The 57,671-nt window shown below is 60.9% G+C and carries 46 protein-coding genes (2 of these 46 only partly in view); 35 read left to right on the forward strand and 11 right to left on the reverse strand.

The window, feature by feature from the left end:
* Positions 1–73 carry the 3' end of an ABC transporter substrate-binding protein gene (locus tag KUF59_RS09385; protein ID WP_212462385.1) on the forward strand. The gene continues 1,082 nt to the left of window position 1, outside the view, so only the last 73 of its 1,155 coding nucleotides appear in the window; the start codon falls outside the window, past its left edge; the stop codon is at positions 71–73.
* A gap of 71 nt (positions 74–144) precedes the next feature.
* On the opposite strand, the gene KUF59_RS09390 is transcribed toward KUF59_RS09385, so the two are convergent.
* The 5 genes from KUF59_RS09390 to KUF59_RS09410 all read right to left on the reverse strand — a co-directional run bounded on the left by KUF59_RS09390 (position 145) and on the right by KUF59_RS09410 (position 3,805).
* The gene (locus KUF59_RS09390) at positions 145–1,203 is read right to left on the reverse strand and encodes a class I SAM-dependent methyltransferase (RefSeq protein WP_212462384.1); all 1,059 of its coding nucleotides are present in this window, start codon (positions 1,201–1,203) and stop codon (positions 145–147) included.
* Positions 1,204–1,272: 69 nt separating this feature from the next.
* Positions 1,273–1,785 (reverse strand): DoxX family protein, encoded by a 513-nt coding sequence (locus KUF59_RS09395; protein ID WP_212462383.1) that lies wholly within the window; start codon positions 1,783–1,785, stop codon positions 1,273–1,275.
* Entirely contained in the window at positions 1,782–2,564 is a 783-nt protein-coding gene (locus KUF59_RS09400; protein ID WP_212462382.1) for an HvfC/BufC N-terminal domain-containing protein, read from the reverse strand. The genes KUF59_RS09395 and KUF59_RS09400 overlap by 4 nt, the downstream gene beginning before the upstream one ends.
* Positions 2,554–3,459, reverse strand: a complete 906-nt coding sequence (bufB, locus tag KUF59_RS09405; RefSeq protein WP_212462381.1) for an MNIO family bufferin maturase — start codon at positions 3,457–3,459, stop codon at positions 2,554–2,556. The genes KUF59_RS09400 and bufB overlap by 11 nt, the downstream gene beginning before the upstream one ends.
* A gap of 40 nt (positions 3,460–3,499) precedes the next feature.
* Complete coding sequence (locus KUF59_RS09410; RefSeq protein WP_212462380.1) at positions 3,500–3,805, reverse strand: BufA1 family periplasmic bufferin-type metallophore; 306 nt, start codon at positions 3,803–3,805, stop codon at positions 3,500–3,502.
* A gap of 297 nt (positions 3,806–4,102) precedes the next feature.
* Between KUF59_RS09410 and KUF59_RS09415 the strand changes: the two genes are divergently transcribed.
* From KUF59_RS09415 to KUF59_RS09490, 16 genes are all read left to right on the forward strand, one after another.
* Positions 4,103–6,199 (forward strand): adenylate/guanylate cyclase domain-containing protein, encoded by a 2,097-nt coding sequence (locus KUF59_RS09415; protein WP_212462379.1) that lies wholly within the window; start codon positions 4,103–4,105, stop codon positions 6,197–6,199.
* 174 nt (positions 6,200–6,373) lie between these two features.
* Positions 6,374–7,519: an SGNH/GDSL hydrolase family protein gene (locus KUF59_RS09420; protein WP_212462378.1), complete on the forward strand. Its 1,146-nt coding sequence runs from the start codon at positions 6,374–6,376 to the stop codon at positions 7,517–7,519.
* A gap of 112 nt (positions 7,520–7,631) precedes the next feature.
* Entirely contained in the window at positions 7,632–7,892 is a 261-nt protein-coding gene (locus KUF59_RS09425; RefSeq protein WP_212462377.1) for a DUF3551 domain-containing protein, read from the forward strand.
* Positions 7,893–8,563: 671 nt separating this feature from the next.
* Positions 8,564–9,922 (forward strand): ABC transporter substrate-binding protein, encoded by a 1,359-nt coding sequence (locus KUF59_RS09430; protein WP_212462376.1) that lies wholly within the window; start codon positions 8,564–8,566, stop codon positions 9,920–9,922.
* Between the two features lie 68 nt (positions 9,923–9,990).
* Entirely contained in the window at positions 9,991–10,965 is a 975-nt protein-coding gene (locus KUF59_RS09435) for a carbohydrate ABC transporter permease (RefSeq protein ID WP_212462375.1), read from the forward strand.
* Positions 10,962–11,924 (forward strand): carbohydrate ABC transporter permease, encoded by a 963-nt coding sequence (locus KUF59_RS09440; protein WP_212462374.1) that lies wholly within the window; start codon positions 10,962–10,964, stop codon positions 11,922–11,924. Before KUF59_RS09435 ends, KUF59_RS09440 begins: the two co-directional genes overlap by 4 nt.
* Entirely contained in the window at positions 11,921–12,121 is a 201-nt protein-coding gene (locus tag KUF59_RS09445) for a hypothetical protein (RefSeq protein ID WP_212462373.1), read from the forward strand. Before KUF59_RS09440 ends, KUF59_RS09445 begins: the two co-directional genes overlap by 4 nt.
* A 7-nt stretch (positions 12,122–12,128) precedes the next feature.
* Positions 12,129–13,226 carry an ABC transporter ATP-binding protein gene (locus tag KUF59_RS09450; RefSeq protein WP_212462372.1) on the forward strand — a complete coding sequence of 366 codons (1,098 nt, stop codon included), beginning with the start codon at positions 12,129–12,131 and terminating at the stop codon, positions 13,224–13,226.
* A complete protein-coding gene (locus KUF59_RS09455; RefSeq protein ID WP_212462371.1) occupies positions 13,219–14,244 on the forward strand; it encodes an ABC transporter ATP-binding protein in 1,026 nt (341 codons plus the stop codon). The genes KUF59_RS09450 and KUF59_RS09455 overlap by 8 nt, the downstream gene beginning before the upstream one ends.
* 14 nt (positions 14,245–14,258) lie before the next feature.
* Complete coding sequence (gene dhaL / locus KUF59_RS09460; RefSeq protein ID WP_212462370.1) at positions 14,259–14,882, forward strand: dihydroxyacetone kinase subunit DhaL; 624 nt, start codon at positions 14,259–14,261, stop codon at positions 14,880–14,882.
* On the forward strand, positions 14,879–15,271 hold the full coding sequence (gene dhaM / locus KUF59_RS09465; RefSeq protein ID WP_212462369.1) for a dihydroxyacetone kinase phosphoryl donor subunit DhaM: 393 nt from the start codon (positions 14,879–14,881) through the stop codon (positions 15,269–15,271). The genes dhaL and dhaM overlap by 4 nt, the downstream gene beginning before the upstream one ends.
* Before the next feature lie 31 nt (positions 15,272–15,302).
* A complete protein-coding gene (locus KUF59_RS09470) occupies positions 15,303–15,602 on the forward strand; it encodes an HPr family phosphocarrier protein (protein ID WP_249141001.1) in 300 nt (99 codons plus the stop codon).
* A gap of 1 nt (position 15,603) precedes the next feature.
* Positions 15,604–17,223 carry a phosphoenolpyruvate--protein phosphotransferase gene (gene ptsP, locus KUF59_RS09475; RefSeq protein ID WP_212462367.1) on the forward strand — a complete coding sequence of 540 codons (1,620 nt, stop codon included), beginning with the start codon at positions 15,604–15,606 and terminating at the stop codon, positions 17,221–17,223.
* Positions 17,216–17,638, forward strand: a complete 423-nt coding sequence (locus tag KUF59_RS09480; RefSeq protein WP_249140992.1) for a hypothetical protein — start codon at positions 17,216–17,218, stop codon at positions 17,636–17,638. Before ptsP ends, KUF59_RS09480 begins: the two co-directional genes overlap by 8 nt.
* Before the next feature lie 37 nt (positions 17,639–17,675).
* Positions 17,676–18,659 (forward strand): dihydroxyacetone kinase subunit DhaK, encoded by a 984-nt coding sequence (gene dhaK, locus KUF59_RS09485; protein WP_212462366.1) that lies wholly within the window; start codon positions 17,676–17,678, stop codon positions 18,657–18,659.
* A 393-nt stretch (positions 18,660–19,052) separates the two neighbouring features.
* Complete coding sequence (locus tag KUF59_RS09490; RefSeq protein WP_249140990.1) at positions 19,053–21,044, forward strand: methyl-accepting chemotaxis protein; 1,992 nt, start codon at positions 19,053–19,055, stop codon at positions 21,042–21,044.
* Between the two features lie 299 nt (positions 21,045–21,343).
* Here KUF59_RS09490 and KUF59_RS09495 read toward each other — a convergent pair whose 3' ends face one another.
* The gene (locus KUF59_RS09495; RefSeq protein WP_249140981.1) at positions 21,344–22,252 is read right to left on the reverse strand and encodes an AraC family transcriptional regulator; all 909 of its coding nucleotides are present in this window, start codon (positions 22,250–22,252) and stop codon (positions 21,344–21,346) included.
* Between the two features lie 216 nt (positions 22,253–22,468).
* Here KUF59_RS09495 and KUF59_RS09500 point away from each other — a divergent pair, with 216 nt between their 5' ends.
* From KUF59_RS09500 to KUF59_RS44040, 5 genes are all read left to right on the forward strand, one after another.
* Positions 22,469–24,595, forward strand: coding sequence for a molybdopterin-containing oxidoreductase family protein (locus KUF59_RS09500; RefSeq protein ID WP_212462365.1), 2,127 nt, complete (start codon positions 22,469–22,471; stop codon positions 24,593–24,595).
* 57 nt (positions 24,596–24,652) lie between these two features.
* Complete coding sequence (locus KUF59_RS09505; RefSeq protein ID WP_258769382.1) at positions 24,653–24,961, forward strand: ferredoxin family protein; 309 nt, start codon at positions 24,653–24,655, stop codon at positions 24,959–24,961.
* A gap of 8 nt (positions 24,962–24,969) precedes the next feature.
* Positions 24,970–26,319, forward strand: a complete 1,350-nt coding sequence (locus KUF59_RS09510; RefSeq protein ID WP_258769383.1) for an FAD-dependent oxidoreductase — start codon at positions 24,970–24,972, stop codon at positions 26,317–26,319.
* Positions 26,320–27,453: 1,134 nt separating this feature from the next.
* The gene (locus tag KUF59_RS09515; protein WP_309500958.1) at positions 27,454–28,071 is read left to right on the forward strand and encodes a Crp/Fnr family transcriptional regulator; all 618 of its coding nucleotides are present in this window, start codon (positions 27,454–27,456) and stop codon (positions 28,069–28,071) included.
* The gene (locus KUF59_RS44040) at positions 27,993–28,247 is read left to right on the forward strand and encodes a hypothetical protein (protein WP_309500959.1); all 255 of its coding nucleotides are present in this window, start codon (positions 27,993–27,995) and stop codon (positions 28,245–28,247) included. The genes KUF59_RS09515 and KUF59_RS44040 overlap by 79 nt, the downstream gene beginning before the upstream one ends.
* Before the next feature lie 27 nt (positions 28,248–28,274).
* Here the strand turns inward: KUF59_RS44040 and KUF59_RS09520 are convergent, their stop codons facing one another.
* Positions 28,275–28,526, reverse strand: a complete 252-nt coding sequence (locus KUF59_RS09520) for a hypothetical protein (RefSeq protein WP_212462448.1) — start codon at positions 28,524–28,526, stop codon at positions 28,275–28,277.
* A 1,382-nt stretch (positions 28,527–29,908) separates the two neighbouring features.
* Here KUF59_RS09520 and KUF59_RS09525 point away from each other — a divergent pair.
* Positions 29,909–30,862, forward strand: a complete 954-nt coding sequence (locus tag KUF59_RS09525) for a serine/threonine protein kinase (RefSeq protein ID WP_249140965.1) — start codon at positions 29,909–29,911, stop codon at positions 30,860–30,862.
* A gap of 61 nt (positions 30,863–30,923) precedes the next feature.
* Entirely contained in the window at positions 30,924–31,925 is a 1,002-nt protein-coding gene (locus tag KUF59_RS09530; RefSeq protein WP_249140963.1) for a nucleotidyltransferase family protein, read from the forward strand.
* Between the two features lie 128 nt (positions 31,926–32,053).
* On the opposite strand, the gene KUF59_RS09535 is transcribed toward KUF59_RS09530, so the two are convergent.
* The gene (locus tag KUF59_RS09535; protein ID WP_212462440.1) at positions 32,054–32,440 is read right to left on the reverse strand and encodes an H-NS histone family protein; all 387 of its coding nucleotides are present in this window, start codon (positions 32,438–32,440) and stop codon (positions 32,054–32,056) included.
* 689 nt (positions 32,441–33,129) lie between these two features.
* Here KUF59_RS09535 and KUF59_RS09540 point away from each other — a divergent pair.
* Positions 33,130–33,501: an H-NS histone family protein gene (locus KUF59_RS09540; RefSeq protein ID WP_212462360.1), complete on the forward strand. Its 372-nt coding sequence runs from the start codon at positions 33,130–33,132 to the stop codon at positions 33,499–33,501.
* Between the two features lie 77 nt (positions 33,502–33,578).
* Here KUF59_RS09540 and KUF59_RS09545 read toward each other — a convergent pair whose 3' ends face one another.
* From KUF59_RS09545 to KUF59_RS09555, 3 genes are all read right to left on the reverse strand, one after another.
* Complete coding sequence (locus tag KUF59_RS09545) at positions 33,579–35,048, reverse strand: exopolysaccharide biosynthesis polyprenyl glycosylphosphotransferase (RefSeq protein WP_212462359.1); 1,470 nt, start codon at positions 35,046–35,048, stop codon at positions 33,579–33,581.
* Positions 35,049–35,330: 282 nt separating this feature from the next.
* Positions 35,331–37,337 carry a hypothetical protein gene (locus KUF59_RS09550; RefSeq protein ID WP_212462358.1) on the reverse strand — a complete coding sequence of 669 codons (2,007 nt, stop codon included), beginning with the start codon at positions 37,335–37,337 and terminating at the stop codon, positions 35,331–35,333.
* Between the two features lie 75 nt (positions 37,338–37,412).
* Positions 37,413–39,749, reverse strand: a complete 2,337-nt coding sequence (locus KUF59_RS09555) for an AAA family ATPase (protein ID WP_212462439.1) — start codon at positions 39,747–39,749, stop codon at positions 37,413–37,415.
* A 354-nt stretch (positions 39,750–40,103) separates the two neighbouring features.
* Here KUF59_RS09555 and rfbC point away from each other — a divergent pair, with 354 nt between their 5' ends.
* The 10 genes from rfbC to KUF59_RS09605 form a co-directional block, all read left to right on the forward strand.
* On the forward strand, positions 40,104–40,661 hold the full coding sequence (gene rfbC, locus KUF59_RS09560; protein WP_212462357.1) for a dTDP-4-dehydrorhamnose 3,5-epimerase: 558 nt from the start codon (positions 40,104–40,106) through the stop codon (positions 40,659–40,661).
* Positions 40,662–40,675: 14 nt separating this feature from the next.
* The gene (rfbB, locus tag KUF59_RS09565) at positions 40,676–41,734 is read left to right on the forward strand and encodes a dTDP-glucose 4,6-dehydratase (RefSeq protein WP_212462356.1); all 1,059 of its coding nucleotides are present in this window, start codon (positions 40,676–40,678) and stop codon (positions 41,732–41,734) included.
* A 7-nt stretch (positions 41,735–41,741) separates the two neighbouring features.
* Positions 41,742–42,731, forward strand: coding sequence for a dTDP-4-dehydrorhamnose reductase (gene rfbD / locus KUF59_RS09570; protein WP_212462355.1), 990 nt, complete (start codon positions 41,742–41,744; stop codon positions 42,729–42,731).
* The gene (gene rfbA, locus KUF59_RS09575) at positions 42,640–43,527 is read left to right on the forward strand and encodes a glucose-1-phosphate thymidylyltransferase RfbA (RefSeq protein WP_212462354.1); all 888 of its coding nucleotides are present in this window, start codon (positions 42,640–42,642) and stop codon (positions 43,525–43,527) included. The genes rfbD and rfbA overlap by 92 nt, the downstream gene beginning before the upstream one ends.
* A gap of 403 nt (positions 43,528–43,930) precedes the next feature.
* Entirely contained in the window at positions 43,931–50,941 is a 7,011-nt protein-coding gene (locus tag KUF59_RS09580; protein ID WP_258769384.1) for a DUF4082 domain-containing protein, read from the forward strand.
* Positions 50,942–50,951: 10 nt separating this feature from the next.
* Positions 50,952–51,269, forward strand: coding sequence for a hypothetical protein (locus tag KUF59_RS09585; protein ID WP_212406088.1), 318 nt, complete (start codon positions 50,952–50,954; stop codon positions 51,267–51,269).
* Positions 51,247–53,460 carry a peptidase domain-containing ABC transporter gene (locus KUF59_RS09590; RefSeq protein WP_249140687.1) on the forward strand — a complete coding sequence of 738 codons (2,214 nt, stop codon included), beginning with the start codon at positions 51,247–51,249 and terminating at the stop codon, positions 53,458–53,460. The genes KUF59_RS09585 and KUF59_RS09590 overlap by 23 nt, the downstream gene beginning before the upstream one ends.
* The gene (locus tag KUF59_RS09595; protein WP_249140686.1) at positions 53,457–54,884 is read left to right on the forward strand and encodes an HlyD family type I secretion periplasmic adaptor subunit; all 1,428 of its coding nucleotides are present in this window, start codon (positions 53,457–53,459) and stop codon (positions 54,882–54,884) included. The genes KUF59_RS09590 and KUF59_RS09595 overlap by 4 nt, the downstream gene beginning before the upstream one ends.
* 447 nt (positions 54,885–55,331) lie before the next feature.
* The gene (locus KUF59_RS09600) at positions 55,332–56,396 is read left to right on the forward strand and encodes a Gfo/Idh/MocA family protein (protein WP_212461600.1); all 1,065 of its coding nucleotides are present in this window, start codon (positions 55,332–55,334) and stop codon (positions 56,394–56,396) included.
* 48 nt (positions 56,397–56,444) lie between these two features.
* Positions 56,445–57,671 carry the 5' portion of an oligosaccharide flippase family protein gene (locus KUF59_RS09605; protein WP_212461587.1) on the forward strand. 246 nt of this gene lie beyond the right edge of the window, so 1,227 of the gene's 1,473 nt are visible here — the first part of the coding sequence; the start codon lies at positions 56,445–56,447; its stop codon lies beyond the right edge, outside the window.

Below are 57,671 nucleotides of genomic sequence, written 5' to 3' on the forward strand. Positions count from 1 at the left end.
GGCCGAGATCGTCGACGGCAAGCAGAAGATCGTCGAGACACTGCCGAAGCTGAAGCCGGGGAAGCCGGAGTGAGCCGAAGCCTGCCCGGCAAGTGATGCGCCGGATGTCCGTAAGCTTAGTTGGCTGTGGACATCCGGCGTCGTTTACGGACGCGCCTCGAGGATGAGGTTGAACGGCGTCTCAGCGGCGCGGCGGAAGCGGGTGAAGCCGCCCTGGCGCGCCACCTCGCGCAGTCTTGCTTCGCCGGCCTGGGCGCCAAGCGCGAGCCCGACCTCCTGGTCCAGCGAGGCCGGCGTGCAGACCATGGTCGATGCGGCGTAGTAGACACGTCCGACCGGGTTCAAATTGTCCTCCAGACGGTCCTTGGCGAACGGCTCGATCAGAAGGCAGGTGCCGTCATCAGCCAGAGTTGAGCGGGTGTGACGGAGCGCGCCAACGGGATCGCCCATGTCATGCAGACAATCGAAGAAGCACACGAGGTCATATCCATGCGCCGGGAAGGTCTTGGCGGAGTGGACGTCGAAATGCACCCGGCCCGACAGTCCGGTGTCGCTTGCCGCCTTGCGGGCGGCCTCGATCGACCCGTCGTGGTAGTCGAACCCGTAGAACGTCGAGTTGGGGAACGCCTCGGCCATCAGCCGCGTCGAGACGCCGTGACCGCAGCCGACGTCGGCAACGTTTGCGCCGTGCTTGAGCTTGTCGACGACGCCGTCGAGCGCCGGCAGCCATTCCTGGACCAGATAGTGCTTGTAGCTAGTGCGGAAGAAGCGCGCCGTCCCGCAGAACAGGCATTCGCTGCGCTTGTTCCAGCCCACACCCTTGCCGGTCTTGAAGGCGTCCGCGATCTTGGGTTCGTCGAGGAACGTTGCCGAGACCAGGCTGCCGACGGCGCCAAGGAAAACCGGGCTGTCCTCGTCGGCCAGCGCCAGGATCTGCTCCGGCAGCATCGAGAATTTGCCGGATGCGCTGTCGTATTCGATATAGCCGGATGCCGCCTGTGCCGACAGCCATTCACGGATGTAGCGTTCGGCTGTGCCGGTCGCCCTGGCCAGGGCGGCGGAATCCATCGGGCCGCCTTGCGCAAGAGCCTTGTAGAGGCCGAGCTTGTCGCCGAGCAGCATCAGCGATGCGTTCATCGCTGCGCCCACATCGCCGATCATCTTTCCCATGAATGAATTGAGGCGGTCTTCGTTGACTTCCATGACGTACCTCCATTGTGTTCGGGTTGAACTTGAGGACTTCGCGCACGGACGGTCGCAGCTTACCACGCGCTATCTATCGGGATGCATCACAAACCTGCAAAGCAAGTGATCGAGCGAGATGCGGCCCGGTCCATAGGCCATGATGCCGAGCGCCATCGCGGCCCAGGTGATGTGAACCGGCCAGCCGTCCGGCACCGTGAGCTCGACGATCGCAGTCATGAACAGGAGGCCGAGCGCAGCGAAGCGTGTGCCGAGGCCGAGGATCAGCAGGATCGGGAACATGATCTCGCCGCATCCTGACAGGAAAGCCATCAACGTCGGCACCGGGTAGTGATAGGGGCCGCCAGGCAGATGCAGCATGAACTCGTCGGTGAACAGCGTCACCGCGGTGTCGCTCAGCTTGAAGACCCCGGTCCATTTGAGGATGCCGGAGCGCCAGAACGGCACGGCGAGTGCCAGGCGCAGCACAAGTTGCACCATCGACGGCGTCGCAATCGTCTGGACCAGATGATTGGCCTTGTCCACGAGAGCGCCGAACGAGGGTAGGGGGCCTGCGGTCGCAATGCGTTGTTCCGAGATCATCTTGCGTCTCCAGACGTCAGCGATGTGATGGCGCCCGCCTTGAACAGGCCGGCGATGTTGGTGGCGAGATCGAAACTGGGTGAGTCGTCCAGTGCCGCCGCGGCAGCTTCCGCCAGCATGCATCCCGAGATCAGGCAGGTCAGGAACATCGCCCCGCCCGGCGGCAACAGTTGCACCACGACATCGGCGTCCGGCCGCGTGATCAGCGCATCCTCCGGCACCGATGCGTCGATGGAGCCTGCGGTCTCTATGCCGCGGTTGGCTGCAAAGATCGTCACCGCTGCGAAGGACGACCGCACCACGCGCGTTGCCGGATGCACGGTGAAGACGAGACTGGTCAGGCGATCCGGCGCAACCGTAGCTAGCGCGGTCGGCGACAGCGGCATGCTGTCCGCGGCGTGATAGGCATCGAGCCAGGCTCGCTCGATCCGCGCAACGTCTGCGAGCCAGGGCAGCGATCGCGCATGTTCATAGCGGGCGATGAAGCCGGGAAAATCGCGGCCGTACTCGAACAGCAGCGGCGACGTTGGCGGCGCCTCGCGGATATGGAAGCGCGCCATGGCGCGGAAGAAATCCGCACCCGTCAGGCGCTGCACCGCCGGGTAGATCGCAGCGAGCGCGTCGATCAGGCTCACCGTGACGTTGTTGCGATAGACGTTGTAGCATTTTGCGGCCGACTTGCCGCGCGGCCCGGTCACGATGCCGGGAACCTGGCTGACGGGATCGAGCAAGGCCGGCGCGAAGGCCGCCGCGTAGGAGGCATGCGGTTCAGGCTGCATGACGCATCCTCCGGACGTGACGATCGAGGATCGCCTGTGCCGCCGCGGCCTCGGCCTTCAGCACCGGCCAATCTGGGATGTTGCTGTCCCATTCGATTAGCGTCGGAACGGGGCCGCGGCGCGCGATGACGATCTCGAACAGTTTCCAGACGGCATCCGCGACTGGGCCATCATGGCTGTCGATCAACAGCTTCTCGCCGTCGCCATCGCTCTGCTCGGTGTGGCCGGCGAGATGGATCTGGCCGACATCAGCCAGCGGGAAGTCGGCGAGGTATTGCAGCGCCGAGAACCCGTGATTGGCCGCGGAGACGAAGACGTTGTTGATGTCGAGCAACAGGCGGCAGCCGGTCCGCTCGGCGACAGTGCGGATGAAGTCGGTCTCGCACATCGTGGACTCGCGGAACGCTACATAGGTCGAGGGGTTTTCCAGCAGGATCGGCCGGCGGATCGCCTCCTGCACCTCGTCGATGTGATCGCAGACGCGCGCGAGCGTCACCTTGGTGTAGGGCAGCGGCAGAAGATCGTTGAAGAAGCTGGTCTCGTGCGTCGACCAGGCTAGGTGCTCGGACACCAGTGCCGGCTGATAGCGCGCGACGAGGCCGCGGAAGCGCGCCAGATGCGCGCGGTCGAGCGGGGCAGGTCCCCCGATCGACATGCAGACGCCGTGTAGCGAGAGCGGATGATCGCGGCGCAATCGTTCCAGCATCCGATGCGGCGGTCCGCCCGCGCCCATGTAGTTCTCGGCATGAACCTCGAAGAAGCCACGCTGCGGACCTTCTTCGAGAATTGCGGTGAGATGCTCGGGCTTGAAGCTCGTCCCGGCGACACCGCCGACAGGAAACGAAAAGCGGAGGGGAATGGCCGCAGACGTCCGGGGCCAGATCGCTGCGTCCATGTCGCTCCTCCGCGCTTGCTGTTGCGATGCGGCGTTCGCCTTAGACCGGCTTCAGCGAGCCCTTCTTGCCGCCGGGCAGCTCGATGTTGGTGCAGGTGCCGCCCTGGACGAACTTCCACGCGTTGCCCTGGAAATCGACGGTCGAGGTGCCCTGGCAGGTGGTGCCCGGTCCGGCCGCGCAATCGTTCTGGCCCTTCAGCGCGACGCCAAAGCATTTCTCCTTCTTGGCGGCGACGGCGGCTTCTGCCTCGGCCTTGGTCAGGGGGCCGGCGACGGCCAGGGTTGCGAGCGCGGTCGAGACGGCGCCGGCGAGGACGAGCGAGCTGATGGTGGTTTTGGCAGACATGAGATTTCTCCTCTTGGATGGGGCGATGGGCCCACTGTCTCGTTCGTCCCCGCCGCAGCCGCCGTTACCGGATAAACCGCTCACGAGTTGGTGAGACCGTTGGGTGACGCGCACGACGCCGTGCGCTTGGGGCCGGATTAGCTGATAGCCGGGGCGATAATTCCAATGCCTTGTCCCTATGGAGACGTTAGCCGGCGGGCATTGGCCTCAGGCTTGGGTCCTTGCGAGACGTAACGAACGGCTGCGAGCCTGCGTAAGGAGGTACCAGTCGGCCCCGCCAACCCGTCGGATCAAGCCATGAATGCCAACCCCGGACGCGCGACATCAGGCCCGGCCCTGCGGCGGTTGACGGTCAGCATCCGCCTTGCGGTCTCCGCGCTGGTCCTGATCGCGATCCTTTTGACCGCGGCACTGTCCAGCCTTCTGTGGTGGCGCACGGCGGAGGCGACAAGCCGGCAACTCGCCTCGACCATCAACGAGCAGATCGTTGCCGCCGTCCGCAAGGAGGTCGCCGCGATCGTCGACGAAGCGCGCGCGGCGCACACTGCCATCCGCACCCTGTTCCTGCAAAACGTGCTCGACACCCGCGAAGCCGACAAGCGCGAATTCGTGTTCCTGTCGCAACTGCAATCGCAGGCCACGATCTCCTGGGTCGCGTTCGGCTGGCCGGATGGTGCGTTCTTCGCGGCCCACAAGCTCGGCGACCGCCGCATGGAGATGATGGAGATCTCGCTCACCGATCATGCCGGCGAGCGTCGCGTCGACGAATATGACGTGCTGCCCGGCGACATCGAATTCGCCAACCGCCGCTTCGATCCGACCGATTTTCACGTTGCTGACCGCCTTTGGTTCAAGACCGGCATCAAGGCCGAGGAGCCCGAATGGTTCAAGGTGACGGACCATCCGATCGGGGAACGCCCGTCGATCGCCTTCGCTGGTCCCATCGACGTCTATCAGGAGCGGCAGGGCGTCCTCGCCATCATCATCGAATATACCCGCCTGGCGCGCTTCCTCGCCCAGCTCGAGGTCGGGCGCACCGGAACGGCCTTCATCTTCGACGGCAGCGGCGAGCTCGTCGCGGCGCCCGACAAGGAGGCCGACGAGCTGCACCCCGCGCGCGGCGATCAGACGCTGCTACCGCTGGCGAAAATGGCGCTGGCCAAGGCGGGGACCAATGGCGAGGCCTGGCGCAGCCGGCTCACCTCCGGCGGCGAGGCCTATGAAGTCGCGCTCACACCGCTGTCGTTTCCCGGCTGGCGGCTTGCGACGGTCATTCCCGAGGCCGAGTTTCTCGGCCCCGTCGAGACCACGCTGCGGCGCCTGATCATCGGCCTCGCCATCGGCGCAGTGCTTGCGGCGCTGGCGTCTGCGCTGCTCGCGCGCACGGTGATCGCCACACCGCTCTCTCGCGTCGTCGGCGAGATCCGCCATGTCGAGACCTTTGCGCTGGAGCAGGTGCGTCGTCATCCCTCGCGCCTGAAAGAGATCGCGAGCCTGTCGGGCGCCATCGCCGAGATGGCGGCGGGCCTCTCCGCGTTCCGGAAATTCATCCCGGCCGATCTCGTCCGCGCGCTGCTGCGCCAGGGCGTCGAGGCAAAGCCGGGCGGTGCGATCCAGGAATTGAGCGTGATGTTCGTCGACGTCGCCGGCTTCACCGGCCTCTCCGAGCGCATGGGCGACCGTGTCGTGCCGCTGCTGTCGCGCTATCTCGACCTCGCCTCGGAGGTCGTCGTCGCCAATGGCGGCACCATCGACAAGTTCATCGGCGACGCCGTGATGGCGTTTTGGGGCGCACCGCAGGCCCAAGCCGATCATGCCGCGCGCTGTTGCCGCGCCGCGCTCGGCATTGCGCGCGCCATCGCCGACTCCGGCCTCGTCGACGACCTCGGCCATCCCCTCAAGATTCGCATCGGCATCAATTCCGGCCGCATGCTGGTCGGCAATATCGGGTCCGAGCTGCGGCTCAACTACACCGTGATCGGCGACGCCGTGAACGTGGCGAGCCGCCTGGAGAGCGCCAACAAGAGCTATGGTACGCAAATCCTGATCGGCGAGGCCACCGAGCGCGCCGCGCGCGGCGCCATCGTCACGCGCGAAATCGACAGCATCGCGGTCTACGGCCGCGAGGAGGGCATCGCCGTCCATGAACTGATCGGCCTTGCCGGCGAAGCAGGCGCCGAGCGCGACGCAGCAAGCTGGATTGCGCGTTATGAGCAGGGCCTGGCGCGGTATCGCGCGCGCGATTTCGAAGCTGGGATCACCGACTTTGCTGCGGTGCTGGAGGCGCGCGCCGATGACCGCCCGGCCGCCCTCATGCGCGACCGTTGCAGTGACTTGTTGCAGCACGGCATCGACGCCACATGGCGGCCGGTTGCCGCACTCACCTCGAAATAGGCCGCGGGCATTGCGATCACGCCGGTGCTCGCGCATAGTTTATCGGATTTGACCGACGATGTCGTCGCAGTCGGCCTGCGCGGCGAGCAGGACGCGCCGAGCGATGGTATGATTCTCTTGTACGTTGCCCTTAAATTCCATTGAGCCGTTTGGAGTTCGTTTCGGAGATTTTTCATGAAGCGATGGGGTCGGCGTCTCGGACAGGGCGCGCTGCTGCTCGCGACCTGGGGCGTGATCTTCGAGGTCGGCCTGCGGCTCCAGCAATATTTCGGTCCGCTCGACGATCTCGAAATGGAGAGCGTGAGTCTCAATTGGGAATCCGACGTCCTCAATCACAAGCCGGCACCGGAAAAGCAGAACCTGTGCGTCTACGGCGATCTCACCGGCTTCAGCTATGACAGACAATTTGATGCGAATGGCATCAGGGTCATCGACGACAAGGCGTTGCTGGCCGGGTGCCGCAAACCTATGTCGGTCCTGTTCATGGGCGATTCCTTCATGGAGGGCTATGACGACGAGAACACGCTGCCCTACCAGGTCGCAAAATATTTCCGGAAGGAGCGCGACATCTGCCTGAAGACCCACAACGCCGGCTACACGTCCTATTCGCCGTCCATCTTCATCCCGCAGGCCAAGAAGCTGCTGCCGATCGTGCGCCCCGACTATATCGTGGTCGATGTCGACGAGACCGACCTCTATGACGACTTCGCGCGCTATCGCAAACTGATCGTCCGCAACGAGCGCGGCCAGAATGTCGGCGTCAAGGCCTCGCCGATCGGACACGCATGCAGTGTCGGCCTGATGGAGGCGCGTGCGCATCCGCTGTATCTCCAGCGGTTTGCGGCGAAGGCGTGGCTGTCGCTTGTCCACATGCCCGCGGTGACCAAAAAATACCGGTCGGACGACGATCTCGCCTTGTTCGGCTATTCGAGCGACCAAGGTACGAATCTCGAGCAGAAATACGCAGTGCCGCTTGCGACGTTCCGGCACAACCTTCAGGAACTGGCCGACATATTGAAGGGCTACACCGGCGACGGCAGCCGGGTGTTGTTCATCTTCCATCCGCATCTCGAGAATCTGCAACCGGATGCCGACGGCCGCGTCTGGAACGATCTCGTCTCCTCCACGGTGCGCGCGATGTGCGCCGACAACGGCTTTCTGTTCTTCAATGCGACTGCGACACTGAAGCAGCGGTTCGGCGGCAAGCCGGAGGAGTATTATTGGCCGGGTGACATGCACTTCAGCTTCGAGGGCCTGGAGGAATACTCGAGCGCGGTCGCCGCTTTCATGGCATCGGAGATGATCAAGCCGCACGATTGAACCGGCCGTCGCGTGCGACGGCCTGACAGGGAACCAAGAGCCTGACCGTCATTTATCCCGGCTTGATGTCGGGGTATTCACCTTCCGGGGTCGACATGAATGGAGCACGACAATGCGAACGACACTGCGAACGACACTGCTGGCGGTACTGATCCTTCTGGGAGCCGCGTCCGCTGCAAGGGCGGAGATTGATTACCCCTGGTGCGTCTATGGCGGACAGCTCGGCGCCGCCGGCGACTGCATGTACTCGACCAGGGAGCAATGCCTGGCATCGGCCTCCGGCCGATCGAATGTCTATTGCGATATCAACCGGCGCCTGAAGTTCCAGCAGCAGGCTGTGCCTCAGGGCAGGAGCAAGCAGCAGGTCCGCTGATTCGCGCGGGCGATTGTGTGCGATGTCGCGGGTTGAGCAGCAAAACTGCTCAGCCCGAAACCCTCGAGCGCTGCATGATCGCGTCGGTGCAGCCCGAGGCCTTGAACATCTCGTAACGGTGGCGACAGATCAGCTCGAGATCGGCCGCACATCCCCGTCGATGCGTCGCGATTCCACCTGCGGACGACGTCGCTTTCACAGGTCATCCGCCATCCTGTTGAATCCTGCGATGCTGCGACCCGGATGGCACCGGCCGCTGCCGATTGCTCAATTGGCCCCCCCCTAAACGTTCAGTAAATCGAATTAATAAACATACGGTTGGCGGTTGATGCCGCTGCTCGTGTACTGGCCGCCGCGCTCGCCAGATGTGCGATGCACAAGAATAGCAGCGCGTACGCAGCCTAAAGAATCTTTGCGCGGCCACCGAAAATCCCGCTTGACGATCCCCAAAATTCAGTAATACGTTTAGTACTACAAGAAAACTAAACATCACGCATCGAGCCGATGTGTGGGAGGAGCCCAAAACCCGTCCGGGGATCAGCTTTCCCGGCGCCGGTCTGTCTCGTTCTCCACCCATCGCTCCTCGAACTCGGTTTCAGGGTCTTGGCGTCGCTCCAAAAAAATGGGCGCGCGCCTGCGGGTCAGGTGTCTCAACGAGAGAGGAAACAGATATGCGAAGATTCAAATGGTTGAACGGCTCGGCGGCGTCGGCGGTCCTCGGGGCTGCGCTGCTGGGACTATTCGGTGGCGGACAGGCGGCAGCCCAGAGCAAGCAGCTCACGCTGTGCTGGGCGGCATGGGACCCGGCCAATGCCCTGGTCGAACTGGGCAAGGACTTCACCAAGCAATCCGGCATCGAGATGAAATACGAGTTCGTCCCCTGGACGAGCTATGCCGATCGCTTCCTCAACGAGCTCAACTCCCACGGCAAGCTCTGCGACCTCATCATCGGCGACAGCCAGTGGATCGGCGGCGCCGCCGAGAACAAATGGTACGTCAAGCTGAACGACTTCTTCGCCAAGGAGAAGATCTCGATGGACGATTTCGTCCCGGCGACGGTCGTCGGCTACTCGCAGTGGCCGAAGGGATCGCCGAACTACTGGGCGCTGCCGGCGATGGCCGATGCGGTGGGCTGGACCTATCGCAAGGACTGGTTCTCGCGGCCCGAAATCCAGTCGGCCTTCAAGGCCAAGTACGGCCGCGACCTGGCGCCGCCGAAAACCTATGACGAGCTGAAGCAGGTCGCGGAATTTTTCCAGGGCCGCGAAATCGATGGCAAGAAAGTCTACGGCGCCTACATCTTCACCGAGCGCGGCTCCGAAGGCATCACCATGGGCGTGACCAACGTGCTCTACAATTACGGCTTCAGCTACGACAATCCGAAGAAGCCGTACCAGATGCAGGGCGTCGTCAACTCGGCCGACGCAGCCAAGGGGCTCGAGTTCTACAAGGAGCTCTACAAGTGCTGCACGGCTCCGGGCATGACCAATGCCTACATGCAGGAAGGGCTCGACGCCTTCAAGTCCGGCCAGGTGGCGATGCAGATGAACTGGTTCGCCTTCTTCCCCGGCCTCTACAAGGACCCGAATGTCGGCGGCGACAAGATCGGCTTCTTCGTCAATCCGGCCGGCCCGAACGGACACTTCACCCAGCTCGGCGGGCAGGGCATCTCGGTCGTTGCGACCTCCGAGCGCAAGGACGACGCGCTCGCCTACATCAAATGGTTCGCGCAGCCCGCCGTGCAGCAGAAATGGTGGCAGCTCGGCGGCTACTCGGCGCTGAAGGCGGTGGTCGATGCGCCCGACTTCCCGAAGAGCGCGGCGTTTGCCCCGCAATTCCTGGAGTCGATGGGCATCGTCAAGGACTTCTGGGCCGAGCCGTCCTACGCGCAACTGCTGCTCGACATGCAGAAGCGTGTGCATGACTACGTCGTGGCCGACAAGGGCACGTCGCAGCAGGCGCTCGACCTCCTGGTCAAGGACTGGACCAAGGTCTTCAAGGAGCAGGGCAAGCAGGTCGCCTCGCAGTAAACACTCGAACTTCATCAACCGAACTGGTTTCCCCGGGCTCGCCTCGGGGAGACCGCCCCAGCAAGCCGATGGACAAGATGACCACCATCTCTCAACCCGATGATGCTACGATCGCCGGCATGAGCGAGCCCACGAGATCTCGCGCCACGCGCCGCGTCCGCGGCTTGTCGGACCGGACCATCGCATGGCTGTTCGTCGCGCCGACCATCGCGCTGCTGCTCGCCATTAACATCTTCCCGCTGATCTGGATGATCCGGCTGTCCTTCACCAGCCTCAACCTCAGCATGTCCTATCTGCCGCTGCGGTTCGTCGGGCTGGACAATTTCACCGACATCCTCAGCGACGAGGACGTCTGGTTCCGGCTGCAGACCACGGCGCAGTTCGTGATCTCGTCGGTGACGCTCCAGGTCATCATCGGCTTTGGCCTCGCGCTCCTGATCAACCGCCAGTTCCGCGGTCACAGCTTCTGGACTACGATCATCCTGCTGCCGATGATGCTGTCGCCGGCGGTGGTCGGCAACTTCTGGACGCTGCTGCTCCAGCCGCAGATCGGCCCGTTCAACTATCTGATCAGCCTGTTCACCGGCGTGCCGCCGAGCTCGTTCAGCATGACCGGGCAGGTCGCGCTCGCGCCCTGGACCATCGTGCTGGTCGATACCTGGATGTGGGCGCCCTACGTCATGCTGATCTGCCTCGCCGGGCTGCGCTCCATTCCCGACTACATCTACGAGGCCGCTGAAGTCGATCGCGCCTCGGCTTGGCGGCAATTCTGGTCGATCACGCTGCCGATGGCGGTGCCCTTCCTGATGCTTGCGGTGCTGTTCCGCGCCATCGAGAATTTCAAGATGTTCGACATGGTCAATCTGCTGACGTCAGGTGGGCCGGGGTCGACCACCGAGCTGGTGTCGATCACGCTCAAGCGCGCCGCGTTCGAGAAATGGCGCACCGGCTATTCCAGCGCGCTCGCCATCATTTTGTTCGTGACCGTGTTCGGGGCGGCCAACATCTACGTCAAAGCGCTCAACAAGGTGAAGCAACGATGACATCAGCCGTCGCCAAATCCACCGCGCACTCCATCGTCGAAGCCTCGCCGCGTTCGAAGGCGGTCGCCAGCGCTCTCGTCATCCTCTACGCCGTGATCACGATCCTGCCGCTGCTCTGGATTGTCGCCACCGCCTTCAAGTCGCAGAGTGACGCCATTGCCTATCCGCCAAAGGTGATCTTTGAGCCGACGCTCGAAGGGTATGTGAACCTGTTCACGGTGCGTACCCGCCAGACACCGGACTTCATCGCAAAGCTGCCGCCGCCGGAGACCTGGTACGACAAGCTGGTGCGCGAGCGCGACATGGTCATCGCCGGTCCGTCGAAGGTGGTGCCGCGCTTCGTCAACTCGCTGATCATCGGTTTCGGCTCGACGTTCCTCGCCGTCTTCCTCGGCACGCTGGCTGCCTACGCCTTCTCGCGCTTCCGCATTCCCTTGGCCGACGATCTCCTTTTCTTCATCCTCTCGACGCGCATGATGCCGCCGGTCGCGGTCGCGATCCCGATCTATCTGATGTACCGGCAGCTCAACCTGACCGACACCAGGCTCGGCATGATCCTGCTCTACACCGCCGTCAACGTCTCGCTCGCGGTCTGGCTGCTCAAGGGCTTTATCGACGAGATCCCGCGCGAGTATGAGGAGGCGGCGCTGGTCGACGGCTATACGCGGCTCCAGGCCCTGCGCAAGGTGGTATTGCCGCAGGCCGTCACGGGGATCGCTGCGACCGCGATCTTCTGCCTGATCTTCTCGTGGAACGAATATGCGTTCGCGGTCCTGCTGACTAGCGGTGAAGCGCAGACCATGCCGCCCTTCATCCCCTTCATCATCGGCGAAGGCGGGCAGGATTGGCCGGCCGTTGCAGCTGCGACCACGCTGTTCGTCGTCCCGATCGTCCTGTTCACCGTGCTGTTGCGCAAGCATCTGTTGCGCGGCATCACCTTCGGAGCGGTGCGCAAATGAGCACGTCAGCAATTGCAAAGCATGGCATCTCCCGCTGGTTCCGTCGCGGACCCTGGGAGGCCGGTGCGATGACCCTGATCGGCGGCGGCATCATCATGCTGGTGCAGCCCGTCTCGATCGATCTCTACAGTTATTCCTTCGTGACGATCCTCGCCGGCACGGTCGGCTACGTCATCGTCAGCCATTTTCCGGAGTAGGGCGGTCATGGCACAGATCCGCGTCGAGAACCTGCAAAAGTCGTTCGATCAGTTCACGGCCGTGCACGGCTCGAACTTCACCATCGACGACGGCACCTTCTTTGCGATGCTCGGGCCATCCGGCTGCGGCAAGACCACCACCTTGCGCATGATCGCCGGCCTCGAGCTGCCGACCGAAGGAAAAATCCTGCTCGACGGCGAGGACGTCACTTTCCGCCGCGCTGCCGCCCGCGACATCGCCTTCGTGTTTCAGCTCTTTGCTCTCTATCCGCACATGAACGTCGCCGAAAACATCGGCTTTCCCCTGAAGTGCCAGGGCATGGGCCGCTCCGAAATCCGCCAGCTCGTACAGGAGACCGCAAAGCTCCTGCGGATCGAGCATCTCTTGTCGAGCAAGACATCAAAGCTTTCGGGCGGCGACCGCCAGCGCGTCGCGCTCGGCCGTGCCATGGTGCGGCGGCCAAAAGCGTTTCTGATGGATGAGCCCTTGGGCGCGCTCGATGCCGAGTTTCGCCATCTGATGTGCGGCGAGCTGCGCGACCTGCACGATCGCATCGGCGCCACCACGGTCTATGTGACGCACGACCAGCTCGAGGCGATGTCGATGGCCGATCAGATCGCGGTCATGAACAAGGGCCGTGTCGAGCAGATCGGCTCGCCGCAGGAGATCTACGACCGTCCCGCGAGCATGTTCGTCGCTGACTTCATCGGCTCGCCGCCGATGAACTTTTTGCGCTTCGAGGGTGGTCTCAAGTCCGGCGATCGCACGATCGACTTTCATGACGCGCGGATCGCGGTACCGGAAATCCGTGAGGATCGCGCGAGTGCGCCGCTGGCGTTCGGAATTCGCCCGGAGCATATCCGCTTTGCCGATACAGCAGCCGTGCGCGGCGAGGTGTTCGGCGCCGAATATCTCGGCACCACGCAGATCGTCACCGTCGACACGGCGCATGGCCGCCTCGCGGCGCGGCTGCCCTCCAGCGCGTCGGTGCGGATCGGCGAGCGGGTGGGGCTCGAATTTCGCGCCGAGCGGGTCTCGTTGTTCGATGTCGGCAGCGGGCTGGCGATCCGGACCGCCAATGAGGGGAATGCGCGCCATGGCTGACGTCGCCTTACGCAATATCAGCAAGCGCTTCGGCGCGACGGAGGCCGTGCGCGAGCTGTCGCTCACGATCAACGACGGCGAGTTCCTCGTCCTGCTCGGGCCGAGCGGCGCCGGCAAGACCACGACACTGCGGCTGATCACCGGGTTGGAAAAGCCCGACGCCGGCTCGGTCATGATAGACGGCCGCGACGTCACCCAGGATCCGCCGGGATCGCGCGACATCGCCTTCGTGTTCCAGCAATATTCGCTGTATCCGCATCTCTCGGTCTACGACAATCTGGCGTTCCCGTTGCGCTCGCCGGCTCGGCGCGTGCCGGAGCCGATCATCCGCAAGCGCGTCGAGCAGACTGCGGACCTCTTGCACATCGCCAGCAAGCTGAACAACCGCGCGACCCGCCTGTCCGGCGGCGAGATGCAGCGCGTCGCCATCGGCCGCGCGCTGGTCCGCGATCCCTCGATCTATCTGATGGACGAGCCGCTCTCCTCGCTCGATGCTAAACTGCGCGCCGAACTCCGGCTCGAGCTCAAGCGCATCCAGCTCGAGCTTGGCTCCACCATTCTCTACGTCACCCACGACCAGGTCGAAGCCATGACGATGGCGTCGCGAATCGGCGTGATCAGGGACGGTCGGCTCCTGCAACTCGGCACGCCCCGTGAGATCTACGAAAGTCCGGCCGATAGCTACGTCGCCTCGCGCCTCGGCACGCCGCAGATCAACTTCCTGTCCGCGGGCCTCTTGTCGGACGTGCCGGTGCCGCCGGGAACGGAGACGGTCGGCATCCGCACCGAGCACCTGCGCCTCGCCGCGCGCAATGGGGGAGGGATGATCGGCCGCATCCACCGCGTCGAGCACCTCGGCGAGCAGAATCACGTTCACCTGGACTATAAGGGTAAGATGCTGGTGACGCTCGCGGATCCGCATCAGCCGCTTCACGCCGGCCAGGAGGTCGAATTGCACCTTCAGAATCCGCTCTGTTTCGACCGCGCGGGGCAACGCCTTCCCGCGATGGCTCATTAAGAGGATCAAACGCGATGTCTCTGCAACCCGAGACGTTCAAGTCGCTGGTGAAGGTGGCCGCCGAGCAGGTCATCTCCTGCGCGCCGGAGCTCACGAGCCTCGATCAGGCGATCGGCGACGGCGATCACGGCATCAACATGAAGCGCGGTTTCGAGGCCGTGCTTGGCAAGCTCGATACGATCTCGGCGCAGCCGCTCGACGAGGCGCTGAAGACGATCGGCAAGACGCTAGTGATGACGGTCGGCGGAGCCTCCGGGCCGCTTTACGGCAGCTTCTTCCTGGCGGCGGGGGAGGCACTCTCGCACGACAAGCATCTGCCCGACGACCTCGCCGACGTGTTCGGCAGCGGCGTCAACGCGGTCAGCGCGCGCGGCCGCTCGCAGGCCGGCGAGAAGACGATGCTCGACGTGCTCGTTCCCGTGCTGGAGACGCTGAAGACGGCGGCCGGCCAGCCGGATTTGATCGAGCGGGTGCGCATCACCGCAACTGAGGCGGTCGCGCGCACCGCGCCGATGCAGGCGACCAAGGGCCGGGCGTCGTTTCTCGGACCGCGCAGCGTCGGGCACGTCGATCCCGGCGCGCGATCGAGCTGCGTTCTCGTGCAGGCGGTCTGCGCGAGGCTGGAGGAACAGCAATGAATGACACTGTGGGCATCGTGATCGTCTCGCACTCGAAGGACATCGCGAAAGGCACCGCCGACATGGTGCGGCAGATGGTCGGCAGCGAGGTGAAGGTGGCGTTTTGCGGCGGCAATCCGGACGGCGGGTTGGGTACCAGCGTGCCCTCGATCATCGACGCCATCAACGACGCCTGGTCCGCCAAGGGTGTTGCGATTTTGGTCGATCTTGGCGGCGCCGAGACCAACAGCGAGATGGCGGTCGAAATGCTGGAGCCTGTGCGGCGCGATCTCGTTGTCGTATGCAACGCGCCGATCGTCGAGGGCGCCGTGATGGCGGCGACCGAGGCGGCCGGCGGCAGCTCGCTGGCCCAGGTCAGGGCCGTGGCCGAGGAACTCTCTGCCGACTGACAGGTCGGCGAAGCGATGATGGAATATGAGCATGCTCGATAAAGCGGACGGACAGATCTTCACCGGCAATGTGCGGTTGGTGCACGCTGTGGGCATGCATGCGCGGCCGGCGGTCAAGCTGACCAAGCTTGCAAAGAGGTTCCAGGCCCAGATTTCCGTCCGGGTCGCAGGCGCCGAGTGGATCAATGCCAAGAGCGTCGCCAAGATCATGGCGATGCGCGCGGCGCACGGCAGCACGATCGAGATCAAGGCGTCCGGCAGTGACGCAGAGGCCGCAATTGCCGCGCTGGTCAATCTGATCGCAACCGATTTTCCGGACGAGGTCTCGTAGCATGCAAGTCGGCGCTGCAGGACTGGCTTACCGCGGCAGGACCGCCTCGATCGGTTTTGTCCATGGCCCCTTCGTCCGTGTCGATGTCGACACCAAGGACGCGCGGGTGGCCGGTACGCTGGTCGAAGAGGCGCTCGCCTTGCGCAACGCGATTGACGTGGCAAGCCGGCAGATCGCCGATCTCGCCGCGATCGCCGGAGGCGAAGCCGCGCAAATTCTCGAATTCCAGGTCGCGCTGCTCGATGACGAGGATTTCCTCGAAGCGATTTTTGCCGCGATCGGCGATGGGGATGCTGCCGATGTCGCGTGGCGCTCAGCGCTCGACGGGCAGATCGCGGACTACGATTCGGCTGAGGACGAATATCTGAAGGCACGCTCCTCCGACCTTGCTGACCTGCGCGACCGCGTCATCAACATTTTGCAGGGCGGCGAGGGCCAGGCGCCCAGGATTCCGGGCGGCGCCGTGGTCTGCGCCGACGATCTGCCGCCCTCGCGATTTCTGGAGATCGACTGGTCCGCCGGCGGCGGCCTGGCGCTGTTGCGCGGCAGCCCCACGAGCCATGTCGCGATGCTGGCACGGGCCAGGGGAATCCCCATGGTTGTGCAGCTCGGCACAATTCCCGAAATCGGTGCCACCGCGCTGCTCGACGGCGAAGGCGCAACCCTTGAGCTGGATCCCAGTGCCGAGCAGCTTCGCCTGTTCGAAGCGCGGCGCGAAAGCCATCGCAAGAGCCGCGCGTCAGCGCGCGCGATCCTGCGCCGGCCGACGGCGTCATGGCGCGGCGAGCGGATCAAGCTGTTGATCAACATCCAGAGCGTCGTCGACCTCGCACATGCGGACGCGCAGTATGCCGACGGCATCGGCCTGATGCGCACGGAATTCCTGCTGACAGACCGGGGCGGTCTGCCCGACGAGGAGGCGCAGTTCGGGGCATACGATGCGGTCTTGCGTTGGGCCGACCGGCGCCCGGTCACCATTCGCACGTTTGACGCCGGCGGCGACAAGCCGGTGTCCGGCTTCACGAGGGATGACGAAGCCAATCCTTTCCTCGGGGTTCGCGGCCTGCGGCTCTGCCTTGCCCGGCCCGAGATTTTTGCCGTGCAGCTTCGTGCGCTGGCGCGCGCCGCCGTGCGAGGCAACCTCAAGGTCATGTTTCCGATGGTCACCTCGGCGGACGAGCTCGAGGCCGGACGGAAGCTGTTTGCCGACACCGTGCAGCGCTTGCAGGCCGAGGGCGTTGCCGCGATGCTCCCCGAGCTGGGAATCATGGTCGAAGTTCCCGCGGCGGCCCTGGCGATTGCGACGTTCAAGGCCGCCTTCTTCTCGATCGGCTCGAACGATCTCGCGCAATATGTCCTTGCCTGCGATCGTTCCAACGGAGCTCTCGCCCCCTTGATGGATCCCCTACATCCGGCCGTGCTCGAACTGATCGCGCGCACCGCCGAGCACGGCCGCCGCGCCGGCGTCAGTGTCAGCCTGTGCGGCGACATGGCAAGCGACCCGCGCTGTCTCCCCGCCTTGCTGAACTGCGGCTTGCGGGAGCTGTCGGTCAATGCCTCCGCGCTCGCGCAGATCAAGCAGACCATCGACCGTCTCAGCAGCGGAGGCGGGCTTGGCTGACACGGCGATGGATGAGCCGGCCGAAGCGGGCGCAGTTGCGGTCTACAAGCGCATCTTCAAGGAGGTGCTGGAGAGCCGTCCCTCGGGCATGCGGCTGCGCCTGGCGCATGCCATGGGCAAGAACCGCAGCTTCGTCAGCCAGATCAGCAATCCGGCCTATCCGGTGCCGATCCCGGTGCAGCATCTCAACACGATCTTCGACGTCTGCCATTTTCCGCCGCAGGCCAAGTCCGCATTCCTGCGCGCCTATGCGCGCGCGCATCCGCGCCGCATCGGGCGCCTGACCGAAGGCGCGCATGAGCGGACCCTGACGCTGCACCTGCCGGATCTCGGAGATGCCAAGCGCAACGCCGAGCTCGATGCGCTGCTCCAGGAATTTGCGCGGCGGCTGAGTGCCATCATGCGCGAGAAATAACCTTAGGACCGAAGACGGGCGTAGCGGGGAGGAGACAATGAAGAAATTCATCAATTCGGTCGATAGCGTGCTCGCGGAGAGCCTGGACGGGCTTGCGGCCGCGCATGCGGATATTCTCGCGCTCGGCGAGGGGCGCAAATTCGTGCGGCGCCGCGAGCTGAACCCGAAAAAGGTCGCTCTGGTATCGGGCGGCGGCAGCGGGCATGAGCCGCTGCATGCGGGCTTCGTCGGCCATGGCATGTTGGATGCGGCCTGTCCGGGACAGGTCTTTACCTCGCCGACGCCGGATCAGATCGTCGAGGCGGCCCAGGCGGTCGCCGGCGATGCCGGCGTCCTCTTCATCGTCAAGAACTATGCCGGCGACCGCATGAATTTCGAGATGGCCGCCGAGATCGCCGAGGGCCGCACTGCCACCATCGTGACGGACGACGACGTCGCGGTGGAGAACTCGACCCACAGCATCGGGCGCCGCGGCGTGGCCGGCACCCTGATCGTCGAGAAGATCGTCGGCGCCGCCGCCGAGAAGGGCGCCGACCTCGAGACTTGTGTCGCGCTCGGTACGCGCGTCAATGCTCGGACGCGCTCGATGGGCGTGGCGCTGACGAGCTGCACCGTCCCCGCCGCTGGTACCCCCACCTTCAAGCTCGGCGAGGACGAGATGGAGATGGGCGTCGGCATTCACGGCGAGCCCGGACGCCGCCGCGTCAAGCTGGAGCAGGCCGACGCAATCGCCCACGAGATGATCGCGGCCATCGCCGGCGATCTCGACGCGCGGGCCGGCAGCGAGGCGCTCCTGCTCGTCAATGGTTTTGGCGGCACGCCCACGATCGAGCTCTATCTGATGTACAACGCGGCGCGCCGCATGCTGGAGGGCCGCGGCCTGCGCATCGCCCGCTCGCTGGTCGGCAGCTACGTCACCTCGCTGGACATGGCCGGCTGTTCGCTCACGGTGAGTTTGCTCGACGCCGAGACGACCGCGCTGTGGGACCGTCCCGTGCACACAGCGGCGTTGAGATGGTGACCGCTGCCACGCGCGGATGCGGCTTCCGTCGCAGCCGCGCATGGACCACGTGACGGCTTACTCTTGCGCCGGGATCCTCCCGGTCTTCCCTCCCTGAAACTTGCCGTGTCCCTTCGACACGGCATCTTTTTTTGCCACGTCGTCTCCTGCCAGTCGTGAGGGAAATTGGGAATTCACTGAACAAGCCGAAATACTAAACACAATAATAAACATCCGGAACTCCTGGGTGCCTGCCTCCCAGATCGCGAATTATCTCGCAAATTTCAGCTTAAGCAGCGCCGGCCCTGCTGACGGGCCTTTAACCGATATTTTAGTGAATCGTCACATACTGAACGTATCGCCATCGCGGTGAGATCCCCGCCGCGCGCAAAAATTTCAAATTGGATTTTGCCGATGAAGCGTTTCTCTGCACTGCTCGGTGGCGGCTCGATCACGCTGCGCATCTATCTGGGCTTTGGCACCTTGCTTGTTCTGCTCGCGATGATCGCGGGTTACGGCCGGCTTCAGGTGAAAAACACCGCGGGTCTGTTCGATGGCTATGCGGCGTCCGCCAGCGTGGTCGAGGAGGCGAGCCGCCTACAGGTGCTGGTCGGTGATCTCCAGCGGACATCAGCGGAATTCGTCACCGCCGGATCGCCCGAGAAGAAGTTCGAAGTCACGCAGCGCGCGGACGCGGTCAGCAAGCATCTCGAGGCCTTCACAGCGCAAATCTCGGAGCCCGCCCAGCAGCAGCACGTCCAGACGATCCGGTCCCTGAACAAGGAGGTCGATGACAGCCTGCTGACGCTCTATGAGCGCGTCACATTGCGTCAGGAGGTGGAGGATGGTCTCAACTATGATGACCGTGACATCCGCAAGGCCCTGAAGGACCTGATCGGCGCGAAGGGTGATTTCGCCCTCGTGCTCGATCGCTATCTGGGGGCGCGCGCCCTGACCATTCGCTTTGCAACCAGCGGCAAGGATGAACCAGCCTTGCGCGCAGAGCTCGCCAAGGTCGCGGAAGCAGGCGCCAGATTCATGTCCGACGCAAAGGACAACGACGACCTCAAGGACAGCTATGACGATTTTGCCGGCGCCCTGAAGCGCTACCTGGAGGATCTCGGCCGTCTGTCCAATGCGCTCGGCAAGCGGCAAGAGCTCGCGGTCACGATCGACCGGCTCAGCGAGAAGATGCGGGCCGAAGCGATCGCGGTCAAACAGGCAGTGGCCACCGAGCAGGACTTAAGCCGCGCCTCCGTGGCCGACGCCGCAACCAGCGCCAGCAGGTGGATGCTGATCCTGTCGCTGGCCTCGCTCGCCTTTGCCGCGCTGGTCGGGTTGGTGATCGCCCGCAGCATCACGGTGCCGGTACGCTCGCTCAGCCGCGCCATGCGGCGGCTCGCCGAGGGCGACCACACGATCGCGGTGCCGGCCCTTCTGCGCCGCGACGAGATCGGCCAAATGGCCGCGACCGTGCAGGTCTTCAAGGAGAACGCGGAGCACATCCAACTCCTGGAGCAGGAGAAGAAGGCGAGCGGACAGCGCACTGAGGCAGAAAAGAGGGCCTCCCTGATGAAGCTCGCGGACGAATTCGAGCGTGCGGTGGGGACCATCGTCACCGTTGTCTCCACCTCGTCCGGCCAGCTCGAGGCATCCGCGGGCACGCTGGCAGGCACGGCGGAGCAGGCGCAGGAACTGGCAACGTCGGTGGCGTCCGCCTCGGAGGAAGCGTCCGTCAACGTGCAGTCGGTGGCCTCGGCGACCGAAGAGCTGTCATGCTCGGTCAAGGAGATCAGCCGTCAGGTCCAGCAATCGGCGCGGATGGCGAGCGAAGCCGTCGCGCAGGCCCGGGCCACGACGGAAAGCGTCAGCGAGTTGTCGAAGGCTGCCGCACGCATTGGCGACGTCGTCGATCTGATCAGCATGATCGCAGGCCAGACCAATCTGCTGGCCCTCAATGCCACCATCGAAGCGGCCCGTGCGGGCGAAGCCGGTCGCGGCTTCGCGGTCGTGGCCTCGGAGGTGAAGGCGCTTGCGCAGCAGACCGCGAAAGCGACCTGCGAGATCAGCGAACAGATCTCGGGGATTCAGGCTGCGACGCAATCGTCGGTGTCCGCCATTGTGGACATCTCGAAGACGATCGAGAGATTGTCGGAGACGTCCTCCACCATCGCCGCCGCGGTCGAGGAGCAGGGCGCCGCCACGCAGGAGATCTCCGGCAATGTGCAGCAAGCCTCGCACGGCACGCGGCAGGTGTCTTCCAGCATTACCGAGGTGCAGCGCGGGGCGTCGGAAACGGGCCTTGCGTCCTCGATGGTGCTGTCGGCAGCGAAATCACTGTCGACCGAGAGCGGCCGTCTGAGGACCGAGGTCGATCGCTTCCTCGCCACCGTCAGGGCGGTGTAGACGAGCCTCGCAAGGCGAAACGTGTCTTCAAAGTTGGACCGCTCAGCGCGGCCCATAATTGTTGCGAAGATAATCCGACGCCTGTTGTCGCTCCGCGAGCGTCAGTTCGCGATTGTAGACCAGGAGCGCGAAGATATCGCCGGCGGCCAACGCCCATTAACAATCTACAATTGTATTTGTTCAGACTAACGCGTCGCGTTCACGCTTGGGGAGTCTTGACATGCGGGGAACGACCGCCAGCAAACGGCAAGGCTACGGCGCGCTGCGCAAGTCGGTGTGGCCGCGAATTGCTGCCGATCCTACGAGGTCGGATCTGCCTTCTGCGCCCGAAATTGCGCTGGCGTGACGCCGACCGCCTTGCGGAAGGCCCGGGTGAAGTTCGCTTGCGACGAGAAACCTGCGGCCAGGGCGATTTCGGCAATCTGGCTGTCTTCGCTGAGCAGGCGCATCTTCGCCAGCGCGAGGCGCTGATGGCTGACGAACTCGTGCGGCGGAGATCCCGTGGCGAGCCGGAAGCTGCGTGCGAAGTGGGCTGCGCTCATGCAGGCGACCGACGCCATTTGGGTGACGGTGAGTTCGGCATCCAGGTTGCTGCGGACAAATTCCACCACACGCGCCAGCCGGCGCGCGTCCAGCGGCTTGTCTGCGCTTCGCGCCGACGGCTGGCGGATGTCGGCGGCAGAGTATTTGTGGATGAGGTGGGCGGAGAGCGCCAATCCGAGCGCCTCCGTCAGAAGGCGCCCGCACGAACTTTCGTGATTGAGCTCCCCAAGGATCTGGCTCGCGATCTGACCGATAAACGCGTCCTGGGCAATTGCTTCGTAGCGCAGTTCCACCCGCCCTGGGTCAATATCGAGGTCGCGCAGCATCGTTTCCTCGAACGGGCGGCCGGGGAGGAAGATGTGCAGAACGTCCTGAAGTGGCTCGGCGACGTTGATGAACTCTTCGGTGATGCCGGACGGGCAGAGCCAGACGGTGCCCGGCTGGCCATGCGTCACCTGACGCATGCCGCTGCCGATGCGATCGACCAGGCTATGTCCGTTCAGGAGGACGGCAACCTCGGTATCGCGCGGCGTTAGCGGCGGCAGTTCGCCGGCCGCGTGCGTCCAGCGCTCGGCCAGGAGGTTTGACCAACGTCGTTCGCCGGAGGTCTGCAGCATTTTTCCGGTAACATATTTACCGGCCGAATGCCCGAGGACCTGGCCCATCGCACTCTCCTCTTGAGCGGAGCACGCCGCTGAAAACATCGAGGCACGATTCAAAGGCAATTTCCGTGCCCATTGTTCGCTGAGGGCCTTCGGCCGTCAAGTCCCGCGATGTCCGCAGGCCGGGAATAATGTTCCGCAGCCCAGGACAATCGCCCGCCTCCGCAATTTGACACATTGCGGCTTGCGACACCCACCAGACCGCCGAGGAGAGCGCACGTGGCCCAGAGCATAGTTGTTGGTGCATGCCCGCACGACTGTCCCGATACGTGTTCGATTCTCACGACCGTCGAGGACGGCAAGGCCATCGCGGTGCGGGGCAATCCCGATCATCCCTTCACCAAAGGCAGGCTCTGCGTGAAGGTGAACAACTATGAGGAGCGAGTCTACAGCGATCAGCGCCTGCTCTATCCGTTGAAGCGCGTGGGTGCGAAAGGAAGCGGCAGCTTCAGCCGCATCTCCTGGGATGAGGCCATCGGCGAGATTGCGGCGCGCTGGAAGGCGATCATTGCCGATGATGGCGCCGAGGCGATCCTGCCGTACAGCTATCTCGGCACGCAGGGCATCATCAATGGCCTCAATGTCGGCGATCCGCTGTTCAACAAGCTCGGCGCCTCGGTGTCCGAGCGCACCTTCTGCGATTCGGCGTCCTGCACGGCCTATATGATGACGATCGGGCACACGCCGGGCGTCGATCCGGAAAGCTTCGTCCATTCCAAATACATCATCCTGTGGGCCTGCAATACGCTGAGCACCAACTCGCATCATTGGCCGTTCATCGAGAAGGCGAGGAAGAGCGGGGCCAAGCTCGTCGTCATCGATCCGGTGCGGACGCGCACCGCGGGTTTGGCCGATTGGCATATCCAGATCCGCCCGGGCACCGATTGTGCGTTGGCGCTGGCGATGATCCATATCGTCATCAAGGAAAATCTCATCGACCGCGACTACATTGACAAGCACACGATCGGATTTGACGAGCTTGCGGCACGCGCGGCATCCTACACCCCGGAATTCGCCTCGCGCGAGACCGGCATTGCGGTCGAGGACATCGTTAAGCTCGCGCGCGATTATGCGAACACGCCGCCGGCCGTCGTCCGCATCGGCGTCGCCGTGGAACGTCACGCCGGGGGCGGTCAGACGGTTCGCGCCATTGCCTGCCTTCCCGCGCTGATCGGTGCCTGGAAGCATGTCGGCGGCGGTTTGCTGCAACTGCCGATCTGGGCATTCCCGGTGAATTGGCCGACCTTGATGCGCCCGGACCTGCAGCCCGCCAAGATGCGCGTCATCAACACCTGGCGCCTCGGCGCAGCGTTGACTGGTGATCTGCCTCAGGGGCCGCCGATCAAATCCCTGTTCGTCTACAACGCCAATCCGATGGCCATGGTCACCGAGCAGGACAGGCTCGAGCGGGGACTCGCGCGCGAGGACCTGTTCACGGTCGTCAGCGAGCACTTCCTGACCGACACCGCAAAATACGCCGACATCGTCCTGCCCGCGACGACCCAGCTCGAGCAGAAGGACATCATGTTCTCCTGGGGCCATCTCTATCTGTCCTACAACAATCCAGCCATTGCGCCGCTTGGCGAGGCGGTCTCGAACACCGAGTTGTTCCGGCGGCTCGCGGCGGCGATGGGCATCGATGATCCCTTCTTCTTCAGGTCCGACGACGAGATGATCGAGGCATCGATGGACTGGGCCAATCCGGCCCTGCAAGGGATCAGCCTGGAGCAGTTGCAGAAGACCGGATTTGCCCGGCTTTCGCTGCAACGCCCCGATGAATGGGCGCCACATCGGGATGGCAATTTCCCGACGCCTTCAGGAAAGTGCGAGTTCAAGTCGAGCATGGCCGAAGGGGGTAACTTCGTCGTGCCGCTGTTTCGGCAGGGCTATGGCGGCGACCAGGCCGGCGAGCCGGTGGATCCCCTGCCGCACTATATCGCGCCGAACGAGAATCCAGCTTCGGCGCCGGCGAAGGCTGAACGCTACCCGCTCAGCCTGATCTCGCCGAAGAGCCATGCGTTCCTGAATTCGAACTACGGCAATCTGCCGGCTCAGCAGGTTCTGGCCGGCGAGCAGCAGATGGTCATCCTGCATCCCCAGGACGCAGGATCGCGCGGCATCGTGGCCGGTAGCCCGATCCGCGTCTTCAACGAGCGTGGCTCGTTCGAGGCATTCGCGACATTGTCCGCCGACGTTATGCCCGGGGTGGTCGTTGCGCCGGCAGGGTATTGGCACCGTTCGAATCGCAAGGGCGCAACGGTCCATGCGGTGACGTCACCTGCCTACGCCGACCTCGGCCGCGCACCGACATTCTCCGACGTCCTGGTGCAGGTGGCGACTGCTTGATTCGTCCATGGCGGGCCCGCGAATGATCGCGTGTTGCTTCCGGCGAGAGGAGAGACGATGCCCTATGTCGTGACAGATCTCTGTACTGGCTGCCGCTATACCGAGTGCGTCAGCGTCTGCCCTGTCGAATGCTTCCATATCGACGACACGATGACTTATATCGATCCGGAGAACTGCATCGATTGCGGCGGCTGTGTGCCGGTGTGTCCCGTCGGAGCCATCAAGGCCGCGCACAAGCTGGCGCCGGACAAGGTGGAGTGGATCGAGATCAACCGCCGCAGGGTCGCCGAGACGCCTGTAGTGACCAGTCGGCTGCCGCCCCTCCCGGGAGCCGACGAGCGCAAGCAAGCGATCATCGCGCGATGATCTCCGGGGTGTCCTCGTCTGAGCGTGCTGCGGGTCGTTATCGCGTCGCGATCATCGGCGGAGGGCCGAGCGGCTTCTACGCCGCGGAGGCCTTGCTCAGATCAGGGCAGGCGATCGACGTCGACATGTTCGAACGTCTGCCGGTGCCATACGGCCTGGTCCGCTTCGGCGTCGCGCCGGATCATCCCAAGCTGAAGCAGGTCACGCGTGTCTTCGACCGCATTGCCGAGATGCCGGGCTTCCGCTTCTTTGGCGGTGTCGAGATCGGCGAGACACTTTCGATCGACGCGTTGCGATCCTGCTACCACGCGCTCATCCTGGCCATCGGAGCTCCGCTCAGCCGGCACATGGATATCCCCGGCGAAGGACTTTTGGGAAGCCATCAAGCCGGCGATTTCGTCGCCTGGTATAATGGCCATCCGGACTTCCGGCATCGCAATTTCGAGTTCGGCACGGAGCGGGCGGTCATCATTGGCCACGGCAATGTGGCGCTTGACGTTGCAAGGATGCTCGCGAAGACGCCGGACGAACTGCGTCATACCGACATCGCCGCGCATGCATTGGACGCGCTCGCGGCCAGCCGTATCAGGGAGATCTATCTGATCGGACGGCGCGGCCCGGATCAAACCCGCTTTGCCGCAAAGGAGCTGCAGGAGTTCGAGGAGCTTGCCGATTGCGATCCGCTGGTCGACTTGCAGGGGTTTCCAGCTCTGTCTCCAGCCCCTGATGCGGATAGCGAGGCGGATGCAGCACTTGCCACGCTTCGGGCAATCGCGACACGACCGATCTCGAAGCACCGGCGTTGCGCGTTCCTGTTCGGTCTCAGCCCGCTTCGGATTGAAGGGGACGGTCATGTCCAGCGGATCGTGCTCGATCATTGTCTGACAAGCGCCCCGGCAAGCTCTTCGCGAAGCATGGCCATCGATTGCGGTCTGGTCTTCTCCAGTATCGGCCGCCGTGCAGCGCCGATCAGCGGCATTCCCTATGACGAAGCCAGAGGCGTTCACGCCAATATCGGCGGGCGGCTTGCCGCGGATGGGTGCGCATTGCCCGGCCTCTACGTCTGCGGCTGGGGCAAGCGCGGCCCGCAGGGGACGATCGGCACGAACCGCGCATGCAGTGTCGAAACCGTCGCTAATTTTCTTGTCGATCTGCCGCAACTCGATGCGCCACCGCGCCACCCCGATAGCCTTTTCGGCGGCAAGATCATTCCGCGCTACGTCGACTATCGCGCCTGGGGGCGCATCGATGCGGAAGAGGTTGCCCGCGGCAGGCCAAAGGGGAAGCCCCGGGAGAAGTTCATCGCCATCGACGAGATGTTTGCCGCAGCCGATGGCGAGGCGCACGCTGAGCCCTGACGGAGACGGCAGCTCTTGCGGAGCGATACTGTTTGGTCGGCACGTCGGATGCCGGACGTCGAGTGGCCTTCCATTGCGGTCCGCTCACGCAGGGCTCGATGGTGGGACTACATCAAGCTCATGAGGCGTCATCATGTCGCGTGCGGATTGACGATCGCATAACCTCGCAACGATCGCGCGTGAATTCTCGTAGTGCGTCCACCCGAATTAGCGCCATACGCCATCCACATGTCACCTCCAAGGTGTTGCTCCAAGACAAAGACATGGCCGCGTCGCGCTGCAACCATTCCCGGGGACGGTGACGTACGCGGGAAACGTAACCAATTGGCGGCGAGATTCAGTTCCGGCACGATACGTCCAAATACTCTTAAGGCGGCGCCGCAACCGCAGAAGGCGGTGGGGCAACCAGCGGGGCGTCCCCCAACCGTTTGAACGCGAGGCACGTTCGCATCCGCGATGACGGTGCGGCGGTCCGCAATGGCGCGTGCTTCCGTAACTTGCAATTGTTGTCCGGTTCGGAAAACGCCCTGGCGCCGCTCCTGCGAAATTGAAAAGTCACAAGGCATCGTCACATTGCATTCTGGAACTTGATGGGTACGGAAAATACGTGCCTCCGAGGGCACGAGCCCGGCTACAATAATGAGGCACGCAATAAATGGCTGTTTGAGCATTGCAGGATTCCGAATTGAACGGCCCTGCCCCGAACTTAAAACGACCATTAATCGGACGAAATTTGGTCCAAGAAAATGACAGTACTCACCGGCGCTTTAAGCTGGCGTGAAAGTGGCCGTTATTGAAACTGAACTACGCATCAAATTAAACGAAAGACATGAGGAGACTCCGCTAGTATAATCCTTTATCGAAATGGTAGAATTTAAATTCAAGCCACAGCTTGCAACTGCGCATACAATCACGCTGTGAGACACCCGACATATAACGAGTTATTCGCCATTGCTGCCGACCCACATATGAAGGTCGATACCAGGCCGGCCGCTGCGAACCGCGCTGATCGCCGCCCTTGCCTGCCGCTTCGCGCTTACCAATAGGAGCGCATGAATTGCATGAGCGTTTTGCCGGAGAGGGCTACAGCGTACATCGACATACGCTAATGGAAGCTCATTGAGGGAAACTTCCATGACAGAGCGCTGGGCCAGCGTTCAGAATAGGCTTTTGGCGTCACTGCCGTCGTCCGACCGGGCGCTGCTAACACCACACCTGCAGCGGATTTCGTTCAGAGCGGACACGGTTTTAGTCCGTTCGGACGATGAACTTCGCGACGTATACTTCCTGCATAGCGGAGCCGTCGCGTTCATGCTTGATATGCCGGATGGACAGACCGTTGCGACCACCTTGGTTGGACCGGAAGGCGCGGTGGGTTCGCTTTCCGTGCTCGGCCCCTCGGTCTCGCCGGTCACCGCTCTTGCTCGTGTGGCAGGTACCGCGTCACACATCACTGCGGCGAAGTTTCGTTCCGCCTACATGCAGAGCCCAGCCATTCGGCAAATCGTACAGGTTCATTCACGCGCACTGCTGCTGCAGCTTCAGCATGTTGCGGCCTGCAACGCGCTCCACCCGGTGGAGCGGCGAATGGCGCGATGGTTGTTGCAACTGCACGATATAATCTCCGACCATCGGCTGCCCTCACGCAGGATGCCCTGGCGCAACTGCTCGGGGTGCGCAGGACGACCGTTACGCAAGCAGTGGCGCGGCTACGGACGGCGGGAGCCATCAAGTCCGAGCGACGCGGTCTGATCGAAGTCCATCCCACTCGGCTCGATGGCCTAGCATGCGAATGCTACGCGATGGTGCAGGCGAGAATCGCACGCATGTACAACCAGGAGCTATCCGAGGGCCGGCTTGCAATGGAGCCGGCACAAGTAGCGCCTGATGCTCACCCACGCCAACTCGGCAAGTGCGGCGCCAAATAAGAGTCCTCGTTCCGCAGATTGCGCCCTTTATTCTCGGCCTTGCTCTCCTTCCTGACGGCGCATTTGCGCAGCCATATGGTGCTGAATGGCCCCACCGACCGGAGCGACCGCCTCCTCGACCCAGGCCTCGCGCGCAAACCAGTTGTGATTGGAGCGACAGATTGGACAACGCGTGTTGCCGTAAAATACGATACTCCGGAGAAAGCTCTCTCGGTCAGAGTTGATCCCGGTGGGGATCGCGCGTCCGGTTTGCGGGCACTTGACCATGATCATACCCATGTGGGGACCTCCCTCGAACTTTGTCGTTGCTTGTCGCCGGTGTTGAAAGGACCGGCCGGCTGGATTGCGCACCTTCAGTGCGGGTCACTTTGGGGGGCATCGCGCACTGCTGTGATTTCGTCTGAGCAAGAGGCGGCCTGCCCGTGACTTCGCTGCTCCAACCGGCCGGATCGCTGCTTGAGCGAATCTTGAGCAGGCTGCTGGTACCCGGCTTGGCGGCCCGCGTGTGAGGATTATGAGCGGCACCGCCGAAAGCCTGTGCGGCGCCTTCCAAGCCTGCCTAATCTGGCGGGATGTGCTGCGGGCAGGTCGTGCGCCGCTCGCAGGGGAAATGGATGGCAAGTCTTCGGAAAAACAGACTGGTCAACGTTCTCACAGATATTCACTCCACGCTCGATACTTCATAATCAGGCGGGACGGGTCATATTGCCCGGCTCAATCATTTGGCCATTTGGCGACTTCCGTCCGGCCGAGCCACTGTGCGGATTTAGATGACGTTGTCGGTCGGTTTTACGACTCTAATCCGTTATTTGTTTTATCGGCATATTTAATAATGAGTGGCGGCGCGAGCGTCGCTGCGACCACGCGCCCCATTCAAAACTAAATCTGCACGTGCATTTTAGTATTTAACCAAGTTTCTTGGTTCAAGCTGAAACAATTTGTGATTATATGTCAAAAATACGAAACTCGTTGTTAAATTGCGCCAAAGGGGTAAGTTAACATGGCGTGAGTTTGGCCATTTGGAGGAACAAATGTGGGTCGCTCATAACAACCATCGGTCCGCCTCGACTGCGCAGCAGTTGGCCCAAATGCGGCGGAGATTGGTAAGAATAACGGAGAAAGAGCAACTTCTAAGGGAGCGTGATGCGAATCGCGAGGCCAATCGATATTTGCTCGATGCTCGTCGCACGCGCACCGAGGAATTCCTTCCTGAGAGCCATACGTCGAATATCGCCGGGCGAAGCACGGGCGGAGACAATCAACTGGCGGCGTGAATCAGATTCGAAATTTCAGCAATGAAACCAGTTCGCAGTCACATGCTTGCGCTGCGGCGGCAGGATAGCACGATGCTGGAGGTTGCGCCTTCGGCGTCAGTGAGGACTTGAGATATTCGGAGTCCGTTTCTCCTGCTCCGGGGGAGGCGCGGATCGGATGGTTCAGCGCGGGCGGCGCCGCTTAGTGAGAGATAGACCTGGTCAATATCGGTTGCAGCCGTGCTGTGCAGATTATCATCTGAGATTGTTCTGAGGCCGGCCGCGAATGCAGCGTTTGCGCTGCTGGATGGCCGACCTGTGCTTTTCAGCGGGACCGAACAGAAACTCTATGAACTCGACCAAATTGGAGCGCTCATCTGGTGCAAGTTGGCACAGGACGCATCTTCCTTGGACGATGTTTATCGAGAGCTTGAAAGGCGCGGCATTGACGAGCCTAGTGCGCGCCAATTCACGCGGCAGGCGATCGACGCGTGGATCGATCGAACGCTCCTCAATCTCGAATGGCGTACGTCGGCGGATTGCGAACTGTCGGCGAAGCTGGGCCAACACAGGATCACCGTACGAACTGCGAATGGCGCACTGTTAGACGAATTGGCACCTCTGTTCCGCGCTTCGGATCGCGGAACGATGGAGGACGAGATTTTCGTCGATGTAATTGAGTTTGAGGGGCAGGTGTTCTTTCGCGGAGAGGACGCGTGCGTCCATAGATGCCCGGTCGAAAGATTGGTACCTGCAATCAAGGCCTATATCACCGAGCAAATTATCCAAGGCGATCGTTCGGCCTTCGCTCTGCATGCAGCGTCGCTTGCCAGAGGGCGCATGGGTTTGCTGCTGTGCGGCCAACCGGGAGCCGGCAAGTCGACCCTCACCTTACAGTTGATGGATGCCGGATTTGAGTATGCCGGCGACGATATCGCACTGATCGACACCGATGGAACGGTTTGTGGAGTTCCGTTCCCCGTCACCTTGAAGTCAGGTTCGTGGGGATTGCTCTCGGGATTGCACGCTGACTTGCCGCGCCTGAAGACCCATTGTCGGCCGGATGGAGCCCTGGTGCGGTACCTGCCAGCACCGGACATCCACGAAGGAAATCTCTCCGTGAGCTGGATCATCTTCCTGAACCGAGTCCCGAATGGCTCGGCCAAGCTCGCTCAACTTGATCAGTGTGGTTCGATGAGGCGGCTGATTGAGAGCTCGTTCGCTGTGGATGGGAAGCTGTCACTGCTGGGCTTCGCCGCTCTCAAGCGGATTGTTACGCACGCATCATCATTCGAACTGACCTATTCCGAGTCGATCCAGGCTCGGCACCTACTGACGGATCTATGTGATGGCCGGACATAGTTGGGCGTTGATGGACCTGTGCAGGTGCTTGCGTGGCTTGCCGCCCGGGGACGTCGATTGGATGTCCGTCATTGGGCTGGCAAACCAGACACTGACGAGCCCGGCCCTTATCGACTTGGTCGATCAGTCGCCGGCGATACCCGAGGATGTCTGCGCATATATCCGTAATCTCTATCGCCGAAACGTGGTTCGCAATGATCGGCTGGCTACTCAACTGGAAGAAGCCGTCTTGGCGATGAATGACCTTGGAGTGACGCCGATATTGATCAAGGGAGCGGCGACATTGGCCACCGCTCCCCGCGAGCGGCGAGGAGTTCGGCTGATGGCGGATCTCGATATCGTGGTCACGCCGGAGGAGACCGAACGCGCGGTGGCGGCTCTGATAGGCATAGGCTACGGAATTCAGGCCGAAGCATCTCCCGAAAGCCGGAGATGGCACATGGACCTGAGCCGGCCAAGCGATGTCGGAGCTATCGATCTGCAGCGGAGTGCTCCCGGCCCTGCATTTGCCTACCGCGAATGTTGTCACCCCTTGAAACAGTGCGTGCCGGCGGTGGTTGGGCGGGGGAGGGCTTATGTTCCGACGCCAACTTACCAGGCGTTGATGCTGATCATTCATGACCAGTTTCAGGACTACGGTTATTGGCTTGGCGACATCGATCTGCGGCATCTTGTTGAACTGCGGGATCTGGACCGATCAGTTCAAGGAATCGACTGGGACGAGCTATGCTCCCATGTCTCGGGCAAGTTGATGCGAAATGCGGTCGAAACCCACCTGTTGGTTCTCTCTGAATTACTTGGCGTCGACGTTCCGCGGGCACTGTGCTCACGTACGATTCCACGTCTGCAGTTCGTGCGACGAGTGACGCAAGCTCGCTTCCCCGTCACACGCTGGCCCCTTCTAGTGATGGCGATCTGCGATCTGAAAAACTACAGGACGGAGACGAGCACCGACGCTCCGCAAGCGAGCAGGCGTCGTGGCGGATCGTGGTCACTGCCAAAGGTCGCTAGCTTGCAGTTTCTGCTTCAAATGGCCGCTGCACCCCGTGTAGGAAAGGTCTAAGCCGTACTCAGGAGGTGTGTTGACAGAGGCGGCTCAAGGCGGATGCCTTGACGGAAAGGTAATCAAGCAGCGCTCCTGCTGGGCGGCGCAGGCCGAGGCAATTCGCAATAGTCGAAAGCGGCGCAGCGCTACGAATGCTGTCGGCCCCCGGCAGTCCTATCGGAGGACTCGTCGCCCTCGGGAATCCTGAACTCTTCGAGCGTGTGTCCGGACTGCAATGCGGCGACGAGCCAACGAGGCTGTTTGCCTCGTCCGGACCAGGTCTCCGTCGGCTGGAGCGGGTTGAAATATTTCGGCACGACCTTTGGATATTTGCGGCGCGGCGCGTGGCTCGTTCCCGTCTCTGCCGCGCCGGCTTCGGCTCCGCCAAGCTGGTCGGGCCGGCTGAGTTGCGCAAGGCGCTTCTCCAGCTCCTGCTTCTCCGCTGTGATCTTTTCAGCCAAGACTTTTGTCAGCTCCTCGTGAAGGAGCCACAGTTCCTCAAAATCCATGGCTTCGAGATCCTGCCTGCGCATCGCGCTCTCGTCACCGTTCGAAGGGCCCGTATCCATCGTATCGGCCGCTCCATTTGCCCGGGTAGCGGGTAGGATGGTCAATCCCTGCTTTAAATTTGACGCCGCAATAATAATATTATAATTTATTTAAAATGATTTTGCGAGATCAATTTATTAAATCTGCAGCCGGTTGCTGCGCTGCAAGGAGTAGGGGCGATGTCGATTGAATATCCTCTCGAGCGCCTTCAGAATTCCATCAGTCGATTCATCGGCCCGTCGGTCGTCTCATCCGATCTTGGAGTCCTGAAGACCCAAATCGAACTCAGGCGGCGCGCGCTACGGGAAATCGAGATTATCGAGTCTCATCTGCGCGGTTGCAAGGGCGGCTTGACGATGAGCTTGCCGCGAAGAAACAGGCCCCGGCGCCCGAGCCGGCTGCATTTGGGCAGGCTGCTGCGCCGAAGATTAGCCCCGCGGTCGGCCTGACACCAAATATTCACAGGAAAAGCGCCGCAGGGTCGCGTGGCCCGGCTCTTCCCCATCATTAATTGCGCGCAGTCTATTTTTCGGCTTGATTAATAGTCACAACGCCGTTATGTGGGAACCCGGTTTATGCGGGTTCCACCATTTTCATTGGATAATAGAGATTTTTCTCTTGATTGACGCTAACCGCGGCAATATCTAGAGAGGCGCAACTATAGGGTGGTGGCATGTCAGCCAAGAAACTGGAATTAGAATTGATGTCCCTGGACGATCTCTGGTCGCTCCACGAGGAAATCAGCGGTATTTTATCGGCCCGCATTAAGGCTGAAAAGCAGGAATTGGAGAAACGGCTGGCGGTTCTCGGCGGCGGCATGGCCGCTTTTGCGGATCCATCGACCGGGCCGGCGATTTCGCCGACCGGCAAGCCCAGACGCAAATATCCGCGCGTGCTCCCGAAATATCGCAATCCTCAGACGTCCGAAACTTGGTCGGGCCGGGGAAAGCGGCCGCGATGGCTGGTTGCAGCTATGAAGTCCGGCCGTAAGATCGAGGAGTTTCGGCTGGGCGACGCAAATTCGAAGGTTCGCCAGCGGGCGTGATTTGATTTGATCGCCACCGGCTTTCGCGGCTGAAAACCGGCGCTCGAAGAGCGTCGCGGGGCTCCGGAAATGCAGCTTTAGCACGCATTGCGGCCCCGCAAGACTTCCAGGGGAGTCCGGATCAGGATTGCGAGATCGAGCCGAAGGCTCCAGTTGTCGACGTACCAGAGATCGTACTCCACACGTCTCTCGACCAGCGCCGTTGTCGGCGTTGGTCCGCGGCAGCCATGGACTTGGGCCCACCCTGTCAATCCCGGCCTGACCCTGCGGCGAAGGGCGTACTTCCGCACGAGCTTGTCGAATTCTCCGTCGTGAGCCAAGGCATGAGGCCGCGGACCCACCAGCGACATGCTGCCGTCGAGAACATTTAGCAGCTGTGGCAGTTCATCGAAGCTTGTCCGGCGCAGCCATTTGCCGACGCGTGTGACGCGTCGATCCGCGCGGTTCGCCTGAAGGATCACGGGGCCGTCCTCGAGCACATGCATCGTTCGGAATTTTCGGATCAAGAAGATCCGGCCGTTGAAGCCACAGCGTTGTTGCCGAAAGAATATAGGGCCTGGAGAATCCAGCTTGATCGCGACTGCTGCCAGCGCAAGCAGCGGGGCAAATATCGCCAAGGCGAGTCCCGCGCCGATAAGATCAATCATCCGCTTGATCGCGCAGTCCAGCGGTGTAAGAGGACCGCGCTGGAGTTCTACACAAACGGCACTTCCAAGACTCCGCGTAGGATGTCGAAGCAATTCGGAGGTTGTGCCGACCGGCACGAACATGATCGGGAACGGCAGTACTCGCAAATCGGCAACAAGGGCGCGAAGTTCGGGCCATCGCTCCGGGGCAGCTTCCACCACCACTTGGTCGAGTTGGCAACTGCGAATGTAGTCAATCACGCGGGCGGTAAGTCGCCTTCGACAGGCAAGACCGAAGCCCATCGGAGGCAAGCTGAACCGTCCCTTGACGCAGTAACCGTGCATTGCCAACGTTTCAGATAGCCCCGCGTTTTTCGATAGCGGTTGGTCGCTGATCAGAACAATATTTGTGTTGGCGAACTTTCTGCCGCTCAGGCCCCTTCCGAGAAGCGCCTTGACTCCCCACCGCTCGGCCATAAGCAAGCATAGGCCCAAGACGGCGAAAAGCGGGCCTGCTTGCTGAGAAGAACCTGGGTGAATTGCAAAGCCGTACACGGCCCAAATGAAGAGCAGCAATGACGTCCAGGCCATACAGAGGGCGCGTATCTGGTTTCGGAGCACGAGGAGCTCAACTGGCCGATAGAGGCCGTGGGTCTTGAGCACGCAAACAAGACAGGCTGCGCTGACGAGCGCCAAGCCAAGTGCATCACTCAAGTCCCCTGCGGCTTGCTCATCTTGGGCCTGATGCAGCAATGTAGATACGACGCTCGCAAACAGAATGATCGCAATATCCGCACAGAGCGCCACGTATTCAATCGAGTCATAACGGAGGGGCCATTTGTGCTGGCGGGATACTGCCGGCCCAGGAGTGACACGATCCGTAACCTCCCGATCGGGGAAATGTCGGTTCACGAAATTCATTGTCGGGACACTCGCGATTTAATATTTAATCTTTTATTAATTAATTGAATTTATCAAGGGGAAAGTCGCGAATCGTGCTATTTAAATGCGGCGGGCGCCGCCCTTGCTGTCGGGTCCGGCGGATCCTCGATCACCTGTCCATTAACGAAAAAGCCAGGGAACTGTACGCGCCGTCCCCTGTGCGGCGATGGAAATCCCGTTCCCGTCTCCGGAACTCGAATTCCCGTGCATGTTTTGCACATAGCCTGAATCCAATTCCGAACTGATGCTGCTCGGTGGATTTTATCGAGAGCCCTGTCGGGAATTCCGCGGGCGCATGTTGTCGAGGTACGTCGGATCCAGTTCCGAAATCAGCCCCTCGAGATAGATCTTCCCGTCGGCTGAGGCCGACCGGTACGCGGCCACAAGCGCTGGCTTGGCGGCAGGCCGATGCGTAATGACGAGGCTGACGTCCCGCTTGATCAAGTCACGAAATTCAAGCTCCCGTACCACAGCATCAGTCGCGAGCGCGACGGACAGCCTTAACGGAAGCAGATCCAAGTCATTCGCCGCGGTATAGTACGACATCTTGAGCATGGCTGCGGTGCTGGACTGGTCCGAATTGTGCTTCGACGCCGCCGCGAGCATGAGCCAAATGTCGCCGCGAAGCGGCGAAGAGCGCAATGCGCGGGCAAACGCATTCGAGGCCAGTGGAAGAGCCGTCTTTTGCTCGCCCGCGGTCGAATCCCAGTGGGATCTTGATCCCTCTCGGGTCCACAAGTCGTCGCGCGCTGCTGCAACCGAAACCGGTGTCGAGATCCCGTTCGGCCATGTTGCTGCGGTCGATACGCCTGTCGACAAAGAAGATTGACGACCGAGATACCACTCTGGGAGGATCATCCATATTGCCTGCATGGTCAGCGCGATTCCAAGCACCATCAGGGCAACGCGGGGCCAAATGGTGGCAAACGCTGACGCGAACCTGGGACGAGACGCCGGAGTTGGACTGGCCATCCAGTCCGAAGCCTCTTTCGATTCCAAGGATATGGCGTCACGTCCCGAGCCGGGGACGCTTTGACCGAACGCCAGTCCAAAAAGCGCAGCGACCAAAAGTGATGCGCCAAAACCCAGAATTCCATGGTCGGCAAAGGCCAGTATCGTCAGTGCAATCGAAGCGCCAGCGCCCAAGGCTGGGTACACGTAATCGTAAGCTCGCGACAATGAACGTCTGATCAGAATACAAGCGCCGAGCATTGCCACAATTGCGAGACCGCAGAGGAAGGCCCACCCCATGTCTATAACAGTTGCGGCGGCAGCCGTCGGCCTTTCCCGCGGGGCGCCGATTCCAATGTCCCGATAGATCGGCAAGAGGACCGTCGAAGCGCCCGCACCGGATCCCGCCGGCCCGACGTCCTGCAGCATCCGTTCTGTCGCAATCTGGCTGCTCGTTGACAAGGCGATCGTCAGATCGGTGTTCGTCCTGAACGGAATGACCGTTACGATGGCAACGGAGAACAACGTGGCGGTTGCGAGAACGCCAGCGGTACCCCACACGCCCAAGAACCACCCGCGAATAGCGAAAACCGAGAGCAAGATTCCTGATCCGAGGAGGGCGGCAACGACAGCGGTGGAGTTGGTCCGGATCAGCAGGGCGGCGATGCAGACAATCATCGCGATGATCGCGGCGGACAGAGCAGGGAGCGGCCCTGGCGCAATTGTTCCAGGGCGACTGTGCCGCCGTAATTGATCGACCGCGCGTATTGCCGTCGCGCAGGAGAGCAAGACGCCCAGCACTGCGACGGTTGAGCCATCGGGCCCGGTGAGAACAGTTGTTTCCTTGCCGAACCACATAGCCGTGGCAACCATGGCTATCGACAGTAGAATATGCAGGAATTGCGCTGCGCGATATCGGTCAAGCGCGATGACCGCAGTGACGAGAGCAACGGCGAGCACAGCGCAATACTGCGCGAGCGAGAGCATAGTCGCCCCGGTATCGACCGTGATTCTTTCGGCGAGGGGCTCGTTTAAGGCTGCCGATGCAGTTGCCCAAATGGGGTTGCCGAGTGTGCCCGTAGGCAGCGGCACCGCCTGTAACGCCATCCAGAGCGCCGGAGCGGCGAGCACGACGACGAGACCGGGCCTGAGAAGCCTGGCGAGCCCGAGGGAGGCTGATGATGGAAAAATCGCTACAACTAGCGCGGCTGTCGCAAGTAGGAAGGATGCCAATACCCAGCTTTGCAGGCTTTCCGGCAATGCGAGCGCCGCGCTAATCGCCACCAACTCGGCGAACATGACAAGCCGGATCATCATGTAAACACCATCTTGCGGTGCGGCCACTCCGCCGACCCGCTGGCCGGAGAACGGGAAGGCCGCTACGAGACAGCCTCAAGACCCAGAAAGGCCATAACGGATGTAGTGGCTGTCATGATAGTAGTAGCTCCGGTGACCGTCATAACGAGCCATTGCCTTGGTATCCGTTTTGCTGAGAACTGCTCCAATCAGCGATTCGTGAATGTTGGGTGCCGTGTGCAGTGCGTGCTGCACGACATCGATTTTGGTCCGGCCCCATTCAACAACTAGAATGTAGCAGTCTATTAGAGATGAGGTGGCTCGGACATCAACCAACGGCGTCAGGGGAGGAAGGTCAACGATGACGTAGTCATAGTTAGCTCGCAAATTGTCGAACAGCTTGCTTATCGCGTCGGCGCAAAGAATTTCACTAGTGTGAAGCAGAGGTCCCCGCCGCACGGCGGGTAGAAATGCAAGATTGGTCGTCGGATCCCGCCAAATTGCCTCCGCGAGGGACCGGCTGCCGTTTGCAACTTCGATGATTCCGCTGGCAGCCTTGGGCGCAAAGATAGCGGATAGTGAGGGATTCCTCAGGTCGCAATCGACGATGATGGCTCTCTTGCCGGTGTGCCCGATCAATTGCGCGAGCGAGGCCGCAATCGTGGTCTTCCCTTCATTCGGTAGGGCAGAGGTAATGCCAATGACCTGGGAGGAGACTTTCGTCGGACTGTGGTCGATGGCTAGCTTGATGGATCGAATTGCCTCGGTATATCGTGATAGCGGCATCCCGACCACGGTCCGATGAATTGCGGTTGGAGACGACACTATCCGTTGCTGAAGATCATCATCGGTTTTCTGGGGGCGAACTGGCGGCTTCGGAGATTTGCGGGCCGGTAACAATGGGACCAAAGATAGGCAAGGCAATTCCAACACAGTTTCGACTTGTGAAGAGGTGCGAAAGACGCGGTCCATGAGGTCTCTGAGCAGCGCCAAGCCGACGCCTAGCGCGAGACCGCCGAGGATGCCGAACGCCAGTACCAACCTTGTCTTTGGCTTACTCTTGCTCGGCGGCGGCGAAGCGGGAAACAGTACCCGCGTTTCTGAGACGGGAAATGTCTCTTGCTGTGCGGAGCCCATGTAACGCTGCAGGAAGGTCTCGTACAAGCTACGCAAGCCCTTTGCTCTGCTTTCCAGATCCTTGATGGTCAGTTCGGCAGAATTGACTGAACGGGACTGCGAAACGGCCTTGGACAGCTGCTTTTCGATTTCTTCCTGCCGCTGTTTGGCGAGCTCGAATTCGCTTCGGCTGACTTCGGCAAGTCTCCTGACTTCGTCGAAAATGGAGACGCGAAATTCCCGCGCGCGGTTCCGGACATTGACGACTGCCAAGTGGTCGCGACCGACCCTCGCCGCCAACTCGGCCTCACGTCTCGTAAGCTCCAGATACTGCTGGCGCAGCCCCGTAATGATCGGACTGTTCAGCGCGTCGGTCCCGATGGCATCCAGATTGACCATCGAGGACGGCTTTGTCGGATCGGACGCAAGGAGAGTTTCATAGCGAGCCAACTTGGCCGTGGCCTCAGAGGTCTGGGCGCGTGCTGCAGCCAATCGATTGTTGATCTCTGTGATCTGCTGCTCGTCGATGGGCTTTCCATCCAAAGAAACGATGTTGTGCTGGGTCTTGTAGACGTCGACGGCACGCTGCGCAGCGAGGGCTTGGTCACCTAGGTCGCGCAGCCTCTCCTGCAGCCAGCTTGTTGCCCTGCGATTGGCGTCGAATTTTGCATTGAGCTGGTCCGCAACATAAGTATTGGCTACCGCGTTGACGATCTCCGCGGCTCGGGCTGCGTTGCTCGAATTGAAGCTTATCTCAATGACGTTGCTGTACCCGACACGGCCAGCTGAAAGCCGATTGAGAAATGCGTCTACGATGGTGTCCGATGGTTCGCGGTGCGTATCGGATGGCTCATCCTTCTTCGATCCGGTCGAGGCCCACGGCCGAATTCGCTGCCAGAGCGACTGTAGAGATAGCCCTGACGCATTGAAGTCGGGATCGTCCGCCAGTTTCAACCGGTCGATTACCGCAACCGCAGTGGCCTTTGATCTCAGGAGCTGAAGCTGGGTCTCGATTTGATTGAGATCGAAAGCGGGCTCCGCGAGGAGTGACTGCTGCTGGACAAACTGGGGCCTTGGATTGGCCAACAGGATCTGAACTTGCGCGGTATAGGTTGGAGACACCAACCGGAGATAGAGCAGGCTGGCCGCAGTGACCACTCCAGCAGTGACAAGTATTACGAGATATTGGCGTCGTAGAAGCCCGATACCGAAATTGATGACGTCGCTGATTCCTCCGCCGTCTGCCTGGACGGGTTGAGGCAGCCCGTTCACAGGCAGCCGTAGTCTATCCGTGTGTTGAAGATTGTTCTGGAGCATCACGTACCTGTCCGACGGTGGGTCACGTTGAGGCCGCCCGCCCGCAGACCAACGTTTAAGAAGGACGTGCGAGGCGGTGAGAGATTATATACCTTATAAAAATCTGCTTGCCAAATTAAATAAATCATATATTAATTAATGCGAGAGTGAAAATAAGAGTGGGGCCGTCCTCTCGGCTCCAACGTTGGCAAAATAGACGATATTTCTAGGGTTTACGGTCTGACCGGTATTTGCATCGAAAATAATGTGAGCGTTTAGAAGCGGATTGGCGGGGCGGAAAATTAATTCCATTGGGGATTATGGTCCGCCGTATGGAAGCCCGATCCAAATTGAGGGCCGGCAGGAGGGTACCCAATGCTGGAACTGCGATCCTTGGCGATCCCTGATGTCAAAGTAATCCGAACAGATCGGTTTTCCGACGTCCGCGGCTACTTCTGCGAGACCTTCCAGCGATCGGCCTTTGCGGAGAAGGGAATCCTTCATGACTTCGTTCAGGATAATCAGTCCAGCTCAGATCGGATCGGCACGGTGCGCGGCTTGCATTTCCAGCGACCGCCCTTCGCCCAGGCGAAGCTCATACGGGTGTTGAACGGGGCCATTCTCGATATTGCTGTTGATCTCCGGCGTTCATCGCCCAACTTCGGCAAACACATCGCCATCCAATTGGATAGCGAAGGCGGTGAGCAGGTGTTCATTCCGAAGGGGTTCGCGCATGGTTTCTGTACGCTGCAGCCCAAGACCGTCGTCTTGTACAAGGTCGACCAGGTCTACGCCCCGAGCCACGACGGCGGTGTCTATTGGGCTGATCCAGCATTAGCGATCAAGTGGCCCGTGACCTCCTCGGAGGCTCAGGTGTCACCAAAGGACCAAACCCTTCCTGCGCTCAACCAGCTTGGTCGCGTTTTCGACTAGTGGAGACGAGTAGAATGCGCATCCTGGTGACCGGCGGAGCGGGCTTTATCGGTTCTGCAGTGTGTCGCCGTTTGGTGCTGCAGACTGGTGCTGCAGTGATCAACGTCGACAAGTTGACATACGCGGCCAACCTGGCTTCGCTGGCGAGCATCGAGGGACTGGAGTCTTATGCGTTCCTGCAGTCCGATATCTGCGATCGCGAGGTTATGGATCTCGCGTTCGCCGACTACGAGCCGGATGCGATCATACATCTGGCCGCCGAAAGCCACGTCGACCGTTCGATCACCCGGCCCGACGCCTTTGTCACCACCAATATAGTTGGCACCTACACGCTGTTGGAGGCTGCCCGGACCTACCACGAGCGTCTGCCGATTCCGCGGCAGAAGCAGTTCCGCTTCATCCACGTATCGACAGACGAAGTCTACGGTTCATTGGGGCCAGACGACTTGTTTCGCGAGGACACGCCCTACAAGCCGAGTTCGCCGTATTCGGCCAGCAAGGCAGCCTCGGACCACCTCGCACTCGCGTGGTTTCGAACCTACGGTCTGCCGGTCATCGTATCGAATTGCTCGAACAACTACGGGCCGTATCAGTTCCCGGAAAAGCTCATCCCGCTGACGATCCTCAACGCGATCGACCGGAAGCCTCTACCGGTCTATGGCGACGGCAGAAATATACGCGACTGGCTTCACGTCGATGATCATGCCGCCGGCTTGATAAGACTGCTGTACGAAGGGAAGCCGGGAGAGAAGTACAACTTCGGCGGAGATGGCCAGCGATCCAACTTGGAGGTCGTCACCCAGGTCTGTGACGTGCTGGATCGACTATCTCCGGGCGCGGGAGCGAGACGATCTCTCATCACGTTCGTGCCGGATCGTCCGGGACATGATGCGCGCTATGCGATCGATGCGTCGAAGGCGCATCGCGAACTTGGCTGGCACCCGACGAGAACCTTCGAGCAGGGCTTGGCCGAAACCGTCGGATGGTATCTCAAGAACCGTGCATGGTGGGAGCGTGCTCGCCGCAGTGTCTATGACGGCTCGCGTCTGGGCCTCCTGGCTGCCCAACACTGAGGCGAAGATGACAGATCGACCCATCCTCATTGCCGGACGGAATGGTCAGTTGGCAACGTGTCTTCGTGGTCTCGCTGCAATGCGCGGTCTGCCTGCGGTGGCTCTCGGGCGCCGAGAACTCGATCTGGAGAACCGCGAAGGGATCGATAAGCTCATCGCGTCGATCGCGCCGTCGGCAATCATCAATGCGGCCGCTTACACGGCGGTCGATCAGGCCGAATCTGAAGCAGCGAAGGTGTTCAGCATCAACCGCGATGGCGCGGCGGCGCTGGCAGATGTCGCGTGGCAGATGAACATTCCACTCATCCATCTCTCGACCGACTATGTGTTCGACGGCGCGAAAGCGGATGCGTATGACGAAAGTGACATTCCCGCGCCGTTGAATGTCTACGGCGCCTCGAAGCTCGCCGGTGAAGCTGCTGTTTTGGCCGCGCATCCGCTGGCGACCGTGCTCAGATGCTCGTGGCTTTACAGCCCCTATGGCAGCAACTTCGTTCGAACGATGCTGCGGCTGTGTGAGACGCAGCCCATTGTAAGGGTTGTTCGGGACCAACATGGAAATCCGACCTACGCATTCGATCTCGCGGAGGCCGTCCTTCGGATCGCACAACGGTCAGTAACTGACGATCGCAGGGCCACGGCCGGCATCTTTCATCTCGCCGGTCAGGGCGAGACGAACTGGCACGACTTTGCGCAGGCAATCTTCCATGAGCGTTCCCGTCGTGGAGCGCGGATTCCGTCGATCGAGGCGATCACGACTGAAGAGTTTCCGACCGCTGCGCGTCGGCCTCGGAACTCGCGCCTGGACTCATCCAAGGCCGAACGCGTGTTCGGGATTCGATTGGCGCCCTGGCGCCATTCACTCGAAGCTTGTCTCGACCGGCTAGTCGGAGAAGGAGAAACCGATGCTGAAGGGAATCGTGCTGGCTGGCGGCAGCGGAACGCGCCTCTATCCGATCACGCGCGTGGTCAGCAAGCAGTTGCTCCCGATCTATGACAAGCCGATGATCTATTATCCCCTGTCGACGCTGATGTTGGCGGGGATCCGCGAAATTCTGGTCATTACCACGCCTTCAGACCGGTGTCAGTTCGAACGGTTGCTGGGGGACGGCAGCCAATGGGGCATTCGGCTCAGCTACGCGGAACAAACCCGTCCCGCCGGTCTCGCTGACGCCTTCATTGTTGGTGCCGATTTCATCGGAAGCGATCGTGTAGCGATGGTGCTTGGGGACAATATCTTCTTCGGCGATGGCCTGAGCGAACTGCTAGCCAGGGCGGCAGGACGCGAGGAAGGCGGAACAGTTTTTGCTTATCATGTGCGGGACCCAGAACGATATGGCGTCGTCGCGTTTGATGAGGCGGATCGCCCGGTATCTATCGAGGAGAAACCCAAACGGCCGGCTTCCAATTGGGCAATTACGGGGTTGTATTTCTTCGACAATCGCGTCGTCCGCTACGCTCGTCGGGTCGAGCCGTCGTCGCGCGGAGAGCTCGAGATTACCGATCTTCAGATGCGCTACCTTTCGGCCAATGCGCTACACGTTGAGCGTATGGGACGGGGATTTGCCTGGCTGGACACCGGCACGGTCGAGTCTCTCATCGATGCAGGGACGTTCGTGCAGACCCTGGAAAAGCGCCAGGGAATGAAGATTGCCTGTCTCGAGGAGGTCGCCTTCAGACAGGGCTTCATTAATCGTGATCAACTTCTCGCGCTGGCGCAACCGCTGGAGAAGAGCGGCTACGGCAAATATCTGAACGAAATCACGCGGCTGCCGCATTTCGCTTCGCGATAGCGCCGCTCAACCTATTTTGTAATTTATCTTAACTATATGCGCACTGAATTGACGGGCGGTTTAAAATAGAATTAAATGTTTGAGGTTTATTTATTTAATCGGTCGCACCATGCTGGTTCAAAAGCCGAGCGTCTTTGGTCGGGGAGCCCGGGCCGTTTTTCCAGGGGAAGATATCCCGGCCTTTTGGCGAGAATCGACGGTCTGGAATTCATTCGAGGGCTTGGACCCGCCCGGCCTCTGGGGCCAGCCGTTTGCCGATCCGCTAGCAAGCGAGTCACCTCGTCTGCCACCTCTAGTTGGTGACGCCAGTTTCTTCCTACCATCGTCTCGGCATGGTTCGGGCGACCCGCCAGACCCGCGCGGCGCTGGACCCGGATTCGCCTCCGCATCTTTCCAGTCGCGAATGTCCGCTCTGCTATCTTCGACGTCTTTGGCGAGCCGCCATCAGGGCTTGGTCCCGACGTTTCCATCTGTGGCAAACCAAGGGGCGCCGTCGACATCATCATCGCTTTCGGCCCCAGGCACCACCCACTGGGCCCGTCCGAGCGACGGAGTCTGGAATGTCGCTACGAACTGGAGCGCCGGAGTTCCTGGAATCATCGACTCTGCGGTCCTCGATGCGACAGGAGCGTATGTCGTCACGAGCACGGCCAGTGTTGATATTGGGAGCCTGGTCCTTGATGCCGGCGCGACGCTTTCGTTCGGTGCGGGGGCGCCATTTGTCGTCGAAGGCGATGTACTGAACAATGGGACCGTCGAAGTTGGGGCGTTCCTTGGCGATCGCATTGCTACAGGGGACTTCAAGGGCGACGTCAGCGGCACAGGATCCTTCGAAATTGCAGACAACGCGATCCTGGAGATCGGAGGTTCGGTTTCCGGCCAGTTCTTGAATGGATCGTTCTCCGGCATAACCGTGTCGTTCGACACGGGAGCTGGCACGCTTGTCCTCGATCAGTCGACCAACTTCCACGGCTTGATCGCAGGTTCTTCGCCGGGAGCGCCGCTTGCGCCAGGCAACCTCATCGACTTGAAGGATCTGCCCTTCACATCGTCGATGTCGGCGACCGTCCACTACGACAATAGCGCGAATATCAGCGCAGTCGATTTCAGCAATGGTGCTGCCAATGTCACCTTGCTGTTCTCGGGGATGGACTTGAATTGGAATTTCAAAAGCGATGGGCAGGGAGGCACCATTGTCTCCGATCCACCCACGAATCCCATCGTTCTGGAAAACCAGAAGCCAGGCACGCCGAGAAGTGTCTGGGAGATCCAGCCTGGCGACAATTCGACTCTGACCGAAGGGTTTGCGACTGCAATCAGCACCAATGTCGGCGGGACAGTCCAATTCAAGATCAACAACCTGACCGGCAACCCAAACTATCGCGTCGATGTCTACCGGTTGGGCTATTACGGTGGTGATGGTGCCAGGCTAGTTACGAGCCTGCAGCATCAGGCCGCAACTGCGGTCGTCCAACCCGATCCATTGCGCGACCCGTCGACCGGCCTCGTAGATGCCGGCAATTGGAGCGTGACCGACTCCTGGAGCATACCGACCGATGCGGTCTCGGGCGTCTACATCGCCAGCGTCGTCAACGGCACCGAGATTTTCCAGATCCCGTTCATCATAAGGAACGACGCTTCGCACAGCGACGTCGTCCTCCAGACAAGTGATGAGGACTGGCAAGCCTACAACGGCTGGGGAGGGGCCAACCTATATTTCGGGAATGGCCCGGGCGTCAGCGGATCAGCCTACGCGGTCAGTTACAATCGCCCCCTCGTAACGCGTGACGGCGAGGGGACCTTTTCCGAGGGGGGAGACTCCCCGTTCACGGCCGAGATTGCGGCGATCTATTGGCTGGAGCAGAACGGGTACGATGTTTCTTACATTTCTGGAGTCGATGCTTCGACAAACGGCTCGTTGTTGCTCAATCACAAAGTCTTCATGGACGCAGGGCACGACGAGTATTGGACCGAAGCTCAGCGCGCCAACGTAGAGGCCGCAGCGCATGCTGGCGTGAACCTTGCGTTTCTCACAGGCAACGAGATCTTTTGGAAAACAAGGTTGGCCCCCAGCATCGATGGCAGCGGATCAGCCAATCGCACACTCATTAGCTACAAGGATACGCACGCAAATGCGTTGATTGATCCATCAGGACAGGCGACCGGAAATTACTCCGACCCGCGGTTCGGTGCGCCTCTTCCCTCGAATGAGTTGACCGGTACATTGTTTGCGGTCAACGCATTTCGGTACGATACGATAACGATACCGTATCCAATGACCCAATTGCGCTTCTGGCGCAACACGGCCGTCGCGCAAACGTCACCCGGGCAGACTGCCTCGCTCGTACCTGGCCTGTTGGGCGTCGAATGGGACACCGCGCCGGACAACGGATTTCGCCCAGCGGGGTTGATGAGTGTCTCATCTACAACATTGCAGGTGAATGGACAGCTTCTCCTCGATTATGGCAACACGTTCGCAAACGGCACGGCGACCCACAATCTCGTGCTGCATCGGGATCCCGTCAGTGGCGCACTGATATTCTCGGCCGGCTCAATCAACTGGCCGTGGGCGCTTGCTAGCGACCACGACGGGCCCGCGACCCCGGTCGATCCCAACGTACAGCAGGCGATGGTTAACCTGTTCGCCGACATGGGGGTTCAGCCGGCGACGCTGCAAGCGAACTTGACGGCCGCGTCCCAGTCGACAGACGCTACGGCGCCGACCTCCGGTATCACCAATCTCTCGGCTGCCAGCGTTGTCGAAGGGCAATCGATCACAGTGACGGGGACGGCCACTGACGCGGGTGGAAAGATTTCCGGCGTCGAAATCTCCACGAATGGGGGAACAACCTGGCATCCAGCCAACAGCAATGTCGGCGCGGCGAGCGTGACCTGGTCATACACGTTCGTCACAGGCGCTCAGGGGACCTATAATCTCAAAACCAGGGCGGTCGACGACAGCCTGAACCTGGAAACACCCGGTGCGGGCGCAACCTACACGGTCACACCATCTTCCAACCTGACACTCTTCAGCAGTACCGATACGCCTGCGTTGCTCTCAGACAGCGACTCCGCCTCAGTTGAGGTTGGCGTCAAATTCGTCCCGGCCGTGTCGGGCAAGATCACCGGCATTCGTTTCTACAAAGGGTCTCAGAATACTGGCACCCACATTGGTGATCTCTGGACCGCAAACGGCACGCTGCTTGCGAGCGCCACCTTCACCAACGAAACCGCGAGCGGCTGGCAGCAGGTTAATTTCGCCACGCCTGTCAGCGTGAACGCTGGCACGACATATGTTGCTTCCTACCACGCGAACACCGGTCACTATTCCTCAACCGACTTCTACTTTATCGGCTATGGGGGCGTTACGAAAGGTGCGCTCACCGCGCTAGGTAGCAGCCTCAACGGCGTCTATGCCTATGGCAGTGGCCCGACCTTCCCCGGCAACGTTTCCTCTACGAAAGCCCCGAATTACTGGGTAGACGTCGTTTTCGATGATTCAGGCGTGGCGTCGCCACAAGCTAACGGCGACAGTGGCTTCACGGTTACCCAAAATGGTGTGCTGAATATTGCGGCATCGACGCTACTTGCGAACGACACCAACCCATCCGGGTTGGCTTTCTCGCTTACCAGCGTCGGTAACCCGGTCAACGGAAGCGTAAGCTATAATTCGCAGAACCAGACCGTGACCTTTACTCCTGCCAATGGCTATGCCGGGGCGGCGAGCTTCACCTACACGATCACGGACACGAGCGGCCAAAGTGGTTCCGGCCAGGTATCGCTCAAGGTCAACTATCCGGTCTCTGCGCAGAGCCTGTTCGGCACCAACGATGCGCCAAGTGTCCCCAATTCCGGCGATACCAGCTCCGTCGAAGTCGGAGTCAAGTTTACCGCATCCGTGAACGGGACAATAACCGGTCTGCGCTTCTACAAGGGATCGTTGAATACCGGTCCCCATGTTGCGGATCTCTGGAGTTCGACCGGAACCCTGCTTGCGACTGCCACATTCACCAATGAGACAGCCAGCGGTTGGCAGCAGGTCAGCTTCTCCAATCCTGTGGCGATCACGGCAGGCACCACCTACGTCGCATCCTATCATACCAACGGCAATTACTCCGGTACGCAAAACTATTTCACGACATCACTTACCAACGGCCAGTTGACGGCTCCGGCTAGCGGCAATGGCGTCTACGCCTACGGAACAGGCAATCTGTTCCCAACCAGTACGTATAACGCCAGCAACTACTGGGTCGACGTCGTCTTCAACGGCTCCTCCAATCCCAACAATACGCCACCAACCGCGGTTGCTGACGGCGGTGATGCCACCGAGAAGGGCGGCGTGAACAACAGCATCGGTGGCACGGCGGCTACTGGCAACGTGCTGACCAACGATACCGATCCCGACGCGGGCGATACCAAGACGGTCACCGCCGTCAGCTTCGGCTCGACCGGCGGCACACTCGGTTCAGCGCTGTCTGGAGCGCACGGCAGCCTCGTGCTCAATGCCTCGGGCACCTTCACATATACGGTCAACGAGACGGATCCGGCCGTGCAGGCCTTGCTGTCGTCGACCAACACGCTCAGCGATATCTTCAATTACACGATGCGCGACACCGCCGGCGCCACGTCATCGACCACGCTCACCGTCACAGTTCATGGCGCCAACGACGCGCCGGTGCTGGCCGCCCAGACCGGCGATCAGACCGCGACAGTCGGTACGTCATTCTCCTTGACGCTGCCTGTGGGCACCTTCACCGACGTCGATTCCGGGGATTCGCTCGCCTACACAGCGACCGCCGCCGACGGCACGGCACTTCCCGCATGGCTGACCTTCAATGCCTCGACACGGACTTTCAGCGGTACACCAACGTCCAGCAATGTTGGCACCCTCAGCATCAAGACCTCGGCCACCGATCTCGGCGGTCTGTCAGCCAGCGAGACGTTCAATCTCACGGTGACGACAACGCCCTCAGCCGTGAGCCTGTTCTCGAGCTCGGACACGCCGGCCATCCTGTCGGATTCCGATGCGTCGCAAGTCAACCTCGGCGTGAAATTCACGTCCTCCGTGGCAGGCACGATCACCGGCATCAAGTACTACAAGAGCGCAAATGACCCCGGGACTCATACGGGTTCGTTGTGGAGCAGCACCGGCACGCTACTGGCGAGTGCGACTTTCACCAACGAGGGCAGCAGTGGCTGGCAGACCGTCACATTCAGCAGCCCCGTGTCCATCACGGCTGGCACGACCTACGTGGCGAGCTTTCACAGCAACGGTCACTATGCTTCCACCACCAATTACTTCACCACCGCTCGCACCAGCGGCCCGCTCACGGCTCCTGCGAGCACCAATGGCGTCTACACCTACGGAACAGGCAATCTGTTCCCAACCAGTACGTATAACGCCAGCAACTACTGGGTCGACGTCGTCTTCAACGGCTCCTCCAATCCCAACAATACGCCACCAACCGCGGTTGCTGACGGCGGTGATGCCACCGAGAAGGGCGGCGTGAACAACAGCATCGGTGGCACGGCGGCTACTGGCAACGTGCTGACCAACGATACCGATCCCGACGCGGGCGATACCAAGACGGTCGCCGCCGTCAGCTTCGGCTCGACCGGCGGCACACTCGGTTCAGCGCTGTCTGGAGCGCACGGCAGCCTCGTGCTCAATGCCTCGGGCACCTTCACATATACGGTCAACGAGACGGATCCGGCCGTGCAGGCCTTGCTGTCGTCGACCAACACGCTCAGCGATATCTTCAATTACACGATGCGCGACACCGCCGGCGCCACGTCATCGACCACGCTCACCGTCACAGTTCATGGCGCCAACGACGCGCCGGTGCTGGCCGCCCAGACCGGCGATCAGACCGCGACAGTCGGTACGTCATTCTCCTTGACGCTGCCTGTGGGCACCTTCACCGACGTCGATTCCGGGGATTCGCTCGCCTACACAGCGACCGCCGCCGACGGCACGGCACTTCCCGCATGGCTGACCTTCAATGCCTCGACACGGACTTTCAGCGGTACACCAACGTCCAGCAATGTTGGCACCCTCAGCATCAAGACCTCGGCCACCGATCTCGGCGGTCTGTCAGCCAGCGAGACGTTCAATCTCACGGTGACGACAACGCCCTCAGCCGTGAGCCTGTTCTCGAGCTCGGACACGCCGGCCATCCTGTCGAATTCCGATGTGTCGCAAGTCAACCTCGGCGTGAAATTCACGTCCTCCGTGGCAGGCACGATCACCGGCATCAAGTACTACAAGAGCGCAAATGACCCCGGGACTCATACGGGTTCGTTGTGGAGCAGCACCGGCACGCTACTGGCGAGTGCGACTTTCACCAACGAGGGCAGCAGTGGCTGGCAGACCGTCACATTCAGCAACCCCGTGTCCATCACGGCTGGCACGACCTACGTGGCGAGCTTTCACAGCAACGGTCACTATGCTTCCACCACCAATTACTTCACCACCGCTCGCACCAGCGGCCCGCTCACGGCTCCTGCGAGCACCAATGGCGTCTACACCTACGGAACAGGCAATCTGTTCCCAACCAGCTCGTTCAACGCCAGCAACTACTGGGTGGATGTCGTCTTCAACGGCTCCGGCGGCGGCAGCAACCAGCAACCGGTGGCTACGGCTGATAGCGGCTTCGACGCCACTCAAGGCATCCCCTTTACTATCTCTGGGGCGGCACTGCTTGCCAACGATACCGATCCGAACGGCGACGCTCTGACGATCACTGGCGTGAGCGGTGCAGCTAATGGGACCGCGACCTTCAACGCCCAGAACAATTCTGTGACGTTTACGTCAGCGAGCGGCTTTACCGGGCCGACTTCTTTCGACTACTCCATCTCAGACGGCCGGGGTGGCACTGCAAGCGCCTCCGTCAACGTGACGGTGCATGCCCCATCGTCCAACGTCGTTAGCCTGTTCAGCTCCAATCCCACGCCGAGTGTTGTATCGGCCAACGATGGCAAGGCGATTGAGGTTGGTATGAAATTCCAGGCGTCCACCACCGGTGATATCCTCGGATTGCGTTTCTACAAAGGAGCGTCCAACACGGGGACGCATGTTGCCGATCTGTGGAGCAGCACCGGCACGCTTCTGGCGACGGCCACGTTCACCAACGAAACGGCGAGTGGCTGGCAGCAGGTCAACTTCAGCACTCCGGTGACGATCGCCGCAGGGACCACGTATGTTGCGTCCTACCACAGTGCGGGAGGTTATTCTGCGGATCCAAACCTCTTCGCCAGTTCCTTCACAAGTGGACAGCTAACGGCTCCGTCGTCTTCGTCGAGCGGCGGCAACGGCGTTTACGCGTACGGGACCGATAGTCTGTTCCCGACGAACAGTTTCAACGCGACGAGTTACGCCGTCGACGTACTATTCAGACCTCAGCTAGCAGCATAGGAGACGTAAGATGCACGCCGAACTCTATACCGATGGAATCGAAGAAATTACCGTCAGCGGAACCATCGTCCGCATCGATCTGGTCAGTCTTTCACCGACGGAGCGTGACGCCAACAACGTTCCCAAACGAGTGTTCTCTCAGCGACTGATTTTTTCGGTCGAATCCTTCGCCAACTCGGTCGATGTGATGCAGAAGGCACTTCAGGGCCTGGTTGACGCGGGCGTGGTCCGGCGGAATCAGCCAGCTGAGTCGCACAACGGTGCGGGTGGACGTGATGCGCTTGCGCCCAACACACGGTCTCTGAATGTCTCTTCGAATTTCCGCTGAAATCGACGCCGCCGGCGGCGCGGAGGACCGGGTTGCGGACGCGCCCGGATTGGGGACGCAGACCGCATTGGAATGCCTGTCCAAGATTTCTGGTCATCATGGCATCGATCTGCCGGTCGAGCGCCTGAAGCACGCCTACGCCGTGGCCGGCCCGATCTCGTTGAATCTCCTGTTGCGCATGGCCAAGGACGCAGGCCTGCGCGCCAGAAGCACGAAGCTGGACTGGGGCGCGCTTATTCGTCTCGGAGAAGCCTATCCGGCGCTGGTTCGGCTCGCCAATGGCAACTGGATCGTTGTTCTTGATGCGAGACGGGGAACTGATGGCGCTGAGGTCGTCAGCGTCTTCGACCCGCTCGCCGACCGTAAGAACGAGGTCTTGGTTGTCGACCGGAACCGGTTCTGTGCCCAATGGGCCGGAGACACGATCCTGGTCAAGCGCGGGCAGCTGACACAGGATGGTCGGAGGAGTTTCGGCCTCCGGTGGTTCGTACCGGAGCTGCTTCGTCAATGGCGACTGTTTGGGGACGTCGCGATTGCTGCCATCCTGCTCTATGCGTTGGGCCTCGTCATCCCGATCTTTTTCCAGCTCGTCATCGACAAGGTTCTGGTTCACGAGAGCTTCACCACGCTCTACGTACTCGCGGCGGGGGCGACCGTAGCACTCGTCTTTGACGCGATGTTCGGCTTTCTACGGCGCTATCTGCTGCTTTATGCGACCAATAGGGTCGACATTCGAGTTGCTACAAAGACGTTCGGTCATCTCCTCGGGTTGCCGGTCACTTTCTTCGAGCATATGGCCGCGGGTGTCCTGGTCAAGCATATGCAGCAAGCGGCGCGGATTCGTGAGTTTCTGACCGGGCGCCTGTTCTTGACCACCCTCGACGTGCTGTCGTTGTTCGTCTTCCTGCCGGTACTTGCGCTCTACAGCGTCAAATTGACTCTCATGGTTCTGGCCTTCACTGCCACGAGCGGCGCTGTTATCGGCCTGCTCATGGGGCCCTTTCGGCGACGTCTTTACGATCTCTACCAGGCGGAAGGTGCGCGGCAGGCTCTCCTCGTCGAGACAGTTCACGGTATGCGCACCGTGAAGTCGCTGGGGATGGAGCCCTTGCAGGGCAGGATCTGGGATAGCCGCTGTGCACAGTCGGTAACCATGCGGTTCGGTGTCGAGAAGATTTCCGCAGGCGCCCAGGCACTCACCGGATTTCTCGAGAAGATCATGACACTTGGGATCATCGCTGTCGGAGCACTCGATGTCTTCGCTGGCGAGATGACAATCGGTGCGCTGGTCGCCTTCAACATGTTGGCCGGGAGGGTCTCCGGACCACTGGTCCAACTCGTGACCATGGTGCACGAGTACCAGGAAGTTGCTCTTGCCGTGAAAATGCTCGGCGAGGTGATGAATCAGAAGCCCGAGCGTGATGGTAGAAAAGACGGGCTGCGGCCCGACTTCGCCGGCAAAATCGAGTTCGAGAGCGTTTCTTTTCGCTACGGAGCCGAGGGAGCGCCGGCGCTTGATGATGTCTCCTTCGCCGTGGAGCCAGGCTCGATCTTCGGGATCGTGGGCCGGAGCGGCTCCGGCAAGACGACGCTCACAAGGCTGATTTCGGGCATGTATCCGGTGCAGCAGGGGCTGTTGCGTATCGACGGATATGATTCGCGGGAGCTCGACCTGGCGCACCTGCGCCGAAACCTCGGCATCGTCTTACAGGATAATTTCCTGTTTCGCGGGACGGTTCGCGACAATATCGCCTGCGTGAAACGTGACGCGACCTTTGCCGAGGTCGTCGCTGCGGCACAGCTCGCAGGCGCCGACGAGTTCATCGAGCGGTTGCCCCGTGGCTTCGACACCATGCTCGAGGAAGACGCTTCGAACCTGTCCGGCGGGCAGAAGCAGCGGCTCGCGATTGCGAGGGCTCTGATCGTGAATCCACGGATCGTGATTTTCGATGAAGCGACGAGTGCCCTCGACTCCGAAAGCGAAATGATCATCAGGCGCAATCTCCGCCGCTTGGCGGCAGGGCGTACCGTCATCATCGTCTCGCATCGGCTGTCAATGCTGACCGAAGCAAGCCAGATCCTGGTGATGGACCGCGGCCGCATCGTCGACGTCGATCGCCACGACCACCTCCTGTCGAAATGCACCATCTACAGGCATTTGTGGAACCAACAGATGAAGCAGATTGCATGAAGGAGACAAAGAAATCTCGCGCGGATGCGAAGCCTGACGGTCTGGTCGTGGCCAGAACGGTCGAACGCCGGCGAAAGCCATTCAGGCCAGCGCCGCGGCGAGCGCCAGCGATCGCCGAATTCCAGTCCGATGCAACCGAGGTCGAGCAGCAAGCGCCGCCGCGGGTCGCGCGTCTCACCCTCTACGGCGTACTAGCACTGATTGCCTTCGCGATCACCTGGGCATCCGTTTCGCAAGTGGAGATGATCGTCACGGCGCAGGGAAAATTGACCACGACACATCCCAATCTGGTCGTGCAGCCGTTGGAAACGTCGGTCATACGCGAGATCCGCGTCAAGGCCGGTGACCGCGTCAACCGCGGCGACGTTCTGGCCACCCTCGATCCGACTTTCTCGCAGGCGGATTTCGATCAATTGCGCGGCAAAGTGGCTGCTTTCGATGCGTCGATCGATCGCCTGGGCGCCGAATTGAATGGAACCGAGTATGCCGTCAAGGATCTCGCGAATGCGGACCAGGTCCTGCAGGGCAAGTTGTTCTTGCAGAGGGGGGCCGCCTACGAGGCGCAGATCCAGAACTACGACGCACAGATCGCTTCCGCTCGAGCCAATCTCAAGACAGCGCAGAACGAAGAGGTGGTTCTCCTTCAGCGGCTCGACACGATGCGTTCAATTGAAGCCATGCGCACCACGCTGATGGACAAGGAAGTCGGTTCGAGGCTGAACTTTCTGCTGTCTCGCGATGCACGGCTCGAGGTCGAGAGCAATTTGGCGCGCGTTCGTGGCAATATCGCCGATACGACGCATCGTCTGGACAAGGCCCGCGCTGACCAGAAGGTCTTCGCCGAGGAGTTTCGTCGCACCACTTATCAGGAACTGGTGGAGACGCTGCCGAAGCGCAACAGCGCAGCAGAGGAATTGAAGAAGGCCGAGCTTCGTCGACAGTTGATCGTCCTGCAGGCGCCGGCAGATGCCGTGGTGCTGGATATCGCAAATCGGACAGTCGGCTCGGTGGTTCGCGAAGCGGAAACGCTGTTTGTCCTGGTGCCGCGAGACGTGCCTCTTCAGGCAGAGGTCAACGTCGAGGGGCGGGATATCGGTCAGGTGGCGCTTGGACAAGCGGTCCGGATCAAGTTCGAAGCGTTTCCCTTCCAGAAGTATGGAACTGCAACGGGAGAAGTCCGCGTCATCAGTCAGGACACGTTCTCGCCGGATACGAAGGCCGAAGGTGCGCGCCGCGCGCCAGCTCCCTATTACCGCGTACTGGTCGATTTGTCCGACACGCACCTTCGGCTGCCGCCTGAGCGCATTCAACTGATTCCGGGTATGGCGGTGACGGCCGAACTGAAAGTCGGCAAGCGCACCGTGATTTCCTATTTCCTGTACCCCTTGCTTCGCGGTCTGGATGAAAGCATCCGGGAGTACTAGGCAATTCGGCGTGGATGCCGGTTCAATGAAGATCAGCTCCAATGCCGGTGCCGGATTCAATGACCTCATCCGAGGTATACCCGCGAAGGGACCGACAGCTTCAAAGTCGCGAACAAATATCGCCAGATTTCGCCGTCCCGAATACCCGTGCCGAGCTAAAGGAGCGGAACTGAGATCATGGCCGATTTAATCTCACGTTATCCGTTCTGCGACAGGTCGCCTCCAGAATCGCCATCCATTTTTCGCCCCGAATAGCTTGTCGTTGCAAAGGGTTGTGCATTTTAAAATTATAATTAGATAATTTCTTGAAAATAACTGATTGCTCGGTATTATATCATAATAATTAAATTCCATGTTATTCAAAATAGAATAATGCCGATCGCAAGAGTTATCGAGTCAACCAAGCAAATTCAACATCTCACGCGATTTTTGATCTCTGGTGCAGTTATGTCGAACGACACAATTGGAATTGGGGTTATCGGATACGGCTATTGGGGACCGAACCTGGTCCGCAATTTCGCTGCTCATCCTTCGGTACGTCTAATTGGTGTAAGCGATCTTGATTCGGAAAAGCTCGCGACCAGCAAGCGTCTTTATCCAGGAGTGATAACGACGTCCTGTTACGACGAACTGTTGAAGAACCCAGCCGTCGATGCCGTGGCCATCGCGACACCGGTTCATACACATTATGAATTGGCACTATCCGCACTCAAGGCGGGCAAGCACGTTCTGGTCGAGAAACCGCTTGCACAGAATTCAGATCTGGCCCGACGCCTGATCGACGAGGCGGCTCGGCGCGGTCTGATACTGAGCGTGGACCACACTTTCGTCTACACGCCAGCCGTGCGGAAAATCCGCGAGCTCCTGCTTAAGAAAGAGCTTGGTAATCTCTACTACTACGACAGCACGCGCGCGAGCCTTGGCCTGTTCCAGAGTGATGTCAATGTGATCTGGGACTTAGCGGTGCACGACATTTCGATCATCCACCACATCTTGGATGAGGAGCCCGTTGCGGTTTCGGCGACAGGATCGTGCCATGTGGTCGGCTCGCCGGAAAACATGGCCCATATCACATTGTTCTTCGATAGCGCATGCGTGGCCCATATTAGCGTCAATTGGCTCTCGCCAATCAAGGTCCGCCAGACGTTCATCGGAGGCAGCAAGAAGATGATCGTCTATGACGATCTTGAACCGACGGAAAAGATCAAGGTGTATGACAAGGGTATCACCGTGGACGGCCCCTCCGACAACGCCCATCAATTCCGGATCGGGTATCGGGCTGGCGATATGTGGGCGCCACACGTCGCCCCAAAGGAAGCGCTGCAGATCGAGGTCGAGCACTTCGTCGATTGTGTGCGTAGCGGCGCGCGCCCGATTTCGAGTGGCATGTCCGGACTGCGGGTGATCGAGGTCCTGGAGGCTGCATCCCGCTCCATCACAGAGCACGGCAAACCGGTCCTACTGAAACGGCAGCCGTACAGGAGCCCGGAACGTGCGACGGCGACGGTTTGAATCATTGGCGGGCGACATTCTATCCGCGAAGAGCGCGACGGTCTCGCGATGAATTCGGTACAACGTTCCATCATGTTTTCGGCGGCCGACCGCTATGGCAGCGTTGTGCTAGTCCTCTTTGCCACCGCGATCCTCGCTCGTCTGCTTTCGCCGGCAGAATTCGGTGTCTATGCAGTCGTCAGTGCCATCACGACGATAATTGGCGCCTCCTTTTTTGAGTTCGGGGGCGGAAATTATCTGATTCAGAAGCGCGAATTGTCCACCGCGGACATTCGCTCCGCTTTCACCATCACGCTCGGGATCTCAGTAGCGATTGCGCTTCTGCTGTTCGCACTTGCGGGCGCGCTCTCGGAGCTCTTCGCCCAGGACAGTCTCAAAAGGGGCATCGAGGTGTCAGCACTGAATTTTGTTCTAGTACCGTTTCACGGGACAATATCTGCGCTGCTGCGCCGCGACATGAAGTTCGGCACGCTGGCCGTGTGCAACCTGGCGACCGTAGCGGCGACTGCCCTCGCATCGATCGTGCTTGCGATGGCGGGATTCAGCTACATGGCTCCGATCTGGGGCGGTTTGGCAGGGGGCACTGTATTCACCGTGATGCTGCTAGCCTGTCATCGTGACTGGAGCGCCCTGCGTCCCTCGCTGCTCGAACATCGCGAGGTTGTCAACTTTGGTCTTTATTCCAGCGCGGTCAGCGTGATCAATCTCTTCTACAATCTTGCGCCGCAGCTGTTCCTCGCCAAAATCCTGGATTTTGGATCTGTCGGTCTGTTCACCCGGGCTACCAATCTGACACAGATGTTCGACAGGCTCGTCGCGCAGGTTCTAAATCCTGTCATTATGCCGGCGATTGTCGCACAACGCAGGGCAGGGGCGGATCTGAAAGCCGTCTATCTCGACGCCATTCAGCTCCTTTCGGCTGTGCAGTGGCCGTTCTTGATTTTTGTCGCGATCATGGCTCGGCCGATTGTTCTGGTCTGGCTCGGGCAGACGTGGCTGGAAGTAGTTCCCTTGGTGCGCATTCTCTGCATTGCAAATCTCGCGCTATTCGCGGCTTGCCTGACCTACCCCGTGTTCCTCGCGGTTGGAAGCGTGCGCGACGCGCTGGTGTCTTCGCTTATCTCGCTACCACCCTCGCTTCTGGTCATTCTGTGCGCGTCGTTTTTCGGCGTAGAGGCTGTCGCGGCCGCGGCCCTCGTGACGCTCCCGTTCCAGACAGCCGTGGTGATATATTTCCTCAGGCGGCATCTGGCCTTCAGTACAGGAGAGTTTTTC

It is taken from the genome of Bradyrhizobium arachidis (genome assembly GCF_024758505.1).
GTDB lineage: Bacteria > Pseudomonadota > Alphaproteobacteria > Rhizobiales > Xanthobacteraceae > Bradyrhizobium > Bradyrhizobium manausense_C.

Bases quoted from the DNA above. Each gene is read 5' to 3' on its own strand.
- KUF59_RS09550 (WP_212462358.1), bottom strand. From the start codon at position 37,337: ATGATGATCCGGCTTGTCATGTTCGCCGAGTTGGTGGCGATTAGCGCG.
- KUF59_RS09395 (WP_212462383.1), bottom strand. From the start codon at position 1,785: ATGATCTCGGAACAACGCATTGCGACCGCAGGCCCCCTACCCTCGTTC.
- KUF59_RS09535 (WP_212462440.1), bottom strand. From the start codon at position 32,440: ATGCGCAGGCAGGATCTCGAAGCCATGGATTTTGAGGAACTGTGGCTC.
- KUF59_RS09505 (WP_258769382.1), top strand. From the start codon at position 24,653: ATGCCCTATGTCGTGACAGATCTCTGTACTGGCTGCCGCTATACCGAG.
- rfbB (WP_212462356.1), top strand. From the start codon at position 40,676: ATGCGCATCCTGGTGACCGGCGGAGCGGGCTTTATCGGTTCTGCAGTG.
- KUF59_RS09490 (WP_249140990.1), top strand. From the start codon at position 19,053: ATGAAGCGTTTCTCTGCACTGCTCGGTGGCGGCTCGATCACGCTGCGC.
- KUF59_RS09445 (WP_212462373.1), top strand. From the start codon at position 11,921: ATGAGCACGTCAGCAATTGCAAAGCATGGCATCTCCCGCTGGTTCCGT.
- rfbC (WP_212462357.1), top strand. From the start codon at position 40,104: ATGCTGGAACTGCGATCCTTGGCGATCCCTGATGTCAAAGTAATCCGA.
- KUF59_RS09450 (WP_212462372.1), top strand. From the start codon at position 12,129: ATGGCACAGATCCGCGTCGAGAACCTGCAAAAGTCGTTCGATCAGTTC.
- KUF59_RS09410 (WP_212462380.1), bottom strand. From the start codon at position 3,805: ATGTCTGCCAAAACCACCATCAGCTCGCTCGTCCTCGCCGGCGCCGTC.
- KUF59_RS09530 (WP_249140963.1), top strand. From the start codon at position 30,924: ATGTCCGTCATTGGGCTGGCAAACCAGACACTGACGAGCCCGGCCCTT.
- rfbA (WP_212462354.1), top strand. From the start codon at position 42,640: ATGCTGAAGGGAATCGTGCTGGCTGGCGGCAGCGGAACGCGCCTCTAT.
- dhaK (WP_212462366.1), top strand. From the start codon at position 17,676: ATGAAGAAATTCATCAATTCGGTCGATAGCGTGCTCGCGGAGAGCCTG.
- KUF59_RS09580 (WP_258769384.1), top strand. From the start codon at position 43,931: ATGTCCGCTCTGCTATCTTCGACGTCTTTGGCGAGCCGCCATCAGGGC.
- KUF59_RS09545 (WP_212462359.1), bottom strand. From the start codon at position 35,048: ATGAATTTCGTGAACCGACATTTCCCCGATCGGGAGGTTACGGATCGT.
- KUF59_RS09425 (WP_212462377.1), top strand. From the start codon at position 7,632: ATGCGAACGACACTGCGAACGACACTGCTGGCGGTACTGATCCTTCTG.
- KUF59_RS09590 (WP_249140687.1), top strand. From the start codon at position 51,247: ATGTCTCTTCGAATTTCCGCTGAAATCGACGCCGCCGGCGGCGCGGAG.
- dhaL (WP_212462370.1), top strand. From the start codon at position 14,259: ATGTCTCTGCAACCCGAGACGTTCAAGTCGCTGGTGAAGGTGGCCGCC.
- dhaM (WP_212462369.1), top strand. From the start codon at position 14,879: ATGAATGACACTGTGGGCATCGTGATCGTCTCGCACTCGAAGGACATC.
- KUF59_RS09595 (WP_249140686.1), top strand. From the start codon at position 53,457: ATGAAGGAGACAAAGAAATCTCGCGCGGATGCGAAGCCTGACGGTCTG.
- KUF59_RS09495 (WP_249140981.1), bottom strand. From the start codon at position 22,252: ATGGGCCAGGTCCTCGGGCATTCGGCCGGTAAATATGTTACCGGAAAA.
- KUF59_RS09555 (WP_212462439.1), bottom strand. From the start codon at position 39,749: ATGCTCCAGAACAATCTTCAACACACGGATAGACTACGGCTGCCTGTG.
- KUF59_RS09390 (WP_212462384.1), bottom strand. From the start codon at position 1,203: ATGGAAGTCAACGAAGACCGCCTCAATTCATTCATGGGAAAGATGATC.
- KUF59_RS09455 (WP_212462371.1), top strand. From the start codon at position 13,219: ATGGCTGACGTCGCCTTACGCAATATCAGCAAGCGCTTCGGCGCGACG.
- ptsP (WP_212462367.1), top strand. From the start codon at position 15,604: ATGCAAGTCGGCGCTGCAGGACTGGCTTACCGCGGCAGGACCGCCTCG.
- KUF59_RS09440 (WP_212462374.1), top strand. From the start codon at position 10,962: ATGACATCAGCCGTCGCCAAATCCACCGCGCACTCCATCGTCGAAGCC.
- KUF59_RS09470 (WP_249141001.1), top strand. From the start codon at position 15,303: ATGCTCGATAAAGCGGACGGACAGATCTTCACCGGCAATGTGCGGTTG.
- KUF59_RS09430 (WP_212462376.1), top strand. From the start codon at position 8,564: ATGCGAAGATTCAAATGGTTGAACGGCTCGGCGGCGTCGGCGGTCCTC.
- bufB (WP_212462381.1), bottom strand. From the start codon at position 3,459: ATGGACGCAGCGATCTGGCCCCGGACGTCTGCGGCCATTCCCCTCCGC.
- KUF59_RS09435 (WP_212462375.1), top strand. From the start codon at position 9,991: ATGGACAAGATGACCACCATCTCTCAACCCGATGATGCTACGATCGCC.
- rfbD (WP_212462355.1), top strand. From the start codon at position 41,742: ATGACAGATCGACCCATCCTCATTGCCGGACGGAATGGTCAGTTGGCA.
- KUF59_RS09415 (WP_212462379.1), top strand. From the start codon at position 4,103: ATGAATGCCAACCCCGGACGCGCGACATCAGGCCCGGCCCTGCGGCGG.
- KUF59_RS09515 (WP_309500958.1), top strand. From the start codon at position 27,454: ATGACAGAGCGCTGGGCCAGCGTTCAGAATAGGCTTTTGGCGTCACTG.
- KUF59_RS09420 (WP_212462378.1), top strand. From the start codon at position 6,374: ATGAAGCGATGGGGTCGGCGTCTCGGACAGGGCGCGCTGCTGCTCGCG.
- KUF59_RS09540 (WP_212462360.1), top strand. From the start codon at position 33,130: ATGTCAGCCAAGAAACTGGAATTAGAATTGATGTCCCTGGACGATCTC.
- KUF59_RS09520 (WP_212462448.1), bottom strand. From the start codon at position 28,526: ATGGGTATGATCATGGTCAAGTGCCCGCAAACCGGACGCGCGATCCCC.
- KUF59_RS09400 (WP_212462382.1), bottom strand. From the start codon at position 2,564: ATGCAGCCTGAACCGCATGCCTCCTACGCGGCGGCCTTCGCGCCGGCC.
- KUF59_RS09600 (WP_212461600.1), top strand. From the start codon at position 55,332: ATGTCGAACGACACAATTGGAATTGGGGTTATCGGATACGGCTATTGG.
- KUF59_RS09585 (WP_212406088.1), top strand. From the start codon at position 50,952: ATGCACGCCGAACTCTATACCGATGGAATCGAAGAAATTACCGTCAGC.